At 38.3% G+C, this 56,136-nt stretch carries 65 protein-coding genes and 11 tRNA genes (2 of these 76 cut by a window edge); 9 read left to right on the top strand and 67 right to left on the bottom strand.

The features are described 5' to 3' along the window. On the bottom strand, positions 1–55 hold the start of the coding sequence (locus G7061_RS04055) for a helix-turn-helix transcriptional regulator (protein ID WP_166119093.1). 155 nt of this gene lie to the left of the window's left edge; only the first 55 of its 210 coding nucleotides appear in the window; its start codon is at positions 53–55; its stop codon lies off the left edge, out of view. A 125-nt stretch (positions 56–180) separates the two neighbouring features. On the opposite strand from G7061_RS04055, the gene G7061_RS04050 reads away from it, so the two are divergent. From G7061_RS04050 to G7061_RS04035, 4 genes are all read left to right on the top strand, one after another. Next, positions 181–615, top strand: a complete 435-nt coding sequence (locus G7061_RS04050; RefSeq protein ID WP_166119089.1) for a helix-turn-helix domain-containing protein — start codon at positions 181–183, stop codon at positions 613–615. A 21-nt stretch (positions 616–636) separates the two neighbouring features. Beyond that, positions 637–909: a hypothetical protein gene (locus tag G7061_RS04045; RefSeq protein WP_166119086.1), complete on the top strand. Its 273-nt coding sequence runs from the start codon at positions 637–639 to the stop codon at positions 907–909. An 18-nt stretch (positions 910–927) separates the two neighbouring features. Next, complete coding sequence (locus G7061_RS04040) at positions 928–2,517, top strand: SIR2 family protein (protein ID WP_166119082.1); 1,590 nt, start codon at positions 928–930, stop codon at positions 2,515–2,517. 259 nt (positions 2,518–2,776) lie between these two features. Next, entirely contained in the window at positions 2,777–3,796 is a 1,020-nt protein-coding gene (locus G7061_RS04035) for a site-specific integrase (RefSeq protein WP_166119079.1), read from the top strand. 75 nt (positions 3,797–3,871) lie between these two features. Here G7061_RS04035 and G7061_RS04030 read toward each other — a convergent pair. The 6 genes from G7061_RS04030 to G7061_RS04005 form a co-directional block, all read right to left on the bottom strand. Further along, positions 3,872–3,947: transfer RNA gene (locus G7061_RS04030), tRNA-Arg, on the bottom strand. A gap of 47 nt (positions 3,948–3,994) precedes the next feature. Then, a complete protein-coding gene (locus tag G7061_RS04025) occupies positions 3,995–4,465 on the bottom strand; it encodes a metallophosphoesterase (protein WP_166119075.1) in 471 nt (156 codons plus the stop codon). Beyond that, on the bottom strand, positions 4,462–5,202 hold the full coding sequence (locus tag G7061_RS04020; protein ID WP_166119072.1) for a glutamate racemase: 741 nt from the start codon (positions 5,200–5,202) through the stop codon (positions 4,462–4,464). Before G7061_RS04020 ends, G7061_RS04025 begins: the two co-directional genes overlap by 4 nt. Beyond that, complete coding sequence (gene uvrC, locus G7061_RS04015; protein ID WP_166119069.1) at positions 5,189–6,958, bottom strand: excinuclease ABC subunit UvrC; 1,770 nt, start codon at positions 6,956–6,958, stop codon at positions 5,189–5,191. Before uvrC ends, G7061_RS04020 begins: the two co-directional genes overlap by 14 nt. Next, positions 6,955–9,243 carry an endonuclease MutS2 gene (locus G7061_RS04010; RefSeq protein ID WP_159641034.1) on the bottom strand — a complete coding sequence of 763 codons (2,289 nt, stop codon included), beginning with the start codon at positions 9,241–9,243 and terminating at the stop codon, positions 6,955–6,957. The genes uvrC and G7061_RS04010 overlap by 4 nt, the downstream gene beginning before the upstream one ends. Further along, positions 9,236–9,901, bottom strand: coding sequence for a CvpA family protein (locus G7061_RS04005; protein ID WP_159638238.1), 666 nt, complete (start codon positions 9,899–9,901; stop codon positions 9,236–9,238). Before G7061_RS04005 ends, G7061_RS04010 begins: the two co-directional genes overlap by 8 nt. A 72-nt stretch (positions 9,902–9,973) precedes the next feature. Here G7061_RS04005 and rnhC point away from each other — a divergent pair, with 72 nt between their 5' ends. Then, a complete protein-coding gene (rnhC, locus tag G7061_RS04000) occupies positions 9,974–10,876 on the top strand; it encodes a ribonuclease HIII (protein ID WP_166119066.1) in 903 nt (300 codons plus the stop codon). On the opposite strand, the gene G7061_RS03995 is transcribed toward rnhC, so the two are convergent. The 6 genes from G7061_RS03995 to G7061_RS03970 form a co-directional block, all read right to left on the bottom strand. Beyond that, positions 10,866–11,345, bottom strand: a complete 480-nt coding sequence (locus tag G7061_RS03995) for a dCMP deaminase family protein (RefSeq protein ID WP_159638234.1) — start codon at positions 11,343–11,345, stop codon at positions 10,866–10,868. The genes rnhC and G7061_RS03995 overlap by 11 nt on opposite strands. An 8-nt stretch (positions 11,346–11,353) precedes the next feature. Further along, positions 11,354–12,544 carry a rhomboid family intramembrane serine protease gene (locus tag G7061_RS03990; protein WP_159641043.1) on the bottom strand — a complete coding sequence of 397 codons (1,191 nt, stop codon included), beginning with the start codon at positions 12,542–12,544 and terminating at the stop codon, positions 11,354–11,356. After that, a complete protein-coding gene (locus tag G7061_RS03985; protein ID WP_159638230.1) occupies positions 12,541–13,452 on the bottom strand; it encodes an RluA family pseudouridine synthase in 912 nt (303 codons plus the stop codon). Before G7061_RS03985 ends, G7061_RS03990 begins: the two co-directional genes overlap by 4 nt. Further along, the gene (gene lspA, locus G7061_RS03980; protein WP_166119063.1) at positions 13,433–13,906 is read right to left on the bottom strand and encodes a signal peptidase II; all 474 of its coding nucleotides are present in this window, start codon (positions 13,904–13,906) and stop codon (positions 13,433–13,435) included. The genes G7061_RS03985 and lspA overlap by 20 nt, the downstream gene beginning before the upstream one ends. A gap of 63 nt (positions 13,907–13,969) precedes the next feature. Beyond that, positions 13,970–14,977, bottom strand: a complete 1,008-nt coding sequence (locus G7061_RS03975) for an alpha/beta hydrolase (RefSeq protein WP_166119058.1) — start codon at positions 14,975–14,977, stop codon at positions 13,970–13,972. Beyond that, a complete protein-coding gene (locus G7061_RS03970; protein WP_166119054.1) occupies positions 14,974–15,507 on the bottom strand; it encodes a cysteine hydrolase family protein in 534 nt (177 codons plus the stop codon). The genes G7061_RS03975 and G7061_RS03970 overlap by 4 nt, the downstream gene beginning before the upstream one ends. Positions 15,508–15,645: 138 nt before the next feature. Here G7061_RS03970 and G7061_RS03965 point away from each other — a divergent pair. After that, positions 15,646–15,729 (top strand) — tRNA-Leu (locus G7061_RS03965). An 89-nt stretch (positions 15,730–15,818) separates the two neighbouring features. On the opposite strand, the gene G7061_RS03960 is transcribed toward G7061_RS03965, so the two are convergent. The 18 genes from G7061_RS03960 to G7061_RS03875 form a co-directional block, all read right to left on the bottom strand. Further along, positions 15,819–16,646 (bottom strand): MurR/RpiR family transcriptional regulator, encoded by an 828-nt coding sequence (locus G7061_RS03960; RefSeq protein ID WP_159638222.1) that lies wholly within the window; start codon positions 16,644–16,646, stop codon positions 15,819–15,821. Positions 16,647–17,161: 515 nt separating this feature from the next. Then, a tRNA-Arg gene (locus G7061_RS03955) sits at positions 17,162–17,238 on the bottom strand. Between the two features lie 23 nt (positions 17,239–17,261). Beyond that, a complete protein-coding gene (gene coaD, locus G7061_RS03950; protein ID WP_159641052.1) occupies positions 17,262–17,744 on the bottom strand; it encodes a pantetheine-phosphate adenylyltransferase in 483 nt (160 codons plus the stop codon). 269 nt (positions 17,745–18,013) lie between these two features. Further along, positions 18,014–18,436 (bottom strand): flavodoxin domain-containing protein, encoded by a 423-nt coding sequence (locus G7061_RS03945; RefSeq protein WP_159641055.1) that lies wholly within the window; start codon positions 18,434–18,436, stop codon positions 18,014–18,016. 60 nt (positions 18,437–18,496) lie between these two features. After that, on the bottom strand, positions 18,497–18,799 hold the full coding sequence (locus tag G7061_RS03940) for a PTS sugar transporter subunit IIB (RefSeq protein ID WP_159635155.1): 303 nt from the start codon (positions 18,797–18,799) through the stop codon (positions 18,497–18,499). Between the two features lie 90 nt (positions 18,800–18,889). Then, complete coding sequence (locus G7061_RS03935; RefSeq protein ID WP_159635158.1) at positions 18,890–19,342, bottom strand: hypothetical protein; 453 nt, start codon at positions 19,340–19,342, stop codon at positions 18,890–18,892. Positions 19,343–19,429: 87 nt separating this feature from the next. Beyond that, the gene (locus G7061_RS03930; protein ID WP_159635161.1) at positions 19,430–19,738 is read right to left on the bottom strand and encodes a PTS lactose/cellobiose transporter subunit IIA; all 309 of its coding nucleotides are present in this window, start codon (positions 19,736–19,738) and stop codon (positions 19,430–19,432) included. Positions 19,739–19,873: 135 nt separating this feature from the next. Then, positions 19,874–19,949, bottom strand: a tRNA-Thr gene (locus G7061_RS03925). A gap of 133 nt (positions 19,950–20,082) precedes the next feature. Beyond that, positions 20,083–21,393: an adenosylmethionine decarboxylase gene (speD, locus tag G7061_RS03920; protein WP_166119045.1), complete on the bottom strand. Its 1,311-nt coding sequence runs from the start codon at positions 21,391–21,393 to the stop codon at positions 20,083–20,085. A 16-nt stretch (positions 21,394–21,409) separates the two neighbouring features. After that, positions 21,410–21,898 (bottom strand): TetR/AcrR family transcriptional regulator, encoded by a 489-nt coding sequence (locus G7061_RS03915; protein WP_166119042.1) that lies wholly within the window; start codon positions 21,896–21,898, stop codon positions 21,410–21,412. Between the two features lie 79 nt (positions 21,899–21,977). After that, positions 21,978–22,469, bottom strand: coding sequence for a hypothetical protein (locus tag G7061_RS03910; protein ID WP_159641067.1), 492 nt, complete (start codon positions 22,467–22,469; stop codon positions 21,978–21,980). Positions 22,470–22,571: 102 nt separating this feature from the next. Continuing rightward, positions 22,572–22,988: a PPC domain-containing DNA-binding protein gene (locus tag G7061_RS03905; RefSeq protein ID WP_159635168.1), complete on the bottom strand. Its 417-nt coding sequence runs from the start codon at positions 22,986–22,988 to the stop codon at positions 22,572–22,574. Between the two features lie 23 nt (positions 22,989–23,011). Then, the gene (locus G7061_RS03900; protein ID WP_159635171.1) at positions 23,012–23,488 is read right to left on the bottom strand and encodes a nucleoside 2-deoxyribosyltransferase; all 477 of its coding nucleotides are present in this window, start codon (positions 23,486–23,488) and stop codon (positions 23,012–23,014) included. Between the two features lie 59 nt (positions 23,489–23,547). Continuing rightward, positions 23,548–25,233: a Na/Pi cotransporter family protein gene (locus tag G7061_RS03895; protein WP_159641070.1), complete on the bottom strand. Its 1,686-nt coding sequence runs from the start codon at positions 25,231–25,233 to the stop codon at positions 23,548–23,550. Between the two features lie 110 nt (positions 25,234–25,343). Further along, a complete protein-coding gene (locus tag G7061_RS03890; protein WP_159635177.1) occupies positions 25,344–27,029 on the bottom strand; it encodes a Na/Pi cotransporter family protein in 1,686 nt (561 codons plus the stop codon). Positions 27,030–27,106: 77 nt separating this feature from the next. After that, a complete protein-coding gene (locus G7061_RS03885) occupies positions 27,107–27,547 on the bottom strand; it encodes a GNAT family N-acetyltransferase (protein WP_159641073.1) in 441 nt (146 codons plus the stop codon). A 106-nt stretch (positions 27,548–27,653) separates the two neighbouring features. Continuing rightward, positions 27,654–27,729 (bottom strand) — tRNA-Ala (locus G7061_RS03880). Between the two features lie 26 nt (positions 27,730–27,755). Next, a tRNA-Ile gene (locus tag G7061_RS03875) sits at positions 27,756–27,832 on the bottom strand. A gap of 306 nt (positions 27,833–28,138) precedes the next feature. Between G7061_RS03875 and nox the strand changes: the two genes are divergently transcribed. Next, on the top strand, positions 28,139–29,473 hold the full coding sequence (gene nox / locus G7061_RS03870) for a H2O-forming NADH oxidase (RefSeq protein WP_166119033.1): 1,335 nt from the start codon (positions 28,139–28,141) through the stop codon (positions 29,471–29,473). A gap of 153 nt (positions 29,474–29,626) precedes the next feature. On the opposite strand, the gene G7061_RS03865 is transcribed toward nox, so the two are convergent. The 12 genes from G7061_RS03865 to G7061_RS03810 all read right to left on the bottom strand — a co-directional run bounded on the left by G7061_RS03865 (position 29,627) and on the right by G7061_RS03810 (position 39,927). Continuing rightward, positions 29,627–30,538: a LysR family transcriptional regulator gene (locus G7061_RS03865; protein ID WP_159641079.1), complete on the bottom strand. Its 912-nt coding sequence runs from the start codon at positions 30,536–30,538 to the stop codon at positions 29,627–29,629. An 8-nt stretch (positions 30,539–30,546) separates the two neighbouring features. After that, positions 30,547–31,614 (bottom strand): butyrate kinase, encoded by a 1,068-nt coding sequence (buk, locus tag G7061_RS03860; protein WP_159641082.1) that lies wholly within the window; start codon positions 31,612–31,614, stop codon positions 30,547–30,549. Position 31,615: 1 nt separating this feature from the next. Continuing rightward, the gene (locus tag G7061_RS03855; RefSeq protein WP_207948933.1) at positions 31,616–32,515 is read right to left on the bottom strand and encodes a phosphate acyltransferase; all 900 of its coding nucleotides are present in this window, start codon (positions 32,513–32,515) and stop codon (positions 31,616–31,618) included. A gap of 1 nt (position 32,516) precedes the next feature. After that, on the bottom strand, positions 32,517–33,572 hold the full coding sequence (locus tag G7061_RS03850; protein WP_159635192.1) for a PTS transporter subunit IIC: 1,056 nt from the start codon (positions 33,570–33,572) through the stop codon (positions 32,517–32,519). Between the two features lie 9 nt (positions 33,573–33,581). After that, complete coding sequence (gene lpdA, locus G7061_RS03845; protein ID WP_159645717.1) at positions 33,582–34,988, bottom strand: dihydrolipoyl dehydrogenase; 1,407 nt, start codon at positions 34,986–34,988, stop codon at positions 33,582–33,584. A gap of 6 nt (positions 34,989–34,994) precedes the next feature. Beyond that, a complete protein-coding gene (locus tag G7061_RS03840; protein WP_166083150.1) occupies positions 34,995–36,272 on the bottom strand; it encodes a dihydrolipoamide acetyltransferase family protein in 1,278 nt (425 codons plus the stop codon). Positions 36,273–36,280: 8 nt separating this feature from the next. After that, on the bottom strand, positions 36,281–37,261 hold the full coding sequence (locus tag G7061_RS03835; protein WP_166119027.1) for an alpha-ketoacid dehydrogenase subunit beta: 981 nt from the start codon (positions 37,259–37,261) through the stop codon (positions 36,281–36,283). Next, positions 37,261–38,370, bottom strand: a complete 1,110-nt coding sequence (locus G7061_RS03830; RefSeq protein ID WP_166119024.1) for a thiamine pyrophosphate-dependent dehydrogenase E1 component subunit alpha — start codon at positions 38,368–38,370, stop codon at positions 37,261–37,263. Before G7061_RS03830 ends, G7061_RS03835 begins: the two co-directional genes overlap by 1 nt. A gap of 202 nt (positions 38,371–38,572) precedes the next feature. Beyond that, the gene (locus G7061_RS03825; protein ID WP_166083151.1) at positions 38,573–39,409 is read right to left on the bottom strand and encodes an alpha/beta fold hydrolase; all 837 of its coding nucleotides are present in this window, start codon (positions 39,407–39,409) and stop codon (positions 38,573–38,575) included. A 225-nt stretch (positions 39,410–39,634) separates the two neighbouring features. Beyond that, positions 39,635–39,710, bottom strand: a tRNA-Ala gene (locus G7061_RS03820). A 41-nt stretch (positions 39,711–39,751) separates the two neighbouring features. Further along, positions 39,752–39,827 (bottom strand) — tRNA-Ala (locus G7061_RS03815). A 23-nt stretch (positions 39,828–39,850) separates the two neighbouring features. Continuing rightward, positions 39,851–39,927 (bottom strand) — tRNA-Ile (locus G7061_RS03810). A gap of 295 nt (positions 39,928–40,222) precedes the next feature. Here G7061_RS03810 and G7061_RS03805 point away from each other — a divergent pair. Together G7061_RS03805 and G7061_RS03800 are read left to right on the top strand one after the other, a co-directional pair. Continuing rightward, positions 40,223–40,492, top strand: a complete 270-nt coding sequence (locus tag G7061_RS03805; protein ID WP_166119020.1) for a rhodanese-like domain-containing protein — start codon at positions 40,223–40,225, stop codon at positions 40,490–40,492. A gap of 9 nt (positions 40,493–40,501) precedes the next feature. After that, on the top strand, positions 40,502–40,783 hold the full coding sequence (locus G7061_RS03800; RefSeq protein WP_166119017.1) for a rhodanese-like domain-containing protein: 282 nt from the start codon (positions 40,502–40,504) through the stop codon (positions 40,781–40,783). A 183-nt stretch (positions 40,784–40,966) separates the two neighbouring features. Here G7061_RS03800 and G7061_RS03795 read toward each other — a convergent pair. The 24 genes from G7061_RS03795 to G7061_RS03680 form a co-directional block, all read right to left on the bottom strand. Continuing rightward, a tRNA-Ala gene (locus G7061_RS03795) sits at positions 40,967–41,042 on the bottom strand. Between the two features lie 26 nt (positions 41,043–41,068). Continuing rightward, positions 41,069–41,145: transfer RNA gene (locus tag G7061_RS03790), tRNA-Ile, on the bottom strand. A gap of 166 nt (positions 41,146–41,311) precedes the next feature. Continuing rightward, complete coding sequence (locus G7061_RS10950) at positions 41,312–41,965, bottom strand: CatB-related O-acetyltransferase (RefSeq protein WP_166119012.1); 654 nt, start codon at positions 41,963–41,965, stop codon at positions 41,312–41,314. 186 nt (positions 41,966–42,151) lie between these two features. Continuing rightward, entirely contained in the window at positions 42,152–42,553 is a 402-nt protein-coding gene (rpsI, locus tag G7061_RS03780) for a 30S ribosomal protein S9 (protein ID WP_159635218.1), read from the bottom strand. A 9-nt stretch (positions 42,554–42,562) separates the two neighbouring features. Continuing rightward, complete coding sequence (gene rplM / locus G7061_RS03775) at positions 42,563–43,000, bottom strand: 50S ribosomal protein L13 (protein ID WP_159635221.1); 438 nt, start codon at positions 42,998–43,000, stop codon at positions 42,563–42,565. A 100-nt stretch (positions 43,001–43,100) separates the two neighbouring features. After that, on the bottom strand, positions 43,101–43,838 hold the full coding sequence (gene truA, locus G7061_RS03770; RefSeq protein WP_159641100.1) for a tRNA pseudouridine(38-40) synthase TruA: 738 nt from the start codon (positions 43,836–43,838) through the stop codon (positions 43,101–43,103). Next, positions 43,838–44,635 (bottom strand): energy-coupling factor transporter transmembrane protein EcfT, encoded by a 798-nt coding sequence (locus G7061_RS03765; RefSeq protein ID WP_159641103.1) that lies wholly within the window; start codon positions 44,633–44,635, stop codon positions 43,838–43,840. Before G7061_RS03765 ends, truA begins: the two co-directional genes overlap by 1 nt. Continuing rightward, positions 44,628–45,479 (bottom strand): energy-coupling factor transporter ATPase, encoded by an 852-nt coding sequence (locus G7061_RS03760; RefSeq protein ID WP_166119007.1) that lies wholly within the window; start codon positions 45,477–45,479, stop codon positions 44,628–44,630. The genes G7061_RS03765 and G7061_RS03760 overlap by 8 nt, the downstream gene beginning before the upstream one ends. Continuing rightward, positions 45,470–46,282 carry an energy-coupling factor transporter ATPase gene (locus G7061_RS03755; protein ID WP_159635233.1) on the bottom strand — a complete coding sequence of 271 codons (813 nt, stop codon included), beginning with the start codon at positions 46,280–46,282 and terminating at the stop codon, positions 45,470–45,472. Before G7061_RS03755 ends, G7061_RS03760 begins: the two co-directional genes overlap by 10 nt. Positions 46,283–46,297: 15 nt before the next feature. Beyond that, positions 46,298–47,524: a peptidase T gene (gene pepT, locus G7061_RS03750; protein ID WP_166119001.1), complete on the bottom strand. Its 1,227-nt coding sequence runs from the start codon at positions 47,522–47,524 to the stop codon at positions 46,298–46,300. A gap of 114 nt (positions 47,525–47,638) precedes the next feature. Further along, positions 47,639–47,821 carry a hypothetical protein gene (locus tag G7061_RS03745; protein ID WP_159635239.1) on the bottom strand — a complete coding sequence of 61 codons (183 nt, stop codon included), beginning with the start codon at positions 47,819–47,821 and terminating at the stop codon, positions 47,639–47,641. Between the two features lie 82 nt (positions 47,822–47,903). Further along, positions 47,904–48,722 carry an HAD family hydrolase gene (locus tag G7061_RS03740; RefSeq protein WP_166118996.1) on the bottom strand — a complete coding sequence of 273 codons (819 nt, stop codon included), beginning with the start codon at positions 48,720–48,722 and terminating at the stop codon, positions 47,904–47,906. A 54-nt stretch (positions 48,723–48,776) separates the two neighbouring features. After that, a complete protein-coding gene (locus G7061_RS03735; protein WP_159645741.1) occupies positions 48,777–49,643 on the bottom strand; it encodes an N-acetylglucosamine kinase in 867 nt (288 codons plus the stop codon). After that, a complete protein-coding gene (locus tag G7061_RS03730; RefSeq protein WP_159645744.1) occupies positions 49,640–50,728 on the bottom strand; it encodes a DUF871 domain-containing protein in 1,089 nt (362 codons plus the stop codon). The genes G7061_RS03735 and G7061_RS03730 overlap by 4 nt, the downstream gene beginning before the upstream one ends. A gap of 91 nt (positions 50,729–50,819) precedes the next feature. After that, entirely contained in the window at positions 50,820–51,134 is a 315-nt protein-coding gene (locus G7061_RS03725; RefSeq protein WP_159635248.1) for a hypothetical protein, read from the bottom strand. Positions 51,135–51,198: 64 nt separating this feature from the next. Further along, a complete protein-coding gene (locus G7061_RS03720) occupies positions 51,199–52,479 on the bottom strand; it encodes a PTS sugar transporter subunit IIC (protein ID WP_159635251.1) in 1,281 nt (426 codons plus the stop codon). Positions 52,480–52,675: 196 nt separating this feature from the next. Further along, entirely contained in the window at positions 52,676–53,038 is a 363-nt protein-coding gene (rplQ, locus tag G7061_RS03715; RefSeq protein WP_159635254.1) for a 50S ribosomal protein L17, read from the bottom strand. An 11-nt stretch (positions 53,039–53,049) separates the two neighbouring features. Next, positions 53,050–54,009, bottom strand: coding sequence for a DNA-directed RNA polymerase subunit alpha (locus G7061_RS03710; RefSeq protein WP_159635257.1), 960 nt, complete (start codon positions 54,007–54,009; stop codon positions 53,050–53,052). Positions 54,010–54,049: 40 nt separating this feature from the next. After that, the gene (gene rpsK, locus G7061_RS03705) at positions 54,050–54,439 is read right to left on the bottom strand and encodes a 30S ribosomal protein S11 (RefSeq protein ID WP_159635260.1); all 390 of its coding nucleotides are present in this window, start codon (positions 54,437–54,439) and stop codon (positions 54,050–54,052) included. Between the two features lie 20 nt (positions 54,440–54,459). Beyond that, complete coding sequence (gene rpsM / locus G7061_RS03700) at positions 54,460–54,825, bottom strand: 30S ribosomal protein S13 (protein WP_159635263.1); 366 nt, start codon at positions 54,823–54,825, stop codon at positions 54,460–54,462. A 15-nt stretch (positions 54,826–54,840) separates the two neighbouring features. Next, complete coding sequence (gene rpmJ / locus G7061_RS03695) at positions 54,841–54,954, bottom strand: 50S ribosomal protein L36 (RefSeq protein ID WP_016357297.1); 114 nt, start codon at positions 54,952–54,954, stop codon at positions 54,841–54,843. A gap of 21 nt (positions 54,955–54,975) precedes the next feature. After that, positions 54,976–55,194: a translation initiation factor IF-1 gene (gene infA / locus G7061_RS03690; RefSeq protein ID WP_003775226.1), complete on the bottom strand. Its 219-nt coding sequence runs from the start codon at positions 55,192–55,194 to the stop codon at positions 54,976–54,978. Beyond that, positions 55,191–55,961, bottom strand: coding sequence for a type I methionyl aminopeptidase (gene map / locus G7061_RS03685; RefSeq protein ID WP_159635266.1), 771 nt, complete (start codon positions 55,959–55,961; stop codon positions 55,191–55,193). Before map ends, infA begins: the two co-directional genes overlap by 4 nt. Further along, positions 55,958–56,136, bottom strand: partial view of an adenylate kinase gene (locus tag G7061_RS03680; RefSeq protein WP_159635269.1) — the final stretch only. 472 nt of this gene lie beyond the right edge of the window; only the last 179 of its 651 coding nucleotides appear in the window; its start codon lies off the right edge, out of view; the stop codon is at positions 55,958–55,960. Before G7061_RS03680 ends, map begins: the two co-directional genes overlap by 4 nt.

Genomic DNA, 56,136 nt, shown 5'->3' with positions numbered 1-56,136 from the left:
CTTGAGATAATCCTTTGATATGTCTCATTTGCTTTATAGTTAAATGTTCTTCCATTTGCTCACCTCCTAAAGCAATCATATATCACACGGCGAGATAATGCAATAGAAATATCTCATAAAGTTATATAGATGTTGCTATATATCCCTCAATGTGATATATTTGTCTCGAGGAGATTTATTATGAAAGAAATATTTGATCGTCATGAATTTGGCAAAAAGTTAAAAGATGCAAGAAAAAGTATCGGACTGACACAATCTCAATTAGCAGAAAAAACCGGATTCTCTCAGAATACAATTTCAAACTGGGAAAATGGTGTGCGAGAACCCGAATCTATCGGAGATCTTGTCTCTATAGCCAGCGCACTTGGTATGGATGTAAATTACTTTGTAAAGAATGTCGAACATAAAAACGACCGCGATAATTACTATGGGGATCATATCGCTAACCTACAACATTTATCTGAGAAACCGGACTTGTTACATCTTTATAATGAAATATACAATAATCATACTTTACAGTTATTGTTTGATAAGACTCAGGATCTTACTCCTGATGATTTAGAGATGGTCTTAACCATCATAAGTGGTATCAGAAAAGAGAGAGGTCTTGATTAATATCAAATAGGAGGCATGTGTGTGAGCTTTGAAGATTTTTGCAGTATTAATAATATTGTAATTAGCATAAAAGAAAATATGGGGACAAACATTAGAGGGTTTTGCTACTTTGATGGATTATATTTTAATGTAATTTTAAATAACAGGTTTGATAGTTTGCAGCTTCAAGAAACAACAATTCATGAAGTTATCCACGTAATGGAAAACCATTTCTCGTGTAATACCGAAGATATAGTTACAGTCGAACGAGAAGTTAATTCACTGATAAAGGTAATGGAACTAGGATTCATTTAAAAAGGAGGTTACATACAAATGAAATTTCAATCCGTTTTAAAAAAAATTGTTGACGGTAAAAGATTGCCTGTATTGTTTGTCGGAGCAGGACTTTCCAAAAGATATATTAAGGACTCTCCTGATTGGATTGGTGTAATTCGTGAGTCGTTTGAAATTATCGATCCATCCGGAGTAACCTATGCTCAAGAATTAGACAAATGCAATCAAAACAATTTTACTATTTTTGAGACTAATCAGCACTTAGGTTCGAGAGCAGAAACTTTATATAATGATTATTTTTTCAACTCAATAAAAGGTAAACCAAAGGAGTCAATACCAAACTGGGTAGAACAAGGTGTATCACCGTACAAGATTTTCCTTAAAAACAGATTTAAAAAAATATCACTTAAACAAAACGGTTATTTAAAAAAAGAAATTAGTTTACTTAGAAATCTTAATAACAAAGTATCATCAATAATAACTACAAATTATGACAAGTTACTTGAAGATCATATTTTTAACGAAGGATTTGATGTATATATAAACCAAAGTGATTTGTTTAAATCTGATCGATTTAACATTGCAGAAATTTATAAAATTCACGGGTGTATCACCGATGTAAATTCTCTAGTTTTTACAGAGCAAGATTATAAAATTTTCAATTACAATAGACGATTGATAATAGCTAAAATGCTTACCCTTTTTTCTGACTCGCCTATTATATTTCTGGGTTACTCGTTAGAGGATGAGAATATAAGGAATATTATTTTGGATTTTCTTGAATGCATTGATAAAGATGATTTTGATAAAATTGAAGATCACTTTATATTTGTTGAGTTCAAGGAAAATGAAAAATTACTAATAGAAACAAGAGAAAATATCGTCACTTCTCGTGGTTCAATTCCAATTACAAAGATTTCTACTGATAATTATTCTAGACTTTACTTAGAACTGAACTCAGTAACACCAGGATTACCTTCTTCTTTGGTTAAATCAGCAAAGAGACTAATAAAAAAAATTGTTGATAGCAGTCTAGAAACTGGTGATGCTACAACAATCGTTGTAAATTCTGACGAATTAGAAAATGTTGAAGATGGTCAAATCGCAATTGCATTTGGAAAAAAGGAATCAATTTTGGGTCGCTTTGGCTACTCAACATTCCACATCACAAATCTCTTTGAAGATATTCTCTTTGACTCATTTGGATATGTTCCAAATCTAATTGTCTCAGAAAGACTAAAATCTGTCGCCTGGACTACATTGGTACCAATTTATAAGTATTATGACAAACTTACCGTTGAAGAGAAACAAATGAACACCCACCTTGAAAAGTTTCTAGTTAGGGATTCCTATCAAACTATTTACGGGAATAATAATATCAGAAATATCTCCTTAATCCCCGAATTTAAAGATTTCAACGAATTCCATGATTACATCGACTCATTCGATGATGCTAAAATTGACAAAATATTCAAGTCATTTAGTCGAAGCATCACAAACTTTTCAATCAGCGAAATCCGATCTATTTGTATAGAGTATTTCTTAGCGGATAGAAATCAATGTATGCAATCTACTTTTTTTAAGAGATGCGTAATGTACCTTGACCTTTTAGAAAACAAAAAGACATAGCTATCTCATTCAGGGCTAACCTAAACCGTAACTATGTCCTTTGTTTTATTTATAAATTAAACCAACACTTTGGTTGATTTATACATTGATTATACCATGGCTCCCCGTGGTGTCAACAAAAAAGCATACGGTATGTATACTGTATCTAATAAACGAACTATTAAAAACACCGGCGGTAACCGGTGCTAGGTACAACTAAGAATCGCGCAGATTCCCTTTTGTTGTACCTTAATTTTACAAAAAATGGAGGTAAATAGCAATGGCAGTGACAAAAACAAACTCTGGTAGATGGAAAGCTAAAATTAATTATAGAGATGATGAAGGTTCTGTACGAACAAAAGAAAAGCTTTTCGACACAAAAGGTGAAGCAAAGAATTTTGAAGTTGATTTTAGACGACAAATCAAAAGCGATACCCATGAGAGAGATTCCATAACATATCAAGAAGTATTTGATTCTTATTTACTCTCGGTAAAAATGAAAATATCCAATAAAACCTATAATGAAAAATTATACTATGTTAATACATTCTGGAAGAACATGCTTCCAAAACGTTACACGAATATCTCGAAAAAAGATTGGATGAACGTCTATAACAATATTTTAAGTTTAGATTATGCAGTAGGTTACAAAAACAAAATTATAATTAATTTAAAAGCTGTAGCCCATCACGCATACCTGTACTATGATTTGCCGGACAACACTAAACTACTAGAAACAATACCAGAACGAAAAAAGATAGACCACCCTTTTTGGGATGCTGAAGAAATGACCAAAGTCTTAGATTCCATTTCTAATAGAACTACTCGACTTTTGGTGAAGTCCCTCTTCTATACAGGTGCAAGGCGAGAAGAATTAAGGATGATGACTAAAAGTGACTTTGATGTTAAGAATAATTCATTTATGATCCGAGATAACAAATACAGAACATTAAAAACCGCAGGCAGCAGTCGCATCGTGAAGATTCATGAAGAGTTGGCTCTAGAAATACAAGAAGTGCTCAAATTCGAAGGAGAGTTCATTTTCGGTGGCATTGAACCTATTTCCAAAACAACGCTCACAAGGCACTTTAAACAAGCAATTAAAGATAGTGGTGTAAGAGAAATCAGATTACATGATTTAAGGCACTCTCACGCTACTATTTTAATTAACCAGGGAGCCAATATTATTGCCGTTTCTAGACGACTTGGGCACTCAACAACCTCACAAACTCTCAAAACGTACGCACATTTAATGCAAAAAAGCGATGATGAATTACTGGATATAATTGAAAAAATCTAAGATTGTAGGGGTTTTGTAGGGGTTTTCTACTTGAGGATATAAAAAAACCCACTATTAAGTGGGTATAATTTCAATTGGCGTCCTCGGAGGGATTTGAACCCCCGACCACACGCTTAGAAGGCGCGTGCTCTATCCACTGAGCTACGAAGACACTGCGACTATTATAATAACAAATAGTACAGCCATTTACAACGCCTTTTATAAATCTTTCGAAAATAATTTTTCAGCGGAGATAATGTCATTTTCTATCGTAATTCTGGCATAACTTGGATCACTTCCGTCACGATTATAATAGAGTGAACCTGGGTTAATAACAGTTACTCCATCAATCGTTCTAAAATCAAATTTATGGGTATGTCCATAGCAAGCAATTTCACAGTCTTGTGCTTTTGCACGTGCTACTAAAGTCTCAATTGCCTTACCATACGGAAGCGTATGACTGTGCGTAACGTAGATACGTTTTCCGCCAAGCGTCACTATCATATATTCTGGAAATTTAAAGTAATAGTCGTTGTTACCCGTTACGACAGTAAAATTCTTTAAATCACGAGGATCCATCTCACTGTCGCCACAATGGACAAATCCTTCTGCATTAGGGTGTTTTTCCAAAATTTGTTGGAGCACCTTTGCATTACCATGATTATCACTTACAACGATAAACTCTTTCATACACCTTCAACCTCGACATCTTCTAGAAATAACGCTTTGATTTGTTCTCGCATAATAGCAGGATTTCCACTCGTTACAACGCGGATGAATCCATCCTGATTGCTTTCATAATGTTTTAAAACCTTATAAATCGGTTCTCTTGAATCTACAATTTCCCCATCAAAGAAGCGTTCGAATGAATCTAATATCAAAGGGTAGTGTGTACAACCTAGAATTAGCGTTGTTGCCTCTTGAATCGGTTCAAGTGCTTTTTGAAGATACTCTGACGGATCTTCCATGTTTTCTATATAGTTCACGAGGTCACCCAACGGCAGGCTTACAACATTATAGATACCACGAGCATGTAAAGATTTGGTATATGCCTTGGATCGATGTGTTGCCAATGTTGATACAACTGCCACCGTATCGTTAGTACCTGTCATTTGCGACGTCGTGAGATCAATAATCCCCATAATATTTAAAGCCGGATAGACCTTTGAAATTGCTGCCATCGCAATTGAAGATACGGTGTTACATGCAATCACGATATCGGTAATTCCTTGAGCCTCAAACCAAGCCATTGCATGAATTGTATGCTCAATAATTGCTTGGTCACTTTGGTTGCCATATGGCGCATTTTTTTGATCCGCATAGAGCACGAGATTTAACGATGGTAGATGGGTTTTTAAATATTGAAAAACGCTATATCCACCCAACCCAGAATCAAAAAGTCCTATTGTCTTATTATTTCTCATCATTATGTTCCGTCCAATCTATATGAATTATATCATAGAGTTCGCGTGCAACATCTTCTGGAATAATCGTTTCTAATTCTTCGATGCTTGCGCCACGGATTCCACGAAGCGATCCAAAGGTCTTAAAGAGTTGTTTCTGTCGTACCGGTCCTAAGCCCGGAACCTCGTCTAAGATTGATTTGGTCATCGCTTTTTTACGTAAATTTCGATGGTACCCAATAACGTAACGGTGGACCTCATCTTGCATATGCGTCATTAATGCATACAAGGATGATGTTTTATCGACATTGAGAATCTCACCACTTGCATTTAGTAGCGCATGAGTACGGTGACGATCATCTTTCACAAGTCCTGCAACGGTTATGTTTAAGTCTAACATTTCCATAATTTCGAGTGCAGCATTGACTTGCGGCTTCCCACCATCTACTAAAATTAAATCTGGAAAGATACCATCTTCTTTCAGAATTCTAAAATAACGACGGTATAGAACCTCTTTCATTGATGCTACATCATCATTGCCTTGGTGTAGACGGTATCTACGATACAACGATTTGTTCGGTTCCCCATCATCAAAAACAACACATGCCGAAACGGCGAAGGTTCCCGAAATATGCGAGTTATCAAAAACCTCAATCCTATGAATTGTCTCGGAAAAGGATAGTAATTGCGATAAGTGCAAGAGTGCTTCTTCTTTGAAATTTTGACGATTTTTGAGGAGTTGAAATTGATCATCTAATTGTTGTTGTGCATTTTTTTCAGCGATATCCATTAATGCTCGCTTTTTCCCACGTTGAGCATGCAAAACTTCAGTTTGAATCATCGCCTGTATCGAATCTTTATCTAGCAATTCTGGTACATATACGTATTTAGGAGTAGGTTGGTTTTGGTAGAACTGCGCGATAAATGATGTCAGTGCATCTTCTGGTTCTTCGAGGCTTGCTTCAACCGCCATGGTTCGCTCAAGCAAACGACCCGCACGGACAAACAAACCGGTAATCGCAATGTATCCTTGATAGTATGCAAAGTTGAACACATCAAAGTTTTCAGTGCGACTGAATTGGACTTGTTGGCGGTCTCCTACATACTCGATTGCCTGAAGCTTTTCTTTATAGCGTTGTGCTAATTCAAAATTCATATCTTGACTGGCTTCAAGCATCTTCACTTCTAGAGCATCAATGAACGATTTCGAATTACCATTAAGGATGCTGACAACGTTTTGTCGCCACAACGCTAACTCTTCTTTCGAGTATTTTTTTTCGGTACGGTTAAAGCTATTGTAGATTGCTTGTGTATTCGGAAGCAAATCATCTCCTGTTGGAATAGAATCATTCAGAACACTTGCCATAGCTCGAGCAGCAGTAGCATCTGGATATGGACCAAAGTAAGTGTAATTCGGTGAATGTTTTTTATCACGGGATACAATAACTTCCGGTTTGCCAGTACGACTCACCTTCAGGTAAGGATATGATTTATCGTCCATAAATAGGATATTGAAGCGCGGACGGTGTTCTTTAATGAGGTTAATCTCGAGAATCAACGATTCCTTTTCTGTTGACGTTATAATTGTGTCAAAATCTCGCACTTGACTCACCATCTTGGTTGTCTTGTGATCATGCGCACCATGAAAATAGGAACTTACACGGTTCTTAAGTTTTTTCGCTTTCCCAACGTAGATAATTTCTCCGTTTTTATCTTTCATGAGATAACAACCGGGCTCTGTTGGAAGTAATGCTAGTTTTTCTTCAATGGTATGCTTCATGACTGTTTTAGTTTAACGACGGTAGCTCCCGAGCCACCTTCACCAATACTTCCAAGTTCGAATGAACCGACATGTTTATTCTTTCGAAGTCTATCGTGAACAGCGTTACGAAGTTGTCCGGTACCGTGCCCATGTACTATTCGGAATTGAACGACATTGTTGACAAGGGCATCATCAATAAATTTATCTACCATTGGAATTGCTTCCGCAACACGTTTACCGATTATATTTAGCTCTGTATTGAATGATGAACGAGCACTGATAGAATGTGATTTCCGTTGTTTTGATTTCACTTTTGGTGCTGGTCCAGCAATCTTAGTCAATTTTGATAAATCGACTTTAACTTTTAGACCAGAGATTGATACGTGTGCGGTATTCTTTTCAATACTTTCTACCACACCAACCTGGCTGGTTGATTTTAGTTTAACCCGATCACCAATCGCAATATCATCTACTACAATTTCACGTTGCATTGATTCAATCTTTTTGACGGCTTGTTTTCTAAAATCAGGACGGCTTGATTGATTAATCACATCAAGTTGTTTCTGAGCTTCTGAAAGCATCTCTTCGAGATAGGATTCATTTTCTTCAACTAATTTTTCTTTTTCTTTTTCAAATGCACGTTGCATTGCTTCACGATCTAACAGAAGCTGCGCTTTGTCTTTTTCTAACTCATTTTCTTTCTCATTCAGCTCAACAATTTTTTGTTCTTGCTCTTGAATTTTGGCCTCAAGAATTTCCATCATATGTTCTGTTTCATATTGACTTGCTTCTTTATACTCCTGAGCCTGATTGATAATCGCTTCGTTTAAGCCAAGTCGTTTAGCAATCGCAAACGCATTCGATTCGCCCATGATGTTTTCACGGTAGCGATACGTTGGCATCAAATTTTGAAGGTCAAATTCAACGCTAGCAATTAGAATATCCTCAAATTGCGTACCATATTGTTTTAATCTTGAGAAGTGCGTTGTTGCGACAACCCAACATCCCACATCTCGGAAATGGTCAAGAATCGCCATGGAAAGACTCTCTCCTTCGAGAGGATCCGTTTGCGAACCGAGCTCGTCAAGAAGTACAATCGAATTGCGTGTTGCATCTTCACTGACCGTTGTCATCGTTTGCATATGCGCTGAAAACGACGATAACGACTTCTCAATAGACTGTTGATCCCCAATATCCACAAAAATTTTGTCAACCAACATAACTTCTGCTTCTTCAGCGCACACTGGGAAGCCCGCTAAGGTCATCATAATACTCAAACCTATTGTTTTGAGCGACACTGATTTACCACCAGTGTTCGGCCCTGAAATGAGTATCATTCGGTGAGGCGGAATCATTTGATATGTATTTGAAACGACTGTTTTAGGGTCAATTAGTGGATGACGTGCGTTCTTCAACTTTAAAGAATCTTTGGTCAATGTCGCGACGACCGCGTCATTTTTATGGCCCCATTCTGCTTTCGCAAAGAGCGCATCAAGAATTCCGGCAGTATCAACATCAGCTTCTAATTGTAGGGCTTCCCCAGCAATTAGACCCGATGTTTCGCGACAAATTCGCTCAATTTCATCGGCTTCTTGATGATGTAAACCTTGAAGTTCATTTTGCATGCGTGATAAAAACGCAGGCTCAAAATATACAGATTGTCCACTTGCGGATTCACCATATATTGTTCCATCGAGTTTGTTTTTCTCGGATGGCTTGATTAAGAATGTTTTACGACCATGTTGTAAAGAAACAACCGCTTCGCTCAACATGGAACGATTTTTCGTCAAGAACTCTTGCGTTTGTTTATCGATATTTCCTTCAAGCTGTGTAATACTTCTTCGAATCGAAGAAAGTGTTGTGCTTGCTCGATCAAGAACATTCCCTTGTTCTCCAAATGCATGATTGATATGATCAAGCACTTTTTCATTCACAACTAAACTTTCAAACAAGTCATCCAAAGCAGGATAACTGCCTTCAACTTTCTCGTATTGATTTTTTAAGCGTTGAATCCCTTGCATAAAGCGACCGACATCGATGATTTCATCAATTGCGAGTGTTCCACCTTTTGCTGCAAACCCTAGTGCAAAATTTACATCGGTAATACCACCAAAAGATAATGATCCGTTGGTTATAACTAGTTGCAGTGCATCTTTTGCACGTGCTAAATCTCGACGAACGATTAAAGCAGAAAAAGAAGGCTCACTTTGTAGCACCTTCTCTTTCCCTAGTGAGAACGATGCGTAAAATGATACTCGTTCTAGTACTTTATCGAACTCGAGACGAGACGATATATTATTCATATTTATTTAAAAACTCCTTAATTTCTTGATCTGTAAAATTATTATCCGTTAGCCATTTTACCATTGCCTGTTCTTGTTCGTCGGGTAGTTTTTGTTCCATGATAATCGATTGAATTGCATCATTTCTAATGATAAAGTCATCGACAAATACGAGTACAGGCTGTCCGACTTCATTGACTTGTTTTAACCACGTATTATTAACAACATCTTGGCCATTGATAATTAATGGTGTTGAGAGTAGTAAAATCGCAATCATTAATTTAACTCCGAACATCACGACAGCAAACACACCGCCAATTGCTGAATTAACTTGTTTAATTAGTGGCATCTTGGATATGAATGATGCAAGTGGTGTTACAAGTAACAAGAGGATACGTATTACTACAAATAGAACTACGAACCAAATCAGGCGGTTAACCTGATTGCCTACGAATTGATTAATCGTAACAAGTCCATTACCATCTAACTTGACGAACGTGATGACTTTGGAAAATGCAGGAGAAAGAAGCCATGCTGCAAAAAGTGCAACAAACGTTCCTACTACGTCTACGATTTGCAAGAGCATTCCCCGCTTGTAACCTCTATATAGGTCAATGAGGAACCATATGATAATCACACCGTTTAAGTAGATCATCCAATCTGATGGAAATGTAATCATTGTATCACTCCTTTATTTAATCATAATCTAAAAATATTTGTGATTCAACTTCAAATAGTCTATATTATTGTTATGAAACCAATCACATTAAAACTTACAAACGATCAAATATTTGATCTTAAAAAGCGTTATTACGCTTACAAAATACGGACTGACTTACCGTACACACATTTCCAGATTCGTGGTGACGATTTTACAATTACCGCATACACAAGTGGAAAAGTAGTATTTCAAGGTCATTCTGCTGTTTTTCATGCTTCACTTTATGGATACGTCGAATCAGAAGAAACACAATCGACTAAGAAAGTATCTACTCAAAGTAACGCAACACCAACTCGCTATCCTATGGCAGGATCTGATGAGGTTGGTACCGGAGACTACTTTGGTCCAATTACCGTGTGTGCTACTTATCTTACTGATGCAGACCTGAATGTCCTTCCCGTCAGCAAAATCGTAGATTCTAAACAGATTAATGACGACACGATTCGACAACTCGCACCCGTTATCATGGAGACCATCACATATAGCCTGCTCGTATTAGAAAATGCTAAATACAACAGTGTCCATAAAACAATGAATATGAACGTTATCAAAGCAAAGCTTCATAATAAGGCTTTCCTGAATTTATCGAAGAAAATAACAATGCCCACTTTATCCGTAATTGATCAATTCATGCCTAAGGATGCTTATTTCAAAGCCCTTGCTCAAGAACCCGAAGTCTATAAAGACTTAACGTTTGAAACAAAGGCCGAGAATAAATATTTAGCTGTAGCATGCGCTGCAATCATTGCACGCTTTGCATTTCTTGAAGCGCTCGACCAATTAGGAACACTTTATGATTTCGAATTCCCTAAAGGTGCTGGAGCTCATGTAGATATTGCAGGTAAAGTATTTATCGAACGCTATGGGCAGGATGCCTTACATAAAGTCGCAAAAACCCATTTTGCAAATACTCAAAAAATAATTAATCTTTAACCAGTTCAATACGGACTGGTTTTTCTAATCGTCGTAACGAAACACCTGCACTCGTAAGCATTCTTTTTGAAGCGATGACAGAGTCCGTTGCCGCATACTTATCGTCTTCATAGACAACCTCCGTAATTCCACTCTGAACTATCGCTTTCGTACACTCATGACATGGAAATAGCGAAACATAAATCGAACATCCTCTTAAAGATGTCGTAGCATTCAGAATTGCATTGAGTTCAGCATGTACAACATAAGGATATTTTGTTGCTAACATTTCACCATCGCGCTCCCACGGAAATTCATCATCACTTACTCCGATTGGAAATCCGTTGTATCCGATTCCAACAATTTTTTTGTGCGGGTCAATGATTGCTGCTCCGACCTGGGTTGAGGGATCCTTTGAACGTTTAGCAGATAAATGTGCTAAACCCATAAAATATTCATCCCAAGAAATTGCATTTTGACGTTTCGACATAAAGCCTCCTATGAAAGTATATTTTTTAAGTGTTCAGAATAGCCAGTAAATCCAAAGCTATCCCATGATTTGATTAAATTCTCTGCAATCGTTGCATTACTAATTGCATCTTTTTGCATCACCATGATCGCAATAAGAAGAATATAGAAGATAGGCATTAAGACTTTTAATCCTGTGCGAATGCTTTCCCAATCTCGGCGCTTAGAGAACAAGAAGCCAAGAAGAAGACCAGCAAACAGCCCACCACCCATCGCTGTGTAACTTGAACCTGGTAGCATCATAATCAAAATGTTCATGAATACAATCGAAGAAATTTGACTAAGTACACGAGGCACTTTATAAATTTGAGTTTCATACACATAGATTAGAAGTGCACCCAGTGTTGCCGCAAGTCCTGCAGCCATACCATATCCGATAGCAGTATCTTGCATGATAAAGAGGAACATATTTCCTGATATCGTTCCAACAAAGAATATGATAAGGAAACGTTTCCATCCAACAACGGGTTCTAACAACGTTGCAATGTTTCTTAGTATCATCAGATTTAGCAGAAGATGAAAGAAATCAATATGCACGAATGCTGATGTGACAAAACGCCACACTTCGTAACCATAGCCGACTAAGGGTTTATAGAATCCACCTGCCATGATCATAACACTATCAAAGTCGAAGCCTTGCATTGCCAAGAACAGCGCAAGTCCATACCCTATCATCGCCATAATCATAATGGCATTGGTAGCTGGGAACATTTTGCGTTGAACTTGTTTTTGTGCTTTAAACATTGTTTTTCGAAGATCCATCACTGCTTTTGATAATGATTTTTCTGGATTGCTACTCATTGAAATTGAGTTTTCAATGTTTGGAAATTGTTCCATGAATTTTGAATGCGATGTATACCCTGGCAACACAACGACATTTTCGTCATTACGTACCGTTGTATTGTCATCAACAGAAATATTAAGGCCTTTAGCCTCCGTTTTAAAAACGACGGCAAGCGATTCTCGATGCGCTTGAATTGCAAGCGGATCAATCGCCTGCAGCGGTTTGCTCGTAATCATAATAATTGGCAATGACGCATGCGTTGCATTGGTTAACCAAATCTCATCATTTGCTTTTGTCATTGTAATCATTTGATAACCATGTTCTTTGATTAAATAATTTGAAAGTTCGATAAGCCATGCACCATAGAGCTTATTCACGAATCGAGGCGTCTCACTTCATCGATTGTATCTTGCATAATTTGTGGCATTTGACTTTCAAATTCTAGGGCTTCATGTGTAATTGGGTGCGTAAATTTTAGACGGAATGCATGAAGACATTGTCCTTGTGTATCCAGTGTATTCTTGTAGCTGTAGGTTGCATCGCCTACAATTGGATGTTGGATGTAACTGCAGTGAACACGAATTTGGTGTGTACGACCGGTTTCCAGTTTACATCTGAGTAAGCTATGATCTTTAAACTTTTCAACCAAGAAAAGGTGTGTAACTGCTTCTTTACTATTTTTATCTGTGACAGTCATTCGTTGGCGATTACGGGTATCGCGACCAATTGGTGCGTCTACAGTTGCACTTTGGTGTGGGAATGCATGGTGTACCAGTGCATAATACTCACGAGAAATCTCACGATTCTTGAGGGCCTCTACCAAAAGTTCATGTGCTTCATTTGTTTTAGCAACAATTAATAGACCCGATGTATCTTTATCGAGACGATGGACAATACCTGGGCGCAATTCACCATTTAAATCACTCAAATGGTTTGTGTGTGCAAGCAGTCCATGTACCAAAGTTGCTTGGTTTAGTGTCGACGGTGACGGGTGAACAATTAATCCTTTGGGTTTGTTCACAACCATAAGATGCTCATCTTCATACACGATATCCAAGTCCATTTTTATCGGTTGAATTGTTGTATCTTTTTCTGTGATTTCATAACTCACAACATCAGACTCTTTCAAGCGATAATTTCGCTTCGTTGTTTTATCATTAACAAGAATTTTCCCATCTTCAATCCATGCTTGAATAACACTACGGGAGTAATCTCCAAGCAGTAGTGCCATATACTGGTCAATGCGTATTCCTTCTAATTGTTCATCAATCATTATTTTGTTCATGTTTTAACCTCATCTCCTCACGAAGAATAATCAATATTACTAAAAAAACTCCAAATACCACTGCCATGTCCGCAACATTGAAAACTGGGAAGGCATAGCCAAATATATTAAAACTAAACATATCTCTTACATATCCAAATACGACACGATCTACAAAATTCCCAACTGCACCAGCAAGTATAAAAGCAATTGCTGTTAAGTGGAGGGGTTCAGATTGTTTTACGTAGTAATAGACCAATGCTCCAATAATAATTGGTGTCACAAATAAGAACACAAATTGCTTACCTGATAATAGACTCCATGCAGCACCATAATTACGGACATATGTTAATTCGAAAAAATTAGGGATAATTGTTATAGATTGACCTAAGCGTAATGTCGTTTCAATCCAATATTTTACGAATAAATCAAGTGCTAAGATTCCTGCACTTAATACCAATAATTGTTTTTTCATAAATTCCTCGCTTTATGATTTATTATAACACGCTATGCGTATCGTTGCATTAAAAAAGGACCGCTAACCAGCGACCCTCACTAAAAATTCAACAAAGCGTTCAAATGTTATTTGTGACTGTTCGAGTGTCATGATAAATTGATATTCATGAACCAACTCCGCTTCAGATTCATCATAAAATGCTGCAGTCACATCAACGCCCAGATTTTGAAGCGCATCAACCAGTTTCAAGCCATCCTGGGTGAATGTCATTGTATTGCCATCAGTAACGAAGGCAGGTGGAAAATCTTCATTTACATAATCGATGATGGTCAGTTCATCAATGTAGTCCCCTTGACGCCAATTTTTTTCACCAAAATATGCCCAACCAATTCGCTCAAAGAAGAAGTCCAATGCACCTTTGCCAAAATCTGCAAACGAGAGAATTTCATTCAAGTCATACGGACCACTGAATAATCCAACTCCCGATATTGTATTCGGAGCCATCACAGGCTTGATCCCTACTTTTTCTGAGTATGCAGCATCATTTTGAATGAGGACAAATTGAGACACAATGTGAGCACCGGCAGAATCTCCCGCATAAAACACTTTATCCATGTTCAGGTTGTACGAATCACGATTGGATGACAAGTGCGAGTAGAGCTCCCCAACTTGTATAATTTGACTTGGATAGTTAGCCTCAGGAGCACGTTGATAATTCATATTTGCCACAACAAAACCACGTTGTGCTAATAATACTGAATACTCTGTGATATCCACTTTATCACCACCTACAAATGCACCACCATGTACCCAAATAATGACCGGCTCCATTCCAGTTGCATTTTTTGGTTTATAGAGATCAAAGATGTTATCTGTTTCAACTGATGGATAGACCAGATTTTCTTGGACATCAACTTGTGCTCGAATTTCATCATAATTTTCAGGCGGTTTCGCAATTCCCACATCAAAAGCACGACGAACCACCGTCGCGGATACATACGGATTAAAATAGATATAACCAAACAGCCCCGAAAAAACGATTGTGAGTGTTAGAAATATGCCAATAATGTTGCGTTGGTATTGTTTCACGCTTCAGTACCAAGAATATCAATTTGGAATCCTGCCATAACTTCCAATGCTTTTAAATCTAAGGATTCATCAAAACTCGATGTTAAATTTCGATTCACAACAATCCGAGCTTCTGGAAGTGCAGCTTTCGCAATCGCAGCATTTGTGATGACGCAAATATTCGAGACTAAACCCATGATTTCAATTTCATCAAAATCCTGTGTTTTTAAATAATTTCCCAGTTCGAGTGACCCGAATGTTGGTTTATCAAATATCTGGGTCGTGGTTTTAATCCATGGCGACAATGCTTCAACGATTTCCCAACCATAGGTTCCATGGATGCAATGAGGAATTGGTAATCGTTTCCCTTCTTGCGTTTCTAAGTAGTTTTCATAATGGGTGTCTCGCGTAAATACGACGACATCTTCAGGCTCAAGCTTTGTTTCTAATGTCTTTACGATTTGTTTCACAACATCATCGGCTTTTTCAAATCCTAACGCACCGTCAACAAAATCATTTTGTACATCAACTATCATGTATATTTTTTTCATACAACCACCTCCCTTTAATCATATCACAGCTCGTTTTTCACTGCCTTTTTTACACTTTAATTTCTTGTATTATTTTTATTTCTTTTAGTATTGTATAATGTGAAATCTAATGTTATAATACATTAGCATTAAGGCAATGCACCAGTGGCGGAACGGTAGACGCGCACGCTTGAGGGGCGTGTAGAGCAATCTGTGGAAGTTCAAATCTTCTCTGGTGCACCAATAAATAATTTAGCTGAGATTCACTCTCAGTTTTTTTATGCCTACAAACAAAAGGATGGTAATCGTCTACGGATTACCATCCTTTTTTATTATTTGAAATAATCTGAAACGACAATAGCTTTTTGTAAGCCATATCGGGTCACGTATGCACTGTACAAGATATCGATTGCAATAAATTGTGCATAAATAGAATTTGTAAGCGCAGTTGGTTCGGTGCTTACCGGTGCAGTATAGAGATTATAATCACTATTGTGTTCAATACGACTGTCTGCACGACGACTAATTGCTAGTGTCTTAAATCCGATACTCTTCGCAAACAACATCAGTTCTAAGACTTTTGATGAGTTCCCTGAATTTGAAATTGCTACATAAACAGAGTCTTCCTTTTGCGAATACATGGTCACACGATCTGACCCCTGATCGTTTACCACAAACACCGCTTTACCAACACGTAACCATTTTTGTCTAAAGTTTTCAACAGCCAACACAGAAAATCCATCCCCATATAGGAATATGTTCTTCGCATGATAGAGTAATTCGACAATGGGATTGATCTCTTCCATTGTCAAATCTTCTGTTGTTTGATTCATTGCTTCAAATGCTGATTTCAAAATATCATGCTTGGCTTCTTGCGGTTTCGAATAGTGCAAGATTTCATTCGCTGACTTATAGCTGTGACGCGCAAGTTCACTCGAAAGCATAACTTTGAACGTTTGAAAACTTTCGACTCCAATTTTACGACATAAGCGACTAACCGCTGATGCACTCGTCTCTGTTTCAACCGCAAGGGTTTGAATTGACATACCGACAACGCGTTGGGGTTTCTCTAAGATAAAGTCTGCAAGTCTTTGCTCGGTTTGTGTTAAGTCTGCGCGATGGAATTCTAGGGCATCGAGAACGCGGAGTTGATTTCCCATTTATTCTTCCTTTCTACAGTCTTGGTTGATAGACATACATATAGGCTATCTTATCACTTTTTCCCCCATTTCTACAATCAATCCTTTTGATTATATGCAAATTATGTACTTTCAATTAGGTATCTTACCTAATTTTTATGAATTAAGTGCTCTCCGTTTACAAAAACTAATAGATTAGATAAAGAATAAGAGGTACAAGTAACAACAGTAATAAAAATACCTTGAGTTTATGATCACCTAGAGCTTCGTCGATTTGTCGTCGAAAAACTATACCAATTATCAATGAAATAATAACCACAATATCCTGAATCTCCATGACATTCTCCTTATTTAACCATGCCTTTTCACTTGATATCCACTATATCATACCATCGTGCTACCCATACAAGGTGATGTTTATACAGTCATCTTTGATGGCTAAATCGTTGTATATGCACCTGATCAAATTTTAAAAGTTCCTTTGTATTTCTACCACAACACTAAAAAACCCACGTTTAGGTGGGTTGACTTGATATTGGTGCGAACAACAGGAATCGAACCTGTGGCCTAGCGCTTAGGAGGCGCTCGCTCTATCCTACTGAGCTATGTCCGCAAAAAAGAAATAGCAAGTTTCAGCTATTTCTCTTGAGCATAACGCTCGATGAGTCGATCCGCTACATTGCACGGAACGAGTGATTTTAAATCGCCACCAAAGCGTGCAATTTCTCGAGCAACTGACGACGAAATATATGAATAATGGGGATCTGCCACCAAAAATAATGTTTCAATTTTAGGATTCAAGACTCGGTTCGTTGCAGCGTGTTGCAACTCATACTCGTAATCCATAACCGCACGGATACCACGAATTAACAATGTACAGTTTTCTTTAACTGCATAGTCTACGGTCAGACCATCACCAATTTTAACTTCTACATTGGGTAGATGTTTAACACTTTCTTGCGCTAGCTCTAAACGTTCCGCCATCGAAAATGTTCCTTGTTTGCTATCATTACCCATGATTGCGACAACTACTTCTTCAAACATTCGAGAACAACGTTCGATTAAGTCAATGTGACCTAAAGTGATTGGATCAAAAGATCCAGGATACATAACTCTCATATGAATACCTCTCGTTAACATTATACGCTATGACAAACAAAAAACACACCCTACCGTGTGTTTTTATAAAGGAGACGATTCGTTGTTACTGATGGAGGAAATATAAATGTATTTCATTAGTTGAGGAAATAGTGTCAACGAATCTTCTTGAGGACAAGTATTATATAAGATAGTTTGGCTATCTATGTTTACATTATACATTGAAAAATGTAAAAGTCAACGGACTTTCACTATTTTTTACACTATTTTTACATTAACCATGAAACAAGTTACATTTTGAAGTAAGACGTTACTTTTTCCTTCACATTTGCGAGTTGCTCATCATTAGGTTCCCATTGGATTTGATAGCGATCGAGTACCTCTGCACCTGAATCAATCATCTCCTGATTCCAGCTGACCATCCATTCGCCATCACCCCAGTCGTAGGAACCAAAAAGAACAACTTTTTTTCCAGCAACATGTGGGAGTAAATCGTCTAAGAATGGCCTAAATTCATATTCTTCAACAGCTTCACCGGACATCGAAGGACATCCCAAAAAGAATATATCCGAATCCTTTACGTCATCTGCAGTGACATCACTGACGTAATTACTTTCACATTGCATTCCTAAGTCTTCGATTGCTTCTTGTATCGCTTCAGCGATAATTTGTGTGTTACCAGACCCCGTCCAGTATACGATTGATGGTTTCATATTTAGCTCCTTGCTTTGACAATAAAAAATGTTAGTTTCCTAACATTTTTAGTGATTTAATTAGTCACCCAATACTTTTTTAACTTCAGCAATAACTGCTTCACCGTTCATTGTTCCGTATGCGCGCATATCGATAACTTCGATTGGTTTTTCAGGAAGTTGTTTTTGAACTGTACTTAAGTTAAAACGAACTTGTGGTCCTAAAAGAACGATATCTGCATCCGCTCCAACACGTGCAGCTTCACTTACTGAGTGAGCTGAGATTTCAACTTCATAACCTTGTGAGTCTGCTGACTCTTTCATTTTGTTCACTAAGATGCTTGTTGACATACCAGCTGAACATAGTAGAATAATTTTTCTCATAATACCCTCCTTGATACAAGAACATTATAACAATTTACGTTTCAATAGTCTATAAGAAAGCGTTGACATTGCACTAACTAGTGCAAATCCTTAACGGAAATTTTTTCCAGCAAATTTTTGCTCAAGGGCCTTCATGTCTGTAAGTGGCATTCGCAGTTTGAATGGTTGTCCCTTTAATAAGAAAGATAGACGCCCCTTTTCATACTTAACACGTGTAATGTCCTTAACGTAAAATGAGTGTTCGAGTATAAAAATAACCTTTTTACCCCATGCCACAATACGTCGTGTATGATAAAACGTCACAATGAGCATAATAAAACCATAAAAGGTCAAGAATGAAACATTAGCTTTCAAGTCTGGATAAATAATAAAGCCAATATTCAGCACACCCACAACGACGATTTCGATCCAACTTCTTACGTCAAACTTCAATTTCAACGTATCATCAATACGTTTTCCGCGATTGTATCGCATCATTTCAAATCCGTAGAGCGCTATGATTACAAAGCGACAAATCATAACGACAATTTCACTCATGTTCATTTTCTTTCCTCACTTTTGTACATTGTATCATGTAGTCCTATATTTTAGGGACTTTCTTAACAAAAAACCACCCTAGGGTGGTTTTTATTATTGAATTCGTTTGTGAATGTCAATAAGTTCAGCTGCAATAATTTTTAATACTTCTGCACTCATCATTTGATCTTCCGCATGGATTAACAATAAGTTGATTGCTGTATTACCTTCTTGAGCTTCTTGTTGAATTAATTGAGCATGTACACGGTGTCCTTCAACGAATTGTTCTTCACCTTCTGCCATCAATTGTTCTGCACGATCGAAATCGCCTTCTTTTGCAGCTGCGATTGCTTCGATGAAGCATGAGCGTGCTGATCCGTTGAATGAGATCATTTGAAAACTTAGTAGTTCAATACCTTCCATAGTTAATTACTCTCCTTTTATTACAAAATCATTATAACAAATTTCATTTTGCTTTCCTAGTCAAATAGCCTTGGATTGCGTTTTCTTCCCATTACATAAAAAAACTGTATGATTACATACAGTGTACCTAGTAAATGGTGCCGACTAGAGGACTTGAACCCCCAACCTACTGATTACGATTCAGTTGCTCTACCAATTGAGCTAAGTCGGCGTAAGATTATTGTATTCCTTTTTGATGCAGGTTTCAATCTTTTTCGAATGATTTTGGATTTACTGGCATTTGATAATTATTTATACACTGTATCGCAAAAGCGACAATTGTGTCACTTTTGCGATAAAAAAAATTAATATGATCGTTCTAATTTTCGGACTGTTGCCTGCCGCGACTCAAAAAGAACTTTTAACTGTTGAAGAATCTCGTATTCATGAATATCTTCATGGCATACAAATAAGTCCAGTGCCGCATAACCATGCTCAGGCCACGTGTGAATTGTAAAGTGAGATTCACTCAGAATAATTGCTCCGCTGACGCCATATGGATCAAACTGATGAAACTCATCAGTTACAGCAGTGAGCTTGAATGTGTCGACAATTCTATACATCGCTTCCTTAACATACGCGATATTTTTGAGGAGCGAAGCATTACTATCCCGTAATTCATACAAGCTATGATACCCCAATACTTGCGTTTGCCCCTTACGTTTTGAATCATAGGTGTACATACTCGTTTCAAAAGATGACGCTGTAGCACGTTCAAGGATGTATAAATTGCTCTGATTACCAATAATTCCACCGCCCTGATATTTATTAAAGTTTTCAATGATTTCTGAATAGTACCACCCTGTTGCTGTAATATGTTTTTGTAGTTCGTGTTGATGTGCGCGTTGCTTATCGCTAAAAGACAAATAAACGGTTCCGGTTTCACTAATTAGATTTTGAGCGAATTCCAAGAAGCTTGCCACACCCGCAACTGTATATGGTGGATCCATAAATATAAGATCAGCAATTATATTTGTATTTAGGGATTGTCGAAAATCTGCTTGAATACACCTAATGCTTCTATCCGCTTTTTGAATATGGTTCAAAACCCTTTGGTCAATATCATATACAGTTATTTGAGTTTGCTTTAGTCCCAATGACTTCAATACTTGTGCAAGGAGAATGGAAACTAAATCATCATCACCTAAGAATACAATTTGTTTTTTGAAAATCAGTGGATCGAGGATATAGCGACTGACACGAGCTATGACCGTTTGCAATGTCGCATGTGCTTGATCTAATGTCACATCTGCATCGGGTCTTGTTTCATAGTATAAATTTAGCGCATCCAGCTGTGACTGGATATACTTCAATCGTGCTGTTTCGTCTTTGATGAGTTGCATATAAAATTCTTTATTGATTCCTCGGTAGCCTAAGTCCGACTCAACATAATCAATCCCCATGGGTGTTAGCATATAGAAACTCTCACGCTTCAAGTATCCTGCTTTTACAAGTTCCTTTTTAAGTGCTGTCGCAAGCGGTGTTGGAACTTTCATAATTCGTGCCAACTCTTTCGTGGCAATCGTCTTGTTTAAGTATAATGTGACCATACCAATCTCGATTTGGTACATCGTATCAAGCCCAATATGCTTTTGTATTATCTTTAAATCTTTCATTTCTTAACCTCTTAATTTATCTGTATTTATTTTTAAATGTGTCAATAACTGCATCATTTAGAATACCCGACAATGCCATGACCGTCATGCCTTCGAGCTGCGTAAAAATCATCGTCGCTTCGGACTCATTACGGTGACCGTATGTCATAATTTGTTTGATGTTTACGTCGTAAATCCGTTGTGCCAAAGTAGACGTTTGAGCATATTTCATCATGTATTCGTATCCCGCAAATCGTAATGTACCTCGAATATTGCGTAATTCTAGAATTTCTTCATTTAAGTAGTCTGCAAAGCTTCCGTACTCACGATTTTTGTTTATCGAGAGCTCTGTTTCCATTAGTGCTTCAAATACCTCTTTGACACTTTGAAAATAGCGGTAGACACCACCGCGACTTAATCCGCTTGCATCTACAATATCGGTCATTGTAACGCCATTTAGCCCATTCTCTATAAATAAAGAACGGGAAGATACCACAATCTGATTACGTGTTTGTGCTGCTTTCATAAGTCCCTCCAAGTAAAAAGCGACATCGTTGTCGCTTTTTACTATACTGTATTTTTTTGGGTATTGCAAGACCCATACACTACTTAGTTTTTAGGGCACTTATAATGAGTTGGGTTATCTCTAGTGCATCTTGTTGTTCGTTAAGTAAGGTTTCATCAATATCACTGAGCAAATCACCCTTGACCCACCAGCGTTTTAAGGCATCCAACCCAAACTCTGCTGTATCTTTCATAAGGTGTCGTGTATAGCTTGCCTCAAACGATAGATCGAAGTAGTAGAAATAGGTAGGGAGTGCTAAAGCCGTAACTTCTCGGAACATTTCCTGGTATTTCCAACTGTTAAAAATCCCTTCAATCACAATTAAGTCATATTTCCCTAGACCAAATTTAAGCATATTAACAATTAGTGATGCTGAGAGGTTGCCTTCAGTATCTTTTACATTGAGAACTTCTCGACGAATCAGATCTTGCGACAAGATCATTGTGGATCCAGGATAGTGCTCCCGAAGCATATGCGCAATCGTTGTTTTCCCACTACCACTATTTCCTCGTATTACAACAATTTGTGTCATTTCAACTGTCCTCGACTTTCCTTTCTATGGTAACACGAGATTCTATCACGTATCCTTACAATAAAGTAAGGACCGTGTATCAATCGTTACACGGTCCTTGTTTTAGCCTTTTTGGCATTGATTGCTGATTTCGCGAATGCGTAATTCTTTAAAATCTGTTAGTTCGCCTTTCGTACGCGACAATTCGTGATTTTCTAATTCTATGAGGACTATTTCTGCTGTCGATTTTACCTGACTCCCTTGAACGATGTGTCCACCAAAGACTTTAAACTCAGAATCACTCACAGATGCATGAATGTGCATACCTTGCATGGACAATGTCCCAACACACGATACGATTTCAAATGGACCATCCATCACAAACATGGTCTGATTGTATCCTTTGCGGAATACAACTTTTTCAAGACTTCCGACGACAGTACCAATGTATGCTGCTTTAATTTCATATTTTTTACAGTATTGGTCCAACGCCACAATGATATCTTCACCAGGCATTAATTTAATAACATGTTCTTTCATATCTACACTTCCTTAATTAGTGATTAAATATAGTTTCCAATAAGTTCAATCATACTTGCCTCGTCATTAACAACAACACCATTTAATTTGATGAGACCGATCGTATAGAGGTTAACATATGAAAATTGAGACTCGCCAATTTCAGCTAAAGCTGCAATTTTTTTCGGGTTTTCAAAACCTTGCTGACGGGAGTCTGTATACAATCCAATCACCGGAATATTTGCGTGATACGCAACACCAATTTCTGAAGCTACACCTGCATCAATGCTGATGCCATCCAATACAGCTACTACAACATCAGATGCCAGCAATGCTTCCGTATCAAATTTAGCAATCATCGTCGAATCTGCATAACTTGATTTATCATTAATATCCCCTTGTTCTTGGGGCAAGTAAACTTCTAATTCGGGGTATGCTTTACGAATTTCAGCAACAACGCTTGCGTTGTAACGAAACTCCATATTTGAGAATAGCGGACTTGCAAAATACATTTTTTTCATGAATGACGCCTCCTTGTGTTTCTTCTATTCTATCCAATCTTAATGAAATTGTCACGATATCATTGTGTTCCTTCTAATGTCACATCTTTCAAAAGACCACCGTACACATACTCAGAAATATTAACAGCATGACCACCAATTCGTACAAGTGTTGTTAATATGTCGATGAATAGCGAACTTGCATAGTTCGAGTCACAGGTTCCCTGTGCCATCCGTTTAAAGTGACGTTCTCGGTACTTCATGTCCATTTGGTGTAATGCACGATTATTCTCAGCAAGAACAATAAAGTCTTGCATATCATCAGTCTCAAACATCTTTAATGCCTGATCCAACATAATTTTGACATGGTCGTACATCGTGTTTAAATCTTGGCGTGCTGCATCACTCATTGATTCACGGTTATTAAAAATTGTTTGATAAATACCTACAAGACTCGTCGATAAATCCGCAACACGTTCTAAGTTTTTTACTGTGTCCAAACTAATTGCATATTCTTCAGCAAAATGATCGGTTGTCGACACCTTTTTCGCAATTTCAAGAAGGTATCGTGTCAATTGCTTATCGAGATCATTAATCATCTCTTCAAGTTGCATGACAATATCAAACTCTTCTTCATCTCTTGAGTTTAGATAACTCTTGGAAGTCTCAAAAGACTCTATAACAAGATCAGACATACTTGCGATCCCTTGCTTTGCAAGTTGCTTCGCGCCTTCTGGATAACTTTCGATTAGGTTGTAATCAAGTGGTTTAATTTTCTCACGCTCTTTGATTCGATCCTCACCTGGAATAACTTTCTCCAAAATACGGATACAGAGCGGAATGAATGGAATAATTCCTACAACCCAAATTAAATTAAACACAAAATGATTGAGTCCAACCGCCATTTCTGGAGAACCACCCATAGACGCATTCAACGATATAATAAAGTCCGAATAGATTCCGATGAAAGGCATCATAACCAGCGCACCTAGAATATTATAGAGAGCATGGAACCAACCAGCACGGCGTGTTGATACGGAACCTCCGACTGAAGCAAGCACTGCAGTCAGTGTCGTTCCGACATTTGACCCAAAGACAAAAGCGGATGCAGCCACCATGGTCATGCCACCTGCTCCATAAATAGTTTGTACCAAAACGATAACGGCCATAGAAGAGTTGATTAAAGCTGTAGCTAGAGTACCCGCAAGCAATGCAAGCCATGGATTTTGAGACATGTATACCATGAATGATTCAAATTCAGGTAACGTTGACAGAATAATCAATTCATTACTCATCAATTGGAGTCCCACAAAGGTAATTCCAAATCCAAAGATAATTTGTGCGTAGGCTTTTATTTGATTTCGTTTTACAAACATTAGCATAAAGGCACCCACAAAAACGAAATAGTATCCAAAGGCTTCTATATTTAATCCAACCATTAGCGCAGTCACAGTTGTACCAAGGTTTGCTCCTACTGAAATACCAATTGCTTGCTCAAGTCGCATTAAGCCCGCTCTAACAAGACTTATTGAAATTACGGTCGCTGCGGTACTTGACTGCATCAAAGCAGTTAAAATTGTTCCAACTAGTATTGCCGAAAAGATATTCCCGGTGTATTTCTCGATATAATCACGTATCCGAGGTCCAGCGGCATCCTTAAAACCATCACCAAGTAATTTGATTCCCAATAGAAACAAACCAAATCCACCAAGGATTACATTAAATTGAATATCTGATAAACTTCCTAGACTTGACGTTACATCCATCGTCATTTCCTCCACCCATATGTGTTCTATTATACATCGTTTCCGATGTATCTTGAAAGCGAAAAATAAATGCTATATAGAGAAAAAGCAGCCGGGACGACTGCTATATTCTAAAGTTCATTATCACTGTCGTGACGTTTTACTGTTGAAACCATATAACGTGAGACATTGACACCATGATCGCCAATTCGTTCTAAGATTCCAAGAATATCAATAAAGATACTACTTGCAACTTTTGTTTCGCAGATTCCTTCTGCAAGACGTTGGAAGTGTTTCTCGCGGTATTTTTCTTCAATTAGATCAAGATATTCTTCATCTTTAGAAAGTTTCTCAAAGCGCGAGATATCTTCTGTCTTAAAGATTTTCAACGAACGACGCAACATGTCATCGAGGAGTTGATACATTGTATCTAAATCACGAATTGCTTCACTCGAAAAATCCTCACGATTATCAAATGCTAATTGATAGAGTTCAACTAAATTTGTCGATAAATCACTCATACGCTCATAGTTCTTAATAATTTCTAGCTGACGTGTGTATGCTTCTGCAATATTTGGTTGATTGCCTGCAGACTTCATAATTTTTAGAAGATAAGCAGTTAGGTTGGTATCAATTTTATTTACCATTTCCTCCAACTGCATTACGACATCGTAATCTTCTTTATCTTTAGTACGCAAATAACTTTGAGATGCTTCTAGAGATTCATGGACTAAATCAGCCATAACAATCGTACGGTCCTTCACAAGGCGTAGTGCACCTTCTGGGAAACGTGAAATAATTTCCTCATCCAACGGTTCGAGTTTATCTCGGTTCTTAATTTTATCTTCCCCTGGAATAATAACTTTCAAGAGTTTGATAAATGATGGAACAAACGGTATTACGAGAATACAGAAGATTAAGTTAAAGAAGAAATGCGCAACACCGATAGCCATCGCATTCGACCCACCCATCATTCCATTTACGTAGAGAATAAAGTTTGAATAAGGAACAATAAAGAACATCATAATCACTGCACCAAACACGTTAAAGAGTGTATGGAACAAGGATGCACGGCGTGCGGATGCCGATCCCCCGATGGATGCAAAAAATGCTGTAATCGTCGTTCCAATGTTTGATCCAAAAACAAAGGCAACAGCTGCAATAATTGACATTCCACCATTTTCATAAATTTTTTGCACAACCGCAATCGTTGCCGACGACGAGTTAACAATCGCAGTTAATCCCGCACCACCCAACATCGACCACCATGGATGTTCTGAAAGTTGAAGCATCATTGCTTCAAACCAAGGCATTTGTTGTACTAAAAGTAGTTTATCACTCATAATTTGTAATCCGACAAATGTCATCCCAAATGCCAAGACAACTTTGCCATAGTTTTTAATTGATTGTTTTCCTGAAAAGAGTAACATCATAGCACCTAAGAATAGGAAGAAATAACCCATTTCATCAACATTGAGACCAATAATAATTGCGGTCATTGTTGTTCCAATGTTTGCACCTAAAGAAATTCCAATTGCTTGATCCAATCGCATTAATCCTGCACGGACAAGACTAATTGAAATTACGGTTGCTGCTGAACTTGACTGCATAATTCCAGTCATGATTGCTCCTACTAAAATTGCTGATAATAAGTTGCTTGTATATTTGTCGATATAGTCACGCATGCGGTCACCCGCAACTGCCTTGAAACCATCTCCTAAAAGGGTGATTCCCAGCATAAACAAGCCAAATCCCCCTAAAATAATATGTATTCCCAAATCCATCCAGGTTTGAGTAAATGCATTAATAAGCTCCATGAGCATCCTCCATCAATATAGACCATGCTCATAATATCATGAAATTTTCACAATAGTGTGAAAAGAAATTAACAATTCTATTGTGACTGATACTTCATGTGAAGCATCGGATTACGATTTCCAGCTTGATCGATTGGATTAACCCGATCCAGTTTAAATCCTAAATTTTGATAAAACAGTTTTTCATGTAAATTTGTCTCTGGAATATCCACTGTTATTGCTTGATTGAGCTGTAAAACTTCTCGAACCAGTGAACCTGCAATATCTTTGTTACGAAACTCCGGGCTCACGTACAACATCTCGATTGCGCCATTTAGAACTCCAATAAATCCTTGCATGAAACGGTTGCTTTCGAAAACGTAGACAGCATCCATCGACGCGAGTCCAGTAAGTATTGTTGGGCGCATTGATTCAATCATAGATTCATTGATTGTCGTATGCGTCGCTTTTACAGATTGTTCCCAAACATCAAGTAACCGATTCAAATCATCTTCTAAAACATTAATTTTTGTAATCATTGTGCCACCCCTTTGTATCTTTATTATAACGCGTCTTGATGCAGATGTATAATGGACGTTGTAGGAACAAAAAAAACATCCGTTATGGATGTCATTATTTAAAATATGGTGGAGCTTAGCGGGATCGAACCGCTGACCTCCTGCGTGCAAGGCAGGCGCTCTCCCAGCTGAGCTAAAGCCCCATATATTTTGTCATTACTTAAAGAAATGGTGGGCCTGAATGGATTCGAACCAGCGACCTCACCCTTATCAGGGGTGCGCTCTAACCAACTGAGCTACAGGCCCATTCCTTATTGCTAAGATAATATATCATTCTGAATTAGGAGTGTCAACACGTTTTCATAATTATTCCCAATTAATCCTATTTCCGTCCAAAATCATCCCAACATTACATTCTTTTATCTGTTTTTACAGGAATTTCATCGTATAATTCGTGAATAGTGAAATAATAATCACTATCATACCCTTTCATGGATTTTGTATGCTATTTATTAAGAATATTTTTATAATTCTCTATTTTCAAACACATTCATCAAATATTCCCAGTGCTATACTAACTATAGTGAACGATTCACTACAGGAGGAAGTAAAATGAGTAAAGTAGTTTTAATTGGTGCAAACCATGCTGGAATTGCAGCTGCAAATACGATCTTGGACAACTATCCAGATCACACATTAACAATACTTGACCGTAACACAAACCTTAGTTATTTAGGTTGTGGTACAGCTCTATGGGTGGGGCAACAAATTGATTCTTCTGACCAATTGTTCTATACGAACAAAGATGCATTTATCGCTAAAGGCGCAGATGTGCATATGCAAACAAACGTTGATCACGTTGATTTTGCGGCAAAGAAGGTTCACTATGTTGACTCCGAAAATCGTGAAACAGTCATCGATTATGACCAATTAATTTTGGCAACTGGATCATTACCAATTACACCAAAATTACCAGGAATGGATTTAGGCGGAGTTCACTTTGTCAAACTTTTCCAAGATTCACAAAAAGTTGACGCACTATTAAGTCAAGAACATGTTAAAAATGTTGTTGTCGTTGGTGCTGGATATATTGGTGTTGAAATGGCTGAAGCTGCGCGCCGTCGCGGTAAAAACGTTCGAATCGTCGAATCTGCATCGACATGCTTAAGTAGCTACTATGATGAATGGTTCTCAAAAGACATGGACAAAGTTATGAGCGATAAAGGTATCGATCTGAACTACGGCGAAATGGTTACTGCCTTCGAAGGTGATGGTAATGTTTCAAAAGTTGTTACAGATAAAGGTTCTTATGATGCTGAACTTGTCATCATGGCTATCGGCTTTAGACCCAATAATGAATTAGGCAAGAACGATCTTGAATTATTTAATAATGGCGCTTACCTTGTTGATTTACAACAACGCACAAGCTTACCAGATGTATATGCTGTCGGTGACTGTGCTACTTTATATTCAAATGCCTTACAAGAAACAACATATATTGCGCTTGCTACGAACGCAGTACGTTCAGGAATTGTTGCTGGACATAATGTTGGTGGAACACCGCTTAAATCATTAGGGGTTCAAGGTTCAAATGGTATTTCCATTTACGGGTATAACATGGTTTCAACAGGTCTTAATATCGAAGCAGCTAAAAAAGCTGGAATTGATGTTGTCTACACTGACTTTGAAGACCTCCAAAAACCAGGCTTCATGAGCGAAAATAATAAAGTTAAGATTCGAATTCTATACGAACGTGTAAGTCGCCGCGTAATCGGAGCACAACTTGCATCATACACAGATATTTCGATGACCATCCATATGTTCTCATTAGCAATCATGAAAGAAGTCACAATTGAAGAAATCCAACTCTTAGATATCTTCTTCTTGCCTCACTTCAATCAACCATACAACTACATTACGATGGCTGCACTTTCAGCTAAAGAGTAAATTTTTTTATAGGAGTCTTTAAGACTCCTTTTTTTATGCGCCGGGTTTATCATAGTTGTCCAACGCTACCATTCAGATTTAATCATCTTTTTAACCAATAAGAATTATTATAAAATAAATAAATAAAAAACGAATCCTGGCATTGGATTCGTTTTATTTCGATGTTGACTCAGTACTGAGAAGTGTTTGTTGGAAACTATTATAGAAAATTCGGTTATCGTAGTCCTTTAAATCCAGACTTGTGATCAAAACTACATTGAATCGAGCAACTTCCGCATCTTCCAAGGGAATCCATACAATATCATCCCGTTGTAAGACATCTTGGATTGCGAATGGAAGGAATGTTACTGATTTATATGTCGCAACATGTTCAACGATAACTTCCCAATTTTCATTCACAAAGACAATGTCAGGATAGTAGCCAAGATTTATGCAACGTTTCTCGATTTCGTTTCCCATTGCAAACGCATCTGTCATCATACTGAATCGTTCATTTTTAAGCTGTTCAAGCGATAAGGAGGTTGCTTGACACAGACGATGCCCCTTTGGCAAAACAACGGCAACGTCATAATAGTAGTCATCAAGAATTACTTTTGATTCATTGAGGATTGGAAAATAAATTGGCGTTGAGACCATCCCAATATCCAACTGCCCATTTGCAACGAGTTGCTGAATTTCTTTTGAACCGCGTTGCGTATAGTCAAGGCGATAGTCGGGATAGAACTCTGTAAATTTTTGAAAGATACTCATGTATTCAATTGAAGAGAGTATTGTTAATCCAAAACGGATCCGCCGTTTTTGAAGTTGACCAGCATAACGAACTGAACGCATTAGGTTATCTGCATCCATTAGTAAAGTTTTCGCACCTGTATAGAGCGCATTTCCTGCCTCAGTTATTTCAATACCGGTTGTTGATCTCTTAACCAACTGGGTCCCCATCATTTCCTCAAGTTCTTTAACATTCCAACTAAGTGCTGGTTGTGTTATATATAGTGCTTTCGCAGCACGAGAGAAATTACCTTCTTCAACTAATGTTACAAAATACCCTAATTTTTTTAGGTCCATGCTGCCCCCTACGTGTTTCTTTTGAAACGCTGTACAGGCTCCTCTTGTTTATAGGCACGATAGCCACCCATTGATAATGCTTCAAGTTCATACTCACCTGGGTAGATGACTACCTCGGCAAGGAAAGAAACACGCTCTGTTACCCAGTTCATGACGCGGGCAGAACGAGAGAAACCCCCACTTATTACGATTGCATCAATGTCTCCTGATAAAACTGGAGCAAGTGTTCCAACACTCTTCGCAATTTGATATGCCATTGCTTCGAGAATGAGTGCTGCTTCGGTATTACCAGCATCAATTAATGCTTCAACATCACGAACGTCGTTAGTGTCAAAATATGATACTAACCCCCCACGATGGCGAATGTCTTTCGTAACCGATTCTTTAGGTATATTATAGCATAAATCCATAAATGGTCGTAGTGGCAATCCTCCAGACCGCTCTGGTGAAAATGCGCCTTCATCATCACCGACAAGATCAATCATACGACCTTGTTGGTGTGCTGTCACTGTAATACCAGTTCCAGCATGTACAACAATCAAATTTAATGAATTGTAAGGTTTATTTGAGTCTTTTGCATATTTATGAGCAACGGCCCGAGAATTAAGCATATGACCCACACTTTTTCGCTCTATACCGTTAAGCCCTGAAACACGGGCAATATCATTTAACTGATCTACGGATATAGGGTCATAGACATACGCCTTACCCTTTCCGTTTGTATCAACAATGCGTTTCGCCATTGCGGCTGCTAGATTTGCTGGATGTGATACGCTAGATTCATTCAAAAGATATGATACAAGTGCATCATCAATTTCGATGGCGCCCGCATCAACAGGTGGGAGGATCCCCCCTCGAGCAACAACCACATCAATATCTGAGACAGAATATCCATGCTTACGAATTGCTTCTAGAATGGATTCATAGCGCATCTCCAACTGATCAATGAGGCGATCGTAGGCTTCAATTTGTTTGATATCATAACGTACTTCATCCGTAAATACTTCAGTTGTATCTTTATATAATGCACATTTTGTTGATGTCGCACCAGGATTAATACTTAGAATGTATGTCATGTTAAGATTCCTCATTTCCAATAAAGCATGAGAGTAAAATGGAGTTTATTTTTTCATCTAATGTTGAACCCCTTGAGGTAAGAACAATTGGTACTTTCGCACCTTGAACGATGCCTGCCATTTTCCCTTCTGTAAAAAGCGTCCCCACCTTTCCAAGTATATTTCCACTAATAATATCTGGAACAACGAGAATATTTGCATCACCTTGAATTTTACCCGCGTATTTCTTTGTGGTAGCGATGGTAGAAGATACTGCCAAATCGATCGAAATTGGCCCTTCGACAGTTGCATCCTTCCAGGTCTTTTGTGAAATTTTCTCTGAGTCAAGCGAGGCTTGTATGTGTGGATTGGTGTGCTCAGCCGCATCAATGAGTGCAACTTTCGGGACTGCAACCCCTAGAGCATGTGCAACGTGTACTGCATTTTCAATAATACCTATTTTTTGTTCAAAATTTGGATAAGGTATCATTCCACCATCAGTAATCATAAACATACGCTCCAAATACGGAATTTCAACCAAAGCAACATGTGATAAAACTGGCTGATTACGAATACCTGTATCGCGATTCACCACTTCACGCAAGAGATCACTCGTCTGAATAAAACCTTTCATTAAGATATCTGCATCCCCGTCACGAACACATTCAACGGCTTTAAAAGCTGCTTCTTTATCTGAATCTGCATGTATAATTTTGAGAACATCGCGTATTTTATGAGCTTCAAGTATTGCTAATATTTGAGGTTCATTACCAATTAACGTTGGCTCAATATACCCACGTTTCATAATTTCAACAACTGATAATAGTGACGCTTCTTCATGAGCATTCACAAGCACAAGTTTGCGCGGTTTTATTTTATTTCGAATTAGCAACGTTTCGAGTTCAACAAAGTTTTTAATCATATTATTGCACCTCGATTTTGTAATCCTCTGGCGAAACAATTGGTTTCATTGTTGTAAAGACATAACGGAAAATGAAAGCAAGCGCGACCGGAACAACAATGAATGCAATGATTGCTTGAAGAATATTGATGAATGTCCAACCACCTGCAAGATTAATAGCATTGATTGGTCCGATGAATCCACTAATTCCAAAACCTGCTGACATCGGCGTTCCTTGTTGACCAAGAATCGCTCCAATCATCCCTGCAATTGCAGCATTACAGACAATTGGCAACATAATTTTCGGTTTTTTGATAACGTTGGCCATTGCCATCTTTGGCGAACCAGCCATGAGTGCAATACTGATACCTGTTGAGTTTGCTTTCCAACCTGTGATTGCTAGTCCAAAAGCAGTTGCGCAGATTCCAATATTAGCAGCTGCCGACCCAATTCCCGTTAAGTTGATAGCAAGTGCTATACCAACCGTTGAAATTGGCGAAACGATCATCACTGCGAAGATTGATGCCATGAGTAAAGACATAATAATTGGTTGGAAATCCATTAATGATCCGATCATCGATGCCAAACCACCGGTGAACATTTTGACATAAGGTAATGTCAAGACACCAATGCCACCCGCTATAATCAACACAAGTGTTGGTGTTAAAAGTAGCGTATATGCTTTAAACCGACCATTTATGTATAAAATCATGATGGTCGCAATCGTTGCAGTAATGGAGATGTTGATAATATCTCCACTTCCTGCAAAGAGGAAGCCGCCCCCTTCCGCAAATTTCCATGCTCCTGACCCCAGGCCTGCTGCCATAGCAACAGAGGCTGTTTCAATCGGTGTAAATTTAAATTGCATAGATATTGCATATCCAATAACCACCGCCATCATCGTCATCGCTAAAGATGTTGCGTCTAAGACAAATTGTCCTTGTGGAAAGATTGGCAGAAGTGCTTTGAATAGCTCATTGAGTAACGCTCCAGGTATTAATACAACAACGGACCCGACAGCGATACCATTCAATATTTTCATCCCAAATCCTTTTTCAAAAATTGGTTTTTTTGTCATATTTTTCTCCTATATGTGTATTGGAAGTCCTTTCGCAAGTTCACTCGCATCCATAATTGATTCGGATAATGAAGGGTGAACATGAATGATTAGGCTAATATCATCAAGAGTCAGTTGTGTTTCAATTGCCATTGTTAACTCAGCAATTAACTCACTTGCTTGTTCCCCAACAAGCTCGGCACCAAGAATTGATGATGTTTCAGTATCCACAATAATACGAACAAATCCTTGTGTTTTTCCCATTGAAAGTGCACGACCATTCGCCTGAAGTGGGAATGTAAATCCTTTTGCTTTAAATCCTGATTTTTTTGCTGAATCAACAGTATGGCCTACGACCGCAATTTCCGGATCTGTAAAACTCACTGCTGGAATCACAGTATAATCAAATCCTGACGCTTGTCCGGCAATTACTTCAGCAACAACTTTTCCTTCATAACTTGCTTTATGCGCAAGCTGAGGACCAGGAATTACGTCACCGATAGCATAAATATGATCGACAGATGTCCTACCTTGTGTATCAACTTCTATAATTCCACGTTGATCTTTTTTAACATCTGTATATTCCAAACCGATTGCATCGGTGTTAACGCTTCGGCCAACTGTTACCAAGACATAATCAGCAGATATCGATTCTTGTTTGCCATTTGCTTCGTATGACACCGTTACATGATCAGGTTCAGATAGAGCTTTTGTAGCTTTGACATCTGTCAGAATTTCAACACCTTTGTGCTCAAAATTTCGAATGACCTCTTTGACAAGGTCTTTACTAAATGTCGGCAGAATCGTTGACGTTCCTTCTAGTATTGTAACTTTCGTTCCTAGATTCGCGTACACACCTGCGAGCTCACTACCAATGTATCCGCCACCAACGATAACCATTGATTTTGGCACTTCGTTGAGGTTAAGCGCTCCGGTTGAATCTAAAATGCGATCACCAAATTTAAATCCAGGTATTTCAATTGGTCGACTTCCAGTGGCAATAATTGCATTGTCGAAAGAGAATGTTTGACCCTCACTACCACCAACCACGCGTACTTTTTCGTTGCCAATGAACATCGCTTCACCATATACAACAGAAATTTTATTTTTTTTCATGAGTGCAGCAATTCCACCAGTTAGTGCATCCACAACTTGAGTCTTTTTCCATTGTTGTGTCTGAACCATATCTAAAGTTGATGGACCATAACTTAATCCATACTCATTTTTTTCTTGTGTAGCTCGGAATTCCTTACTCACATGAATCATGGCTTTTGATGGAATACACCCCACATTGAGACAAACGCCACCTAAAGTATCCTTTTCAATTAAAGTAACCTTTTGCCCCAGCTGGGCTGCGCGTATCGCAGCCACATACCCACCAGGACCTCCTCCGATAACAAGAGTTTGAGCGTGTTTACTAAAATCTCCTACTACCATATAACCCTACCCTTCTAAGACGATTTTATTAGGATCAGCTAAGAGTGATTTTAATTCGTCTAGTGCTTTCTGTGCTTCGACACCGTCAATAACACGATGATCAAAAGTAAATGAAAGTTTCATAACTGGTGCTACTTCAAGTTCACGATCCGCATTTACAACGGGTTCATACGTAATACGTGATGTCCCCAAGATTGCAACCTCTGGGTAATTAATAATTGGTGTTGAGTAGACTGAATCTTTTGAAACTCCGCCGACATTTGTAATTGTAAATGAGCCATCACGCATACTTGATCCTGGTAATTTTCCTTCAGTAGCAAGTTCTGCATTCTTTTGGATTTCCTCGGAAATTTCGAATAGGTTTTTCGAATCTGCATGTTTGATGTTTGGTACATATAAACCACCATCTGTATTGGTTGCTACACCAATGTTGATTGCATTTCGATATACAATTTCAAAGTTTTTCTCATCTACAAAAGCATTGAATATTGGATATTTTTTTAACATCGCTGTCGCCGCTTTTACAAAATAAGCTGTATAGGTTAAATTAACACCCTTTTCTTTGGCATATGCTTTGTAGCTCTCGCGATGTTCCACTAATTTTGTTGCATTCAAATCTGCAAAGACTGTGACACGTGGAATTTCAGTTGCTGAACGAACCATCGCTTGCATCGTTGCTTTACGCATTGGTGACATAGTTTCGCGACGGTAACCACCACTATCCACAGTAATTTCAGGTTCAAATACAGGTGCAATAGGTGCCGCAGATTCAACGACCGAAGCCACTACAGGTGCACCATTTAGGAATAAATCAATATCCTCACGCGTCACAGTATTATTTCTACCTGTAGCGGGGATTCCGTTAATATCTACACCCTTTTCACGCGCATATTTTCTAACCGATGGAATTGCTTTCGCCTTAGCTAAGACTACACCTTCTTTTGGTGCAACAACTGCCGCCGGCACCTCAACCATTGGAGCTTCTGGTTCAGCTTCTATATGCGCTTCACCTTCAATTTTGAAACCTGTTTTTGCTGCCCATGCATCGTCAACATCAATTTCTACTAATATTTGACCGACTGTCGCAATATTTCCATCGTCAATAAAAATGGATTTAACCAAACCGGTTACTGGCGATGGTACTTCTATCGTTGTTTTATCATTCGCAACTTCAAGCAATAGATCATCTTGCTTGATTGTATCGCCATTTTTAACACCCCAGCTTACAATTTCACTTTCTGTAATTCCTTCTCCAAGATCGGGAAGTCTATATTGAAATTTCATACAATCACCTAGTATCCTTCCTTAACAGTTTTTACTGCATCCATGATATCCTTAGCATTTGGAATCCAGATTGTTTCGGCTGCAGGTAATGGATAAGTTGTATCCGGTGCAGAAACACGTGTAACAGGTGCAAGTAGATCCAAGAAGAATCGCTCATTAATTTCTGATACGACATTCGCTGAAATACCGGCTTGACGTTGTGCCTCTTGAACTACGACAACTCGTCCTGTTTTACCAACAGAAGCTCCGATTGTTTCATAATCTGGATGTGACACAGTTCGCAAGTCGATGACTTCAACACTAATGCCTTCATCAACAAGTGCTTCTGCAGCTTTGAGTGCTTCAATAACCATCGCACCGTATGCAATAACAGTTACATCTGTTCCCTCTTTCGTAACAGCAGCTTTATCTAATGGCACTTCATAGAGTCCTTCTGGAACCTCCATTTTCGCACCACGGTAGAGTTTTAAATGTTCTAAGAAAACAACGGGATCATTACTACGAATTGAAGATACAAGTAACCCTTTTGCATCATAGGCGTTCGTTGGTACGACAACACGAATTCCCGGCATTTGAGCCACGATACCCTCATAACTATCAGAGTGAATTTCAGGAGTTGCAACACCACCTCCAAAGGGACTACGGATCGTAATTGGAGCCGTGATGTTTCCTTCTGTTCTAAAACGCATACGCGCCATTTGATTTGTAAGTGAATCGATTGCTTCTGTTACAAACCCAAAGAATTGAATTTCAGGAATTGGACGAAAACCCTCTGCAGCCAATCCAATAGCAAGACCTAAAATTGCAGATTCCGCAAGTGGTGTATCAAAGACGCGGCTATCTGTATGAATTTGTTGTAATCCATTAGTAGCACGGAAAACGCCACCATTTAATCCAACATCTTCACCAAATATAAGTGTTTTCTCATCTTCTTTTAAAATTTCATCCAATGCATTTGTGATTGCTTCAACCATATTGAGTTGTGCCATTATTCTTGCTCCTCCTTAATTTTGAATGCTTCGTATTGTTCTTTTACAGAAGGTGGCATGACTTCAAACATATTTTTCAGATAACCTGAGACTGTTTGTTTCTCTGCTTTACGTGCGAATTCAAGTGCTTCCTTAACTTCTGCTTGCGTTTTTTCTAGAACAGCTTCCTCTTTTTCTTCATTCCAAAGGCCGCGTTCCGTTAAGAAATTACGCATTCTGATAAGTTGATCTTTTGGTAACCAGCGCTCAACCATTTCATTTTCACGATAACGACGTGGATCATCACTTAAAGTATGCGGTCCATATCGGAATGTTAAGAACTCAAGCAGTACTGGACCATGACCATTCACTGCATGATCACGGGCTGCTTTTGTTGCAGCATATACTGCAAGAGGATCCATACCATCCACAAACAAGTGCGCAATTCCAACACCATGACCTTTTTGTGATAATGTTGCGGAGCGTGTTTGGAAACTACGTGGAACCGAAATTCCAAATCCATTATTCTGTGCTACGAAGATGACCGGAGCATCATAAACACCAGCAAAGTTCAGACCTTCATAAAAGTCACCTTGAGATGTACCTCCATCACCAATATAGGTTAGGGCTACATTTTTCTTATTATTTTTTTTCAACCCTAAACCAACACCTGTTGCTTGGATAATTTGAGCCCCAATGATAACTTGTGGTGGGAACGATTTAATGTCTTTGTCATATGAGAATCCATTAGTATGACCAATATACCAGTTCATTGCTTGAGACATTGGAACACCATGGCGGATCATCGGTGGAACATCCCGGTAACTTGGTAACAACCAATCACCTTTTTCTAAGACATATTGACTGATCAACTGACTTGCTTCCTGGCCTTCTGTTGGCGGAAGATTTCCAATAATTCCTTGACGGCTAAGAATACTGACTCGATTATTGTATTCTCGACCCCACACCATAATTTCCATCATTTCAACAAGTTGATCATCAGTGAGTTCTGGCATATAAGCCTCATTCACAATTTTTCCAGTTTCGTCCATGATTTGAAATAAATCTGGAAGTTTGTTCGATTCTTCTAGAATCTCTTTAAAATCTAATACTTTACTTTTTTTAGACATACGATTTCCTCTCTTTTTCGCATTTAAAAATGACAGCAATAAACTTCTGACTTCCTGAAACTTAGAATTGTAAGCGCTAACAACTTCTACCCAAATTATAGTTTGTATGCCCTTTCATGACCAATAGAAAATATTTTAACCTATAAAAAAAATTTATAGGTTAATAAAAAAGCTGAAGAACGAATGTTCCTCAGCTTCATGATTACATAATTAAATCTAGATATTTTTTATATTGTATTGGTTCTTCTAGCATTGGGTTATGGCCACTGGCTTGAAACTGACCATAAGTTATGTTTGCATTGTCAAAGACAATGTCTTTCCATAAACTTGTCGGTGCAACTAAATAGTCATATGGTGACAAGAGAAGCAAGACCGGTTTTTGATACCTCTCAAAAAATGATACCGTATCGAACGTTGCAAATGCTTCACCCCACAAATGATCTAAAGCAGGCATGTTATTGACAACATCATCCCACAAGTATGCACCATCAAATGTATAATTATAAAAACTGTGCGCTTGCATCGCTATATTCATCAATGAGAAACGCTCAGATTCATAATCTTGAACCGACGCTTGGAAGGTTTCCCATGCTTGATAAAACGTTGCTTTACGTTCTACTGATGCCGTGTCTTCAAAGTATTGAATGCTTCCTTGTTGTCTTTTGGCTGTATTAGTTGGCGCTAGGTTTGATAGTATTAGTGTCGCCACATGATCAGGATATGCTCTCGCATAGGCCATAGCCATGAATCCGTGTCCAGAGTGACCCAACACGTGCATCTTGTCGATTCCAAGTATAATACGCATTGCCTCAATGTCTTCAACAATTACATCAAGACTATAGGGCGCTCCATCATCTACAGATTTTGAAAAACCTCTGTGGTCTGCAAAGACAAAGTTAGTCGAATCAAAAATTGAGTCAGCAAAGAGTTTGGGATAATATACCGAACTACCGATTACAAATATCGGAGTATCTGTATCCTTTCTCATATCATTAATATTTAGTGTGTAACCATCTCGGTTAATTGATAATTTATTCATTGTTTTTCTCCTTTTATTTTTAAATGAATTGTGTCGTTTAAAATTGAAAGAAGTAAATTATTTATGCTACTTCAATCAATTATCAAAAATTGAGTAGCTATACGCTTTTACACGCTTATCTATACCGAAATACATAGTATCAACTCCTTAAGGAGATATTATAACCAATAATTTATATAAGGTCAAAAAAAGACCATCTTACGATGGTCTGTGATTTACAATTTATGGTGGAGCTTAGCGGGATCGAACCGCTGACCTCCTGCGTGCAAGGCAGGCGCTCTCCCAGCTGAGCTAAAGCCCCATAATTTGGTTACAGATACTGTAACCATTCAATTGTAAATTTGGTGGAGCTTAGCGGGATCGAACCGCTGACCTCCTGCGTGCAAGGCAGGCGCTCTCCCAGCTGAGCTAAAGCCCCAAATATTTAGCAATCATTAGAAATGGTGGGCCTGAATGGATTCGAACCAGCGACCTCACCCTTATCAGGGGTGCGCTCTAACCAACTGAGCTACAGGCCCATATCTTGACTGCTTAATTAATATACCATTATGACCTCTAAGTGTCAACAAATTTTGAACAATATCAGTCAAAAAAAGAGAACTTTATTTTCCATTTGAATTCCTATCTGAAAAACCTACAAACTTAGCACACTTTAGCCGATTATTAAGTACCACCATCCATAGTGTACGCCGCTTTTTAAACGCGCTACTAAATCCATAAAATTGTTGAAATCGAACCCTTCTTATGAGCATATTACTTTACCAAATATACCCCTTAGGGTATATTATATTCATGAAATCAAGGAGGCAATCAATGTTTTTCAATAAAGTTCCATCAGTTGCTTATCACGAATTACCTGCAAATGCAGTCATTATAGACGTTCGCGAACGGCATGAGTACCAACAACGTAAACTACCCCGGACAAAAAATGTACCTTTGAGTCAGCTTGACGGGTTTCAAAGTTCAAAAACAGTCTATGTAATCTGTGCAAGCGGCTCGAGGAGTAAACGTGCTGTAAAATCATTACGCAAGCGCAATATTGACGCCATTAACATTCACGGCGGCATGATGCACATACGTTAGGAGATAATTATGTTTCAAACTATACTCATCAATGAGTTCAAATACAATCAACAGGAACATCACATTATTGATGTTCGCGAACCTATTGAGTTTGCTATGGGTTCAATCCCAAATGCACTCAATATCCCTTTACAGACGATCCCTTACAATTTAGGATTACTGGATAAGAGTAAAACTTATCACATTGTTTGCCAAAGTGGGTCCCGTTCTTATACTGCGGCACAATTTTTAGCGCAACAAGGGTATAAAGTCGTCAATATGTTAGGTGGCATGTCTGCATATCGCGGATAAAAAAACATCCATTTAGGATGTTTTTTTATGGGTTTGTCCTGTGTCTAATGATAAACACACCACCTAATCAATTTTTGACTATGTTATTTATTTATTTGACTATGTTATTTATTTATTTGACTATGTTATTTATTTAATTGAATAAAAAAACTTTCTTCATCAGAAAGTTGATTTCACAATTTATGGTGGAGCTTAGCGGGATCGAACCGCTGACCTCCTGCGTGCAAGGCAGGCGCTCTCCCAGCTGAGCTAAAGCCCCATATATTTTGTTATTACTTAAAGAAATGGTGGGCCTGAATGGATTCGAACCAGCGACCTCACCCTTATCAGGGGTGCGCTCTAACCAACTGAGCTACAGGCCCATTTCTGACTGCCTTAATAATATACCACTCGCATTTAGGGGTGTCAACCGGAATTGAACTTTATTTCTTAATATCTCAAATATTTGAGAAATCACATCAAACACCGCTTAAAATTACACTATTATAACTGTAAGAAAGGCGCCATCATCAGATGAACGCCTTTTATTTATGTTAAATTATAACGCAGTGCAAATTGATACAATGCGTTTACATCTCCACTTGAAATGTAAGGCAATGCTAAGACAATAATATCATGAGGCCACGTATACCAAGCAATCTCATTTAACATCAAAATCTCTGACTCACTGAAGCGCATTCTAAGGCGTTTCGCAGGATTGCCGCCTACAACTTCATAATCCGCTACATCACGCGTTACAACCGCTCCAGACGCGATAATAGCACCATTCCCGATTGTTACGCCAGGCATAATTGTTGCTCCCATCCCGATCCATGAGTCGTGCCCAATTATTGTATTACCTTTCGGTGAATACGATGCCTGAATCGTTTCCGCGAATGGATAGAGCGAAATCCATTCTGTATTATGGTTATTGTTTCCTCCCATAAGAATTACGACTCCACTAGCAATGCAGACATAGTTTCCAATTATTAATCGATCCAGTTCCCATTGATTGGATTCAATTGGATTAAACAACGTCCTTGAAAATGCATCTCCCCATAAAAAGCGGACACATCCATCTTCAAAATCATTAGACCCATAATAGCCAGAATAATACGAATATTCTCCGACCTCAATTAGGGGATTAGTAATTATATCTTTTAAGTATCTTGGCTCTGACCAATGTCGATAATCAATTTTCATGTTTATACCTCTCTTCTATCGATTTTTACTTAGAAGAGAGCACGACCACTGCGACATTTCGGAGCTGTTTTAATTTTCGAATCAACTCATCACCTCATTTGTTTAATTATTATGCCATAATTTTACGTCATGTCAAATAAAAAGACTTCCCAAAGGAAGTCTTGATAGTCTCTAAAGTTAATAGTATTAACGTTTTGAGAATTGTGGTGCACGACGAGCGCCGCGAAGACCTGGTTTTTTACGTTCTTTAGCACGTGGGTCACGTGTAACGAATCCAGCTGCTTTGAGGGCAGGACGGTAATCTGCTGATGCTTCGATTAAAGCACGAGTAATTCCGTGACGGATTGCTCCGGCTTGACCTGTAAGTCCTCCACCTTTAACGTTAACATTAACGTCAAATTGGTCAACAGTTGATGTCACTTCAAAAGGTGAACGAACTGTCATTTGTAATAATTCTGAAGGCAAATGCGCTTCAATAGGTTTGTGGTTAATTGTAATAACACCAGTTCCTGGAGTCAAATAGACACGAGCAACGGATGTCTTACGACGACCTGTACCTAAGTAAGTTACTTTATTTTTTGTTGTCATACTCTTCTCCTATCCCTTGATTACCATTTCCACTGGTTGTTGAGCTGCATGTGGATGGTTTTCACCTTTGTAAACAAATAAATGTTTACGTTGAACATCGCCCAAGCTTGTGTGTGGTAACATACCGTGAATAGCTCTTTCGACCCATTCTACTGTGTATGCTTCACGCATTACACGTGTTGAACGTGTACGCATTCCACCAGGGTAGTGTGAGTGATTGTAGTAGAATTTTTTGAATTCTTGATCTCCGCTGACTTTAATTTTGTCTGCATTGATAACGATTACGTAATCTCCACCGTCTACGTTAGGTGTGTAAGTTGGTTTGTGCTTTCCACGTAATACTGTTGCAACTTCACTTGCAAGACGTCCTAGAGTCTTGTCAGTTCCATCAACAACATACCATTGGCGCACAACATCTGCTGGTTTCGTCATAGTTGTTTGACGCATAAAATTTCCTCCTAAACCAAAAGTAGTTTCCGGGGCTACTATTGGCATAAAGTGCCGATATAAATTATATGTTCTTTGGCAATAAAAGTCAAGAAACTAATTAGGAATTGTACGTGACTTTTTCTAAATAAAGACCACACCCGGGCACATTGTGTTTTGCAATATCTTTGTCCTTAGCATCTCGGTACATTTTGACCGTATCAGGACTTATTTTTTCAGATCCGACCATGACCATCGATGCGACGATCATTCGTACCATATATCTTAAAAATCCAGTTCCCGTAATCCGAAATTCAAGAATATCGTCCGAAACTGTCATTTCAAAACTGTGAACTGTACGAACTTGATTGGGAAACAAATCAAGTGGTGAACTATTAAAACTTGTAAAATCATGTTCGCCCACAATATATTCCATAGCTTCTTCAATTTTTGAAAGATTGAGCGGATGATTGACCTGATATACATAGTTTCGTTCAAAGACATTGTACGGTCCGACATTAATTCGGTAAACATACGTCTTTGCAATTGCATCGTGGCGAGCATGAAATGTATCATCAACACATTCCACTTTGAGAATATTAATTGCATCTGAGGTTTGCGTATTGAGTGCCTTAATCCAATTTGCAATTGGCATGTTTATATCCGAATCAAAATGAAAGACTTGAGCCAATGCATGAACCTGTGTATCAGTACGACCCGATCCATGAATTGGTACAGGTTTACGATGGAGCCTTTTTAGTGCTCCTTCAATGTCGTCTTGAACACTGTCTTTCGATGGCTGTTTTTGCCATCCTGAGAAGGCGGATCCATCGTAAGCAACCGTCACTTTGTAGCGCATTAGATACGTCCAATCATGATTGTTGCTATGAGGATAGCAATTGACAGAACAATGAACATCCAATCACTTGCTTTTACTTCAAGTTGTTTGTAACGTGTTCGTGTTTTTCCTGGGTAATATCCACGGGCTTCCATCGCATCTGCTAAATCTTCCGCACGCATATAACTCATCATGAATAAAGGGCTGATCATCGAAACGATTCCGGTTATTTTTTCTTTTAACGATCCTTCGTCTAAATCTACACCACGGCTTGCTTGCGCATTCATAATTCGTTGTGTATCTTCGATTAAAGTTGGTATATAGCGCAGCACAATTGATATCATCATTGCTATCTCGTGCGCGGGAACTTTAATGCGACGTAAAGGACTTAGTAAATCCTCTATTCCAAGTGTCAATTCTAGTGGTTGAGTTGTTGCTGTCAAAAGTGTTGTTACCATGATCATTTGAATTAAACGGCTAACAATGAACAATGTTGAAAAAATAGCACCACTGTAAATATTCCATCCAAAAATCGAAACAAGAACATAACCTTCTCGGATTGCGAACATATTTAGAATGAATAAGAAAATCAACATAAACATCATCGGTTTCATCGATTTTAGAATAAATTTGAATGTGAGTTTCGACGCAAGAATAGCTGCACCTAAAATAACAAACATAAAGATACTTCCAGCAGCATTATTGACATTAAAGATAGCAATCATCAAGATAATCATTGCCACCATTTTAAAACGCGGATCCATTTTGTGGATTTTTGAATCGAGCGGAACGTAACGTCCTAAAGCAATATTATTCATGACGTCCCTCCTTAACCATTTGTGCAATGTTATCAAGGTCAAGTTCTGTTCCTGTATCAATACCACGTTGTTTCAAAGATGCTTTCAGTTGTAAAACTTTCGGGACAACAAATTCTAAACTATCCAAACGACTGGTATCTTCAAAGAAATTCTGAGTTGTTCCACTAAAGAACACCTGACCATCTTTTAGCACAAGGACTTCGTCTGCGTAGTTTAGTACATGATCCATATCATGAGTTACCATGATAACTGTCTTATTATAGTCTTTATTGAGCGTCATGAACAATTGCATCATATCACGACTTCCTTGCGGATCAAGACCAGCAGTAGGTTCGTCGAGCACGATAATTTCTGGGTCTCTTGCCAAAACTCCTGCAATAGCAACACGTCGTTTTTGACCGCCAGAAAGGTCAAAGGGAGATTGTTGCCATAACGCTTCATCAATTCCAACTAAACGGAGCGCTCGTTCTACATTTGTTTTAATTGTTTCATCACTGAACCCAAAGTTCTTAGGACCAAATGCAACATCTTGATAAATTGTTTCTTCGAACAATTGCATTTCTGGGAACTGGAAGACCAAGCCGACTTTAGAACGCAATGCTTTCAATTTAGAGGGCTTTTCATTCGCGACATGTGTATGGTCAAGAATCTGAACTTCGCCTGCTGTAGGGCGTAACAAACCGTTTAGGTGTTGGACAAGGGTTGATTTCCCACTACCAGTAGCACCAATAATTGCAGTGACTACACCTGCGTTAATTGTGGCATTGATATCACGCAATGCAACATATGCAAAAGGCGATTTCGGAGCATACTCAAAACCAACATTTTTAAATGTTATTGCCATAATTCCTCAATCATCCTTTCTACATCATACATCTCATCCAATTCAATTCCCTGAGCCTTCAGTGCATTATGAAACTTAACACTAAACGGAATATCTAATTGTAACTTTACAAGCGTCTCGGCTTGGTTCAAGATACTCTCTGGTGTTCCTTGCATTGCAATTGACCCACCGCTCATAACAATGACATAATCAGACATCAACACTTCTTCAATATCATGCGTGATGGATAAGATTGTCATTTTATTTTTATGGTGTAATTCGTGCACCAAATCATTTACTTCTTTACGGCCTTTGGGGTCTAGCATACTCGTTGCCTCATCCAAAACCAAAAGTTCTGGACTCATCGCAAGAGCACCTGCAATTGCTACTCGTTGTTTTTGTCCACCTGACAGTTTAGTCGGTTCATGACCTAAATAATCGAGCATTCCGACGCGACCTGCAAATGTTTCGATAATACCATCCATTAGCGCAGGTTCCACAGTACGATTTTCTAGCCCAAATGCGATATCATCACGGACCGTGGATCCGATAAATTGATTATCTGGGTTTTGAAATACAATTGCGATTTTTTCGCGTACGTCATAAACATTGTCATGTGTAAGGATCATGTCATCGATTTGAATCTTCCCTTCATCAGCTTCAAGTAAGCCGATGATGAGTTTCGCAACAGTAGATTTTCCACTTCCATTATGGCCAATAATTGTTACGTAATCTCCTTTGTTAACCTCAAAATCAATGCCATCGACAGCATTGACTTTTTTGTTATAGGAGAATTTTAAATTACTTACTGTTAATTGTTTCAAATTACTCACTCCAAACTATTGAATTGCATTTAATTTTGATATTGCAATAATAACCTCTGTTGCTTTTTCCATCGTTTCAACAACGGCAAATTCATGTTTTCCGTGGAAATTCTCTCCACCTGTAAAGATATTTGGTGTCGGTAACCCCATGTAAGAAAGTCTTGAACCGTCAGTTCCGCCACGTACAGGTGCAATGATGGGTTCAATATCACATACAAGCATTGCTTCTTTTGCTAGTTCAACAATACTCATATCTTTTTCAATGATATTACGCATATTATAGTATGTTTCTTCAGTTTCTACCATTACTGTACCCGCACCATATTTGGCATTAAGATTCGCTGCGATGGTGTCCATAAGGTCCATACGTGCTTCAAATTTACTATCATCATGATCACGAATAATAAATATCATCTTCGCATCTTCAACAGTCGATTCCATATCTGACATCATAAAGAAACCTTCATAATCTTCAGTATGCTCTGGACGTTCGAGTGGAGGGAGTTGATTAAAGAATTCCATTGCTACAACACCCGCATTAATCATGGTATCTTTGGCAGATCCAGGATGAACACTGACTCCCTTAATGGTTACAAGTGATTCCGCAGCATTAAAGGTTTCATATTCCATTTCACCCAATCCGCCACCATCTACGGTATATGCAAAATCTGCATCAAATCCTTCAACATCGAAAGAATCAGCACCAGTTCCAATTTCCTCATCGATCGTAAATGCGATTCGGACATCACCGTGCTCTACTTCTGGATGTTGTACTAAGTATTCCATGGCGGTCATAATTTCTGCAATGCCTGCTTTATTGTCTGCACCAAGAAGTGTCGTCCCGTCAGTAACAACCAGTGTCTTTCCAACATGTTTTTTTAAATTCGGGAACACATCAACTTTCGTTACAATATTTAATGCTTCATTCAATACAATATCCCGACCATCGTAATTTTCGATGATTCGTGGTTGCACACTTTCTGAGTTAAAATCAGCTGTATCCATATGAGAAATGAAACCTACAGTACGAACATCTCTATCCACATTTGAAGGCAACAAAGCAGTCACAATAGCATTATCATCGATTTTAACTTTTTCTAAACCAATCGCAATACATTCTTGATAAAGCATCTTCGCCAAATCGAATTGTATTTGAGTTGAAGGGGTTGTCATTGATCCACTATCTGATCGTGTGTTTATTTTAGTATAACGTACTAAGCGTTCAATTAAAGTATCTTTCATAGTCTCTACCTCGCTAGTCTGTTGTTATTTTACCATATTTGATAACGGAAATGTTACAGAGTGATAGGCTAACCTCATAAAAAAATCCACTATTCAGTGGATTAATTGATAATGCTATTCTGTTGGTTCTTCTACAACTTCATTGGCAAGATCTAAGACTGCGTTTTCTGCCTCTTGACTGATTGCATCTAAAGCATCAATTGTCTTCTCGACATGCTTTTTATTATTTGCGTTTAGATAGTATGCTGCAGCACCAACTGCACTACCGATTATTACGAGTGGTAAGAATTTTTTCATTGAATCTCCTGCCTTTCTTCTACTATTAGTGTATCATACTCATACTTGTTTAGAAAGTGAAGATATCACGAACTCTTTGTATCTAACTGTCTTCTGATATGACATATTTATAGATTGCATGTGCGAATCCCTGCTCCGTATTTTTTTCTGTTTGAAATTGAGCAGCATCACGAACCGCTTGGTGTGCATTTCCCATCGCAACGGAAATGCCTGCAATTTTTAACATCGCGATATCATTTGAGTCATCACCTATTGCGAATACATCATCCATGCTCAGACCTAGGTGTTCGCATAGGATTTGGAGCGAGCGTCCTTTGTTTGCTCCTTCTTGTGTTATTTCATAATAACGATTAGCGGACATTGGATAAGATATGCATTTAAGCGGCTCTAATTCTGATAAGACCCGTTCCAATTTTCGGTGTGACAATGTAAATATTTGAATTTTTTCGACTTCGTAATTATTGTCCTTGATAAAGGATGATAAATCACGAACTGTTGGATGTGATTTGAAGTCGTTATGAAAAAGTATTCTACGCCCCATTTTTTGTAACCAAGATTGATCATAACATTCACCATTAATATGTAACGATGTCCACACACGATAAGGTTTTACAATTTCCACAATTTTGATTGCAAGTTCAGTAGACATTAAATCTGAATCAATATCTTCCATTGTACGCAAATTTGTAATCCGAGCACCGTTTGAACTTATCGCATAATCGCAAATATTTAAATCACGAATCGGTTTCGGAATCCCATCCAAAGAGCGTCCAGTAGTGGGCACAAGAATGTAACCTCGCTTTGAAAGATCAATCAGGGCATTCAATGTTGATTGATCTACTTTTCGATAGTTATTGATGGTTGTACCATCGATGTCAAACGCAATAATTTTTGGTTTCATTGAGTACCTCGTATACTACTAACTATATAAAAAAACTTGCCTTATGACAAGTTTTTACTGGAATAATAAATACGCTGCATATTCCACTGGATGATCACTGGTAACAACTTCAAAATCAGAGGATAAGTTCTTCACAACTGCATTGTAGACGTGTTTATTGTTTAATAAAACGCCGCCGCCGAATGCAATTTTTGTTTTACCATTTAATTCGAAGTTATTTGCGAGATCGGCAAGTTCTTGGCCGGCACGTTCGTAAACATTATCAGCATGAACACTTTGAACATTTCCTGCAATCTTACTGAATTGAGCAACCCATGTTCTATAATCACTTTGATGATTGTTTGCGATGCTGATGAGGTCATACGCTTCCGTCAATTCAAAATGATGCATAATTGCTGTATATAAATCCGTTCGTGGTAAACGTCCATCAGCTTCTTTTGTAAATACTTCAAGGATGCGCTTACCAATCCAGAAAGCACTTCCTTCATCAGCCAATAGATATCCGAACCCTCCGCGACGGTCATAGTTACAATCCTGTTTGCGGAATGCAATTGAACCGGTTCCCGAAATCAGATATACACCATCATTCATGGATAGTGCAGATGCCATCGCAAATTTTGCATCGTTCATGATAACTGCTTTAGGGAATACACCCCATATTGCATCTTCAATTCCTTTACGTACTTGCTGATCCTCTCCATAACCAGCAGTACCAATGGCTACACCCATCGATTCAAAATCATAACCACGTTGCTCAAACTCGAGACGAACTTCTCCAAGTACCTTTTTAATACCATCAAAGCCCACACGCATAAAGTGGATACTATCGCGATCGATTCGGTCAATGTTTACACCTTTATCATCAAAGATGAGGAAACGCGTATGCGTTCCCCCTGCATCAATACCGAGGTATTGTTTCATAGTGTAAACTCGAATTTTTGCCATGGTTTAATCTTGTCGAGTAAGAATACTTCTTCTTCAACAACATGACCGACAACATTTGAACGACCTGTATTAACCATATCACGTTTCGCAATATTCAATTCACCTGCATAGTGTCCAAAATTATCACTCTCGATTACGATGTCTCCACGTTTAATCATCTCAGGAGCATTGAAGACTGGGAAGCCTTGCCCTTTGTATTTAACACGTGACATTGTTGAACGGAGTAGATAGTCATTGACATCCCCACGGTTGAAATGTGGTTCCTCAAGGACGATTTTTTTCATGAGCTCAGGAATATCATCAACAAGTTTAACTTGTAAGTTTAATTTTGTAAGGTTTACTTTTTTTACTTCCGCCATTTCAGCATCTGAAGGAACAAAGTTCGAAATAATAATGTCATCTAAAACATTACGTGCAACATAGTCTTTCATTTGGACGTGAAGTGGTAAATTACGATGTGACTCGAGTGTCACCAAACCGTAATCTACAGGCCATGGTCCGTAAGCTTCAGGACTTTGACTTGCAACGAATGCAGCCGTACGTAAGCCATATTTTGTAAAACGTTTTGTTGTGTTTACAAATTGTTCCTCATTCAATCCTGAGTATGGGTGTGGATAGAAGTTATGGCATGCAATCAAGTTATATTGATTTGGTTGATAATCCATAATTGTATCGATGTAATGCGTATCGTTACTCATATTGATTTCAATTTTGAGATCGAACTCATTGAATGTCATCATTGATTCTTGATGCCCACCAAATCCTGCATCGAGACGAACGCCATCAGCACCAATTTCATGGAAGAATGTTAAATCATCATAGCTAATTCCTAAGTCAGCGAAAACTTTAGGACTAACGTCAACAATGATTTCAAAACCATGATCACGTGCAAAATTATTGATTTCAATAAATTCTGCTTTGATTTCTTCTTGTGGCTTTTCGACAGAAAGTAAGCATGAAAAGATACGTGAGAACCCTGCATCTGCTGCTTTAACAATATAGTCTTTCATTTCTTCAACTGTTGATTTATCTGGATAAATCGATATTCCTAATTTTCTCATATAAACTCCTTTTATTTGTACCTACAACCTTAGTTTAACCAAACATTATAATGTTGTCAAATCTACAGACTTGCTACATTCCTGCGGTTGACTAGATTGGGTAAATATTGAATATCCAATAGTAGGATATAAACATTGATAGTATTGCAATAAGTCCAAAAACAATCCAAAATCCTTTTTGCATTCCTTTGTTGGAATCAACAAAATACAAGCAGTATGCGATGACACCACCTGAAGTAACTCCAATTACGATAACGCGAAGAAAGTTTAGCTGCAATCCGAATGCATCGAGCAACAAGGGAAACCCTAATGTTGATGCTAAGATCCCAAACATCACTATAAATGAACTTTTGAATGAAAAACGTGTTATGGAACTTGTCTTCTTTTCTGCTTTTCTTCTTGCCATATTGACTCCTTCTAATTAAAAGGTCTTGCTCAATGCAAGACCTTTTAAGCATTTATTGTATTTATTATTTACCTTGTTCTTCAGCAACCAATGAGTTGTCATAGATTTTGTAGAATGGTAAGTACATTAGAGTAGCAATGATAATTAGAACGACGCTAAGTACGGCTGCTCTCCAATCAAATCCTGTAGCCATGTAAGCACCGATTGGTCCAGGCAATGTCCATGGCGCAATTTGTGTTACTTGGTTTACGAATCCCCATTTTGTTGCGAACCATGCAATTGTACCAAGTACAAGTGGTGTTACGACAAATGGAATCATTAAGACAGGGTTCATAACAACAGGTGTACCGAACATTAATGGTTCGTTGATGTTGAATAAAGCAGGAACGAATACTGTTTTACCTAATGATTTTGAGAATGCTGATTTACCAACAATAAGCATTGATAATGCAAGTCCGATTGTTGCTCCTGATCCACCGATGTAGATGAACCATTGGAAGAAAGGCTCAGCAGCAATAGCTGGTAATGCTTGCCCTGCTTCTAAAGCGATTTGGTTGTTTTCTAATAATACAACCCAGATTGGACGTGCGATGTTTCCGACGATTGATGCACCGTGGATACCAAATACCCAGAAGAATGAGTTCAAGAATGTTTGAATCATTACTGAAGCGTAGCTGTCAGCTGCTGAGATAAGTGGTGATACTAATTGAGCAATAAATGTATGCCAGTTAAAGCCTAACCAGTAAGTAATTGATCCGAAAAGGATTAATACGATTGTTGTTGGGAATAAAGCTTCAAATGAACGTGCAACTGATGGGGGCACTTGTTCTGGCATTGAAATTTTAATTCCTGAACGGTCTGTAAATCTGAAGATTTCAACTGCTAGCATTGATGTAAGGATTGCTACGAACATTCCTCCACCACCAAGGTTTGCCATTGGTAATACCCAGCCAGCGATTCCAGCATTTAAAGTTGCAGGAACGTTTACAGGTGTGAAAGTTAGTAAGAATGCAAGTGTACCTAAGATACCACCTGACAATCCGTCTAAGTCATATGACTCAGCTAAGCTGAAGCCAATACCAAATGTTGCATATAATGCCATGATTCCCATTGATAAACGGTAAGGCAATACGATGTTTGCAGCATTTTCTTTCAAGAAAATTTGAATTCCCCAGTCTGCAGGGAAAGGTAAGTTTCCTCCAATAATTAAGAAGAACGAACCGACGATGATGATTGGCAATGTAGCAACCATTCCGTCACGAATTGCTCGCAAATGTCTCTGGTTTGCAAGTTTCGTCATTGGACCACCAAGTTTTTGGTCCATGAAATTTGTTAAAGCTTCCATATTCTCTCCTCTCGATACATGCATGTATCAACAGTATTAGTTTACTCATTTATGTAAGCGATGTCAACGATATTTCACTCATTCACACATTCGGATGAAATATTATTACCCCTAAGCCATTTCTTGTCATTTTTAATCGAAAATAATCAACTCGAGTAAAGAAAAAGCTATCCGAAGATAGCTTTTGAATCGAATATTAAACGAATTCGATGATTGCCATTGGAGCAGCATCACCACGACGCATTTCAGTTTTGATTACGCGTGTGTATCCACCTTGACGATCAGCATATTTTGGTCCGATTTCATCAAAGAGTTTTTGTAAAGCTGTTTGGCCTGTTTTCTCGTCAGCTACAACGTTAAATACGATACGAGCTGCTTGACGACGTGCGTGAAGATCACCACGTTTTGCAAGTGTTACGAGTTTGTCAGCTACTGAACGAAGTTCTTTAGCTTTCATTTCTGTTGTTTCAATACGTCCTGAGACGATTAAACTTGTTGAAAGGTTACGAAGTAACGCTTTACGATGAGCGGCGTCACGACCTAATTTACGGTTTCTCATTCTATATCCTCCTATTCAAATGATTTAAAGCCTAGTCCAAGATCATGGAGTTTGTCTTTAACTTCTTTTAATGACTTTTTACCCAGGTTACGGATACGCATCATTTCATCCTCTGATTTGAGTGTTAACTCTTCAACAGTTTGGATTCCTGCACGTTTGAGGCAGTTATATGAACGTACTGATAGATCGAGATCTTCGATCATCATTGTGGACATAGGATTTTCAACACCTGATACATCAGGGCGAATTACTGACTCACTTTCGTAAACTGAATCTTTGATTGCTACGATTTGTTCCAAGTGATCCATTAAGATTTTAGAACCTAATGATAGTGCAACTTGAGGTTGTACTGCTCCATTTGTCCAAATTTCCATAATTAAACGATCATACTTTGAATCTTGACCAACGCGTGTTGGCTCGACAAGATATTTAACTCTTTCGATTGGAGTATAAATAGAATCTGTGAAAATCGTGCCAATCCCTTGGGATGCGTTTTGATAGATTAGTTTGTTCTCATCGGAACTAACATAACCACGACCATTACGAGCTTTCAGTTCCATTTCTAAAACAGCACCTTCAGCTAATGTAGCGATAATGTGATCTTTATTCAAGATTTCCACATTTGTTGGGCATTCAATGTCAGCTGCGGTTACAACCTTTGGACCTTTTTGTGATATACGAAGTGTATATACTTCATCATCTGCAATATTAATTACAAGGTCTTTTACATTTAAAACAATACCAGTTACATCTTCTCCGACTCCAGCAATTGATGTGAACTCATGGTAAACACCTTCAATTTTAATTGAATAAACTGCTGCGCCTGGTAGTGATGAAAGAAGTACGCGTCTTAAGGCATTTCCGATTGTATTTCCGAACCCTCTTTCGAGAGGCTCGATTACAAACTTACCGTAATTTGCTGTTTCATCGAATTCTTTAACTTCAAATTTCGCACGTTCAAACTTGTTCATCTATGAATACCTCCTGGTTTTTTTTACTAGTTTAAAAATTTTATCCACGTGGACGTTTTGGTGGACGGCATCCGTTATGTGGAACTGGAGTAACGTCGTTAATTACGCTAATCTCAAGACCAGCAACTTGTAATGCACGAACTGCTGACTCACGTCCAGGACCAGGTCCTTTAACACTTACTTCTACAGTTTTCATTCCATGATCAACTGCCGCTCTTGCTGCTGCTTCTGAAGCCATTTGAGCTGCATATGGTGTTGACTTACGTGAACCCTTAAATCCAAGAGCCCCAGCACTTGACCAAGCGAGAACATTTCCTTGTTCATCCGAAATTGTAACGATTGTGTTGTTAAATGTCGAATGGATATGTGCAACTCCGCGAGCTATATTCTTGCGGACACGGCGTTTACGTGTAACTTTTTGCTTTGCCATTATGATTTCCTCCTACTTAATTATTTTTTCTTGTTCGCAACTGTACGACGAGGTCCTTTACGTGTACGTGCATTTGTTTTTGTACGTTGTCCACGAACTGGTAATCCACGACGGTGGCGGATTCCACGGAAGCTTCCGATTTCCATGAGACGTTTGATGTTAAGGTTTACTTCACGACGAAGATCCCCTTCAACTTTGATTTGTTCTACTTCACGACGAATTGCGTTAACTTGATCTTCAGTTAGATCTTTAACACGGATGTTCTCATCAATGTTTGTTTTCGCTAAGATTTCTTGTGATGTTGGTAAACCAACTCCGTAGATATATGTTAATGAGACAACTACACGTTTGTTACGTGGAATGTCAATTCCTGCTATACGAGCCATTAATATGACGTCCTCCTATCCTTGTCTTTGTTTGTGTTTTGGATTTTCACAAATTATCATTACTCTACCATTGCGTCGAATAACTCTACATTTTTCACACATTGGTTTTACAGATGGTCTTACTTTCATAGTATATCCTCCTAAAACTATCTATTTATGTCTAAATGTAATGCGCCCACGTGATAAATCGTAAGGCGAAATCTCAACAGTCACGCGGTCTCCCGGTAAAATGCGAATGTAGTGCATACGGATTTTACCAGATACGTGAGCTAAAATTTCATGACCATTACTGAGTTCCACCTTAAACATTGCACCTGGCAATGTATCAAGTACTACTCCATCTACTTCAATTACGTTTTCTTTGCTCATGAGTGTTTATATGCCTCCTTTGTTCGAGTGAGAATTTCAAATTCATTCTCTAGAATTAGTACAGTATGTTCAAAATGAGCTGTCAACGATCGATCTGCGGAAACCACATTCCAACCATCTTCAAGTACTTCTGTTTTACTTGTACCAACTTGAACCATTGGTTCAATAGCGATAACCATATTTTTTCTAAGTAATGCACCTTTTCCAGGTACCCCTACATTAGGGACATAAGGAGCTTCATGCATTGATGTTCCTAAGCCATGTCCTGAATATTCAACAGGTAAACCATAACCATGTGGTGTAACAACGCTCATAACTGCATGACCGATATCACCAACACGATTTCCCGCAATTGCAGCTTCAATGCCTGCAAAAAGAGATGCTTCCGAAACTTCCAATAGATGTTTGGCTTCATCACTAATTTGTCCGACTGGATATGTCCACGCATGATCACTATAGTATCCTTTGTAAACAGCTCCAACGTCAATCGTAATGATATCTCCATCTTTGAGAATTACATCCGAACTAGGGATTCCATGAACTAATACTTCGTTCACTGAAGCACATATGGATCCGGTAAATCCTTCGTAACCAAGAAACGCTGGTGTTGCACCCTGACTTATTATATACGCGTGTGCCAAATCGTCAAGATGTTTTGTCGAAACGCCTGGCTTAATAGCCTGACGAACAACCTCTTGTGCTTCGAAAGCGATACGACCTGCCTCACGCATTAAGTCTAATTCACGTTCAGACTTGGTTGTAATCATTTAACCGCCTCCAAAATGTTTCTAATTTCATTCATAACTGCTTCCGCATTTTGAGATGCGTCAATGTCACGAACTAAGCCTTTTTCTCTAAAATACTCGATTGAAGGCTCTGTTTGTTTTGTATATTCTTCAAAGCGTACTGCTAGTTTCTCTTCTGTATCATCTGATCGTTGAT

It is taken from the genome of Erysipelothrix sp. HDW6B (genome assembly GCF_011301115.1).
Classification (GTDB): domain Bacteria; phylum Bacillota_I; class Bacilli_A; order Erysipelotrichales; family Erysipelotrichaceae; genus Erysipelothrix; species Erysipelothrix anatis.
This window is presented reverse-complemented; position numbering and strand designations above follow the sequence as displayed.

Bases quoted from the DNA above. Each gene is read 5' to 3' on its own strand.
- G7061_RS04050 (WP_166119089.1), top strand. From the start codon at position 181: ATGAAAGAAATATTTGATCGTCATGAATTTGGCAAAAAGTTAAAAGAT.
- G7061_RS04040 (WP_166119082.1), top strand. From the start codon at position 928: ATGAAATTTCAATCCGTTTTAAAAAAAATTGTTGACGGTAAAAGATTG.
- G7061_RS04035 (WP_166119079.1), top strand. From the start codon at position 2,777: ATGGCAGTGACAAAAACAAACTCTGGTAGATGGAAAGCTAAAATTAAT.
- G7061_RS04025 (WP_166119075.1), bottom strand. From the start codon at position 4,465: ATGAAAGAGTTTATCGTTGTAAGTGATAATCATGGTAATGCAAAGGTG.
- G7061_RS04020 (WP_166119072.1), bottom strand. From the start codon at position 5,202: ATGATGAGAAATAATAAGACAATAGGACTTTTTGATTCTGGGTTGGGT.
- uvrC (WP_166119069.1), bottom strand. From the start codon at position 6,958: ATGAAGCATACCATTGAAGAAAAACTAGCATTACTTCCAACAGAGCCC.
- G7061_RS04010 (WP_159641034.1), bottom strand. From the start codon at position 9,243: ATGAATAATATATCGTCTCGTCTCGAGTTCGATAAAGTACTAGAACGA.
- G7061_RS04005 (WP_159638238.1), bottom strand. From the start codon at position 9,901: ATGATTACATTTCCATCAGATTGGATGATCTACTTAAACGGTGTGATT.
- rnhC (WP_166119066.1), top strand. From the start codon at position 9,974: ATGAAACCAATCACATTAAAACTTACAAACGATCAAATATTTGATCTT.
- G7061_RS03995 (WP_159638234.1), bottom strand. From the start codon at position 11,345: ATGTCGAAACGTCAAAATGCAATTTCTTGGGATGAATATTTTATGGGT.
- G7061_RS03985 (WP_159638230.1), bottom strand. From the start codon at position 13,452: ATGAACAAAATAATGATTGATGAACAATTAGAAGGAATACGCATTGAC.
- lspA (WP_166119063.1), bottom strand. From the start codon at position 13,906: ATGAAAAAACAATTATTGGTATTAAGTGCAGGAATCTTAGCACTTGAT.
- G7061_RS03970 (WP_166119054.1), bottom strand. From the start codon at position 15,507: ATGAAAAAAATATACATGATAGTTGATGTACAAAATGATTTTGTTGAC.
- G7061_RS03960 (WP_159638222.1), bottom strand. From the start codon at position 16,646: ATGGGAAATCAACTCCGCGTTCTCGATGCCCTAGAATTCCATCGCGCA.
- coaD (WP_159641052.1), bottom strand. From the start codon at position 17,744: ATGAGAGTTATGTATCCTGGATCTTTTGATCCAATCACTTTAGGTCAC.
- G7061_RS03945 (WP_159641055.1), bottom strand. From the start codon at position 18,436: ATGAAACCATCAATCGTATACTGGACGGGGTCTGGTAACACACAAATT.
- G7061_RS03940 (WP_159635155.1), bottom strand. From the start codon at position 18,799: ATGAGAAAAATTATTCTACTATGTTCAGCTGGTATGTCAACAAGCATC.
- G7061_RS03935 (WP_159635158.1), bottom strand. From the start codon at position 19,342: ATGAACATGAGTGAAATTGTCGTTATGATTTGTCGCTTTGTAATCATA.
- G7061_RS03930 (WP_159635161.1), bottom strand. From the start codon at position 19,738: ATGGAAGGTATTGAACTACTAAGTTTTCAAATGATCTCATTCAACGGA.
- speD (WP_166119045.1), bottom strand. From the start codon at position 21,393: ATGAAAGATTTAAAGATAATACAAAAGCATATTGGGCTTGATACGATG.
- G7061_RS03915 (WP_166119042.1), bottom strand. From the start codon at position 21,898: ATGAAAGCAGCACAAACACGTAATCAGATTGTGGTATCTTCCCGTTCT.
- G7061_RS03910 (WP_159641067.1), bottom strand. From the start codon at position 22,469: ATGACACAAATTGTTGTAATACGAGGAAATAGTGGTAGTGGGAAAACA.
- G7061_RS03905 (WP_159635168.1), bottom strand. From the start codon at position 22,988: ATGAAAGAACATGTTATTAAATTAATGCCTGGTGAAGATATCATTGTG.
- G7061_RS03900 (WP_159635171.1), bottom strand. From the start codon at position 23,488: ATGAAAAAAATGTATTTTGCAAGTCCGCTATTCTCAAATATGGAGTTT.
- G7061_RS03895 (WP_159641070.1), bottom strand. From the start codon at position 25,233: ATGGATGTAACGTCAAGTCTAGGAAGTTTATCAGATATTCAATTTAAT.
- G7061_RS03890 (WP_159635177.1), bottom strand. From the start codon at position 27,029: ATGGAGCTTATTAATGCATTTACTCAAACCTGGATGGATTTGGGAATA.
- G7061_RS03885 (WP_159641073.1), bottom strand. From the start codon at position 27,547: ATGATTACAAAAATTAATGTTTTAGAAGATGATTTGAATCGGTTACTT.
- nox (WP_166119033.1), top strand. From the start codon at position 28,139: ATGAGTAAAGTAGTTTTAATTGGTGCAAACCATGCTGGAATTGCAGCT.
- G7061_RS03865 (WP_159641079.1), bottom strand. From the start codon at position 30,538: ATGGACCTAAAAAAATTAGGGTATTTTGTAACATTAGTTGAAGAAGGT.
- buk (WP_159641082.1), bottom strand. From the start codon at position 31,614: ATGACATACATTCTAAGTATTAATCCTGGTGCGACATCAACAAAATGT.
- G7061_RS03855 (WP_207948933.1), bottom strand. From the start codon at position 32,515: ATGATTAAAAACTTTGTTGAACTCGAAACGTTGCTAATTCGAAATAAA.
- G7061_RS03850 (WP_159635192.1), bottom strand. From the start codon at position 33,572: ATGACAAAAAAACCAATTTTTGAAAAAGGATTTGGGATGAAAATATTG.
- lpdA (WP_159645717.1), bottom strand. From the start codon at position 34,988: ATGGTAGTAGGAGATTTTAGTAAACACGCTCAAACTCTTGTTATCGGA.
- G7061_RS03840 (WP_166083150.1), bottom strand. From the start codon at position 36,272: ATGAAATTTCAATATAGACTTCCCGATCTTGGAGAAGGAATTACAGAA.
- G7061_RS03835 (WP_166119027.1), bottom strand. From the start codon at position 37,261: ATGGCACAACTCAATATGGTTGAAGCAATCACAAATGCATTGGATGAA.
- G7061_RS03830 (WP_166119024.1), bottom strand. From the start codon at position 38,370: ATGTCTAAAAAAAGTAAAGTATTAGATTTTAAAGAGATTCTAGAAGAA.
- G7061_RS03825 (WP_166083151.1), bottom strand. From the start codon at position 39,409: ATGAATAAATTATCAATTAACCGAGATGGTTACACACTAAATATTAAT.
- G7061_RS03805 (WP_166119020.1), top strand. From the start codon at position 40,223: ATGTTTTTCAATAAAGTTCCATCAGTTGCTTATCACGAATTACCTGCA.
- G7061_RS03800 (WP_166119017.1), top strand. From the start codon at position 40,502: ATGTTTCAAACTATACTCATCAATGAGTTCAAATACAATCAACAGGAA.
- G7061_RS10950 (WP_166119012.1), bottom strand. From the start codon at position 41,965: ATGAAAATTGATTATCGACATTGGTCAGAGCCAAGATACTTAAAAGAT.
- rpsI (WP_159635218.1), bottom strand. From the start codon at position 42,553: ATGACAACAAAAAATAAAGTAACTTACTTAGGTACAGGTCGTCGTAAG.
- rplM (WP_159635221.1), bottom strand. From the start codon at position 43,000: ATGCGTCAAACAACTATGACGAAACCAGCAGATGTTGTGCGCCAATGG.
- truA (WP_159641100.1), bottom strand. From the start codon at position 43,838: ATGCGCTACAAAGTGACGGTTGCTTACGATGGATCCGCCTTCTCAGGA.
- G7061_RS03765 (WP_159641103.1), bottom strand. From the start codon at position 44,635: ATGAATAATATTGCTTTAGGACGTTACGTTCCGCTCGATTCAAAAATC.
- G7061_RS03760 (WP_166119007.1), bottom strand. From the start codon at position 45,479: ATGGCAATAACATTTAAAAATGTTGGTTTTGAGTATGCTCCGAAATCG.
- pepT (WP_166119001.1), bottom strand. From the start codon at position 47,524: ATGAAAGATACTTTAATTGAACGCTTAGTACGTTATACTAAAATAAAC.
- G7061_RS03745 (WP_159635239.1), bottom strand. From the start codon at position 47,821: ATGAAAAAATTCTTACCACTCGTAATAATCGGTAGTGCAGTTGGTGCT.
- G7061_RS03740 (WP_166118996.1), bottom strand. From the start codon at position 48,722: ATGAAACCAAAAATTATTGCGTTTGACATCGATGGTACAACCATCAAT.
- G7061_RS03735 (WP_159645741.1), bottom strand. From the start codon at position 49,643: ATGAAACAATACCTCGGTATTGATGCAGGGGGAACGCATACGCGTTTC.
- G7061_RS03730 (WP_159645744.1), bottom strand. From the start codon at position 50,728: ATGAGAAAATTAGGAATATCGATTTATCCAGATAAATCAACAGTTGAA.
- G7061_RS03725 (WP_159635248.1), bottom strand. From the start codon at position 51,134: ATGGCAAGAAGAAAAGCAGAAAAGAAGACAAGTTCCATAACACGTTTT.
- G7061_RS03720 (WP_159635251.1), bottom strand. From the start codon at position 52,479: ATGGAAGCTTTAACAAATTTCATGGACCAAAAACTTGGTGGTCCAATG.
- rplQ (WP_159635254.1), bottom strand. From the start codon at position 53,038: ATGAGAAACCGTAAATTAGGTCGTGACGCCGCTCATCGTAAAGCGTTA.
- G7061_RS03710 (WP_159635257.1), bottom strand. From the start codon at position 54,009: ATGAACAAGTTTGAACGTGCGAAATTTGAAGTTAAAGAATTCGATGAA.
- rpsK (WP_159635260.1), bottom strand. From the start codon at position 54,439: ATGGCAAAGCAAAAAGTTACACGTAAACGCCGTGTCCGCAAGAATATA.
- rpsM (WP_159635263.1), bottom strand. From the start codon at position 54,825: ATGGCTCGTATAGCAGGAATTGACATTCCACGTAACAAACGTGTAGTT.
- rpmJ (WP_016357297.1), bottom strand. From the start codon at position 54,954: ATGAAAGTAAGACCATCTGTAAAACCAATGTGTGAAAAATGTAGAGTT.
- infA (WP_003775226.1), bottom strand. From the start codon at position 55,194: ATGAGCAAAGAAAACGTAATTGAAGTAGATGGAGTAGTACTTGATACA.
- map (WP_159635266.1), bottom strand. From the start codon at position 55,961: ATGATTACAACCAAGTCTGAACGTGAATTAGACTTAATGCGTGAGGCA.